The following is a 57,671-nucleotide window of genomic DNA, read 5'->3' on the forward strand; positions in this document are numbered from 1 at the left end:
CTGATGGGTTAGATGCTGTCAGAGATGCGCTGCGAAGAAAGCGAGGCAAACAAATAGAGTAGTGGGTTGCCCGACTATCAACGGCTGAGGCGCTCTGTAAGGCTCTCAGCCGCGTTTTTAATTGAGAGCAGTAGATTTTATGGAGTGGGATTTGCTGCGTGCTCAAGGCCCGTTTGCTTACGAATAACTGCCAGCAATTCTTTGTATAAGGATTCGTTTCTCAAACACCAAAGTTTTTAAACGCTCTCCCTGAAATAGCATTGATAAAACCTAAGACTCTTCACTTTTCAGCGGCTGTTTCTGGCAGTATTGCCGATAATGTCCCTCACTCCGCTTCTTACTTTCCTTTGTGTAGTTATCTGCCTGTAAGATGCAGACGTAGTTGGTGAAAGGTTGTATGTATTTAAGTTATTAGGTCACAGCCAGTCAGCCCAGCAAACATACGGATCACTACTTCAAAATTCGCACACTTTTTTGGAATCGCGATTTAGAGATGCAGGTTGCGTAGCGCCGCTCTAACCCGGTTACTCAGCTCTTTATCTGCGATCAGGTGGCTGCTCTCAGCCCGCGTTCTGCCTTTTTTGTCACGCTGCCCTACAGTGCTGAACGAATGAATGCCGCGCTCCGTTACTGCGTCTTTGTGCAAGCGAATCCAGTTGATTGCGACAAGCCGGAACAGATCTCCCTTTGACATCTTTGCAGCGGCTATCGGACAGCGGAACGTGAACAAGCTGGCGAGCGTTTCAAACGGGAAATGTTGAAGCCCGGAGAGAAGGCCGAAACCGTATTGTTGCAGCGCATCACCCCGCAATGTTACCTCCACACGGGCGCGTTGCTGACGAAGTGGCAGCGGTTGCTTTCTGTCTGTGCGCTTGTGATAGCTCTGCCACGAAATGGCATCCAGCTCGTTGCCTATACGCAGGTTATACGCCGGGTTTATGCGATGGCCGGGCTTATCAAGAAACTGGTTGCTGTTGCTGTCACTGTTGTATTGACGGTGATTAGTGCCGGGAGCAAACAAGCTTGTTTGCAGGCGGTATGTAAGGGCGCGTGTTGCTTCAACTGACTGCTGCTTGTGCCAGAAGTCGCAGCTGATTTCTATTCCGGCAATTATTGGCTCGGCTGCTAAGGGGATGCGCTTTGCTAACGCATTGAATACAGCACACAGATGATGATAGTTGTTCGCCAGTTCATCATGGAAACGAATGCGGAATGTGTCAGTAACATCGCCAGGCTGAATATTGATTGCTTCAGCCCACCAGTGGTCTATGCCGGTTATCGCTGATAATGCTTTGCGAACATACTGATGCTGCGTCCGGCGCTCTGTGCTGATCTGCACGTCGAGCCAGTCAATTACAGCGGTTGCCCTAAATTCCTTCAGGGCAGAATCCGCGGTTTGATAGTCGTTAGTCACTGTATTCGCCTACGAGAACAACTGGAGTTTGCGCTCGTTCCATTTCCGTTTATCTGATGGGTCGTATTCAACGGGAAACGGATTAATAGATCGTGGAGATACTTTTGAACCTGAACGCACACGTGCTTCATCAATAAATTTTTGCACATCTGATAAGAGGTAAACGGGGCGTTTAGACTTCTCATGCTTTGCAATGCCGATCGGTGTAAGAACCAATTCGCAGTAGTCGCCACGATTAAGCCGCATGTCATCTAAAATCGTATGCCAGTTACGCAGCGGCCCGATGGCATCATGAATCATATATGCAGCATCGCTAGTGGTGATAACCAAACCTTTTGTCATCTTTTTCTCCTTAGTCTAAGGTTGGCGCGATCATTAAATGCAGACCGTCACGAAGTGCGTTCTGCATAATGACGAACGGTGCACCTCCTAGATCCTTTCGGCGATAGCCCGTGATGAAAGTGAACGCGGTAAAAGAGTTATCTCTTATGGTAATTACCGCGCCATCCAGTTCGCTTTCAAGCTCCTCATCGTTTAGACGCCAGTAGCCGTTGCCGATAATCTCATGGTTGATGTTAGTCTCAACCGGGCCAGCGTCGCCCAGCACTATGAGTTGCTCGGCCATCAATTCGTCTGCCAGTGCAACCCGCAGCAGAGCTGCTTTATTTGGGGCCTCCGGTTGTGCCGCTAGCACGTCGCGCGCCCAATCCTGCCACCTGATGCCTCGCTTTGCTGCCATTCTGTCTATTGCATCCCAAGTGGTCGTCTCAAAACGAAACGACGAACGGCCATTGCCAGTTAACTCTGCATTACGAGTTTTAAATGTCTTCTTCATGTTTTTTCCTTGAAATAGTAACGAGTGAAACTATATCACGGGGTGGCAATGAGTATAAATTTTGTTACCTATCATTGTGCATATTCATGCTTAAGAGTATCTTGACCGCGTATTAAACGTTCGATTAACAATGAGGTCAGGAAATGGCAAACGGCAAGTTCATCGCTTACTACCGTGTTTCAACAGCTAAGCAGGGAAAGAGTGGGTTGGGATTGGAAGCACAGCGGGAAGCCGTTGCCGCTTATATAAAAAACACTGGGGGAGAAGTTATTGCAGAGTTTGAAGAAATCGAAACCGGTAAGGGGTCAAACGCTCTTGAAAGACGTCCGCAACTGAGGGGAGCGCTGGCAGCATGTAAGAAGCAAGGTGCTATGTTGCTAATCGCCAAACTCGACCGCCTAGCCCGTAACGTGCATTTCGTTGCCGGGCTAATCGAAACTGGTATTAATTTCGTGGCCGCCGATATGCCACAGGCTGACAAAGTAATGATCCAGATGCACGCGGTTATGTCTGAGCATGAGCGCGACCAAATCAGCGCCCGGACTAAAGCTGCTCTCGCAGCTGCTAAAGCGCGTGGCAAGGTTCTGGGCGTGGCGGGCAGTGCTAACCTCAAAAGCAACATTGAAGCCCGCCAGCAAGCGGCTGAGAGCTTCGCTGAAGGGATGCGCCCGCTTATCGAAGGTATGAAGGGGCGCGGGCTATCACAGCGCAAAATGGTTGAAACGCTGAATGCTTCACGAACGCCGGCGCCGAAAGGTGGCGAGTGGGGATTGTCGCAGCTCCAGCGGGTGATTTCCCGGTTAGGTTTGTAATCCATCCACTAGCAGCGCCCGCTATCATCAGAACCACCTCACTGAAGCCCGTAGACGCGCACAGAGCGATTTTCTGAGATGCGGACGCATGAATGGGTATCTTTATTTGTGGCGCTCATAGAATACCTATCAGAGCGTTTTAATGTAAGGTTTGAAACTTTCAAGCGCGATCAACAAACGGCATACTTCCCATACATTTTTCCTACACTGAATTCCTGTATGAGAGTTCTGTTTGAACGCATGTCGGGCGTGGCGTTGAGTTATTTAAGTTTTTATTACATGAGGGCGACATTACTAAAACGTAACTACCCTAAAATCCAAAACATAGTTGCATAACGTATGCCTTTTAGTTGCTTATTTGCTATTAAAAGCTTGTTTATTAAAGATTATCGTTTTTTCTTCTTGCGTTCACTTTTAGGACGCAGTTGCGTTTATATTAGAGGCCATTTCTTCGTCATTTATGAATGATTTTTTAAAATTTGCGGATCATAATAATCATCTTTCGGACGTCACAGGATGACTTTAGCTGACCTTGGGTAGGTGAAAAATATAACGATTAGGAAAGATAATGTGAATAAGGCATGAGTTATGAGTGGCGGTGTCTTTATCGCGATAAGGGTTTAACATCTAAATTATATGCTTTTTCCATAATGCGTTAAAGCTTAACTCTGCGACAAGATCAAATCCCCTTAGCCTTTTGATAATTTTCAATGATAGTGCGGATTTTTTCTGACAAATGAGGTGAGAAAAATAAAGGCGCATATTAAATGCGCTTTTATTTAACAGTGTATGCTAGTTTTGTTTGCCATCGAGCTTTTCTGATAGCCGTTTCTTTGTGTTAAGGTTTTTTAAGTCTATAATGAAGTTGACACTTGATGCGATTACTGCATAAATGCAAAATAATTGTGCATAAACTAGAGAGAGTAAAAACCATAATCCAATGCCTGAAAATACTTGTCGGTGTAGTATGAAGAAAATGGTTTTTGTCAGGAATGTTTTTAATGTGATTCCAATTAACAATAACAGTAGAATTAGCGCGGATGAGATTACTACCCCGACTAGTAGTTTTACTCTTTTAAGATCATCCTCTGAGAAAATAGCTGTTACTTTTGAAGGTTGAACAATTTTCAATACAGCATTTGGGTAAACATAAGCAATCCAAATTCCCATTATTGTAAAAATCATTGCTGACGTATTTTGCAATATGGAAATTATGGGGTCAATGTCTTTATAGTTAATATCTAGCCTAAAGCAGTAACTAATATAAGTTATTGCCATAGCTATTAGCAGATGCCAAACTATAATTTTATAATTCTTCATGGTAATTCCCGAGCGGCTTCTGGAGCAGTAGCTTCCGCTGCGCCAACGCCGAATGGAGCTAGCAAACCATCACGTTTGAATTGTAGGGCAGTAAACAGTCGCTGCGCGGTATAATGACCTGTTTCGTCCACGCCTCCACCAGTTGTATCATCTATCGGTAGAACATTTTTAACTACAAAGCTATTCAACCAACAAATACCACCCACACCTTCTTTTTTAAACCCTAAGTTACGCCAGCCGTCTAAGCCGCCATTGTAATCTTCAGCATATTGTTCGAAAATTTGCTGCAATTCTTCTGCCGTTGGTTTCGCTTCAATATTTATCTCGACTTTACGAGTGTCTTTTGTAACCTCAGCAGAGACAAAAGGAAGTCTTCCGAAAAACCTTGTCCAATCAGCTTGATCGACTTCTCTTGCAGCAATTACCTCACGCTTTACAAAATGCGTTATGTCGCGCGCTATAGCTCCAAGATCCGCTCTTGTTGTGAGCTTTGTATATTGTTTTGAGCTGATACGAAACCACAGATTTCCAGTTTCGCCATCTTGCTGCGCAGGGAACGATACAGTTGTGTAAGAGCCTGTTTTTCCTTCTCTAACCTCTCGTCGCTTTTCTCTTATATCTGCATGTAAGCAGACAAAATCTCTGAAAAATAAATTCATCAAATTTGTATCTGCGATTGAGTTAGGGAAGCGAATTGACGCAAACAAATTTTTTGATGGAATAAACCAGTAGTAAGATGCTTCACCCCAAATAACTCGCTCTCCAGCTGCTGCATTATTGGCGTCATATAGAGTATTGTCATCAAGTCGCGCATCAGCTTTAATACCATAAACACCATCGCCACTTCCAACAGCTCTCCAGAGAACTAGAATATATTCACCAGTATCCGCATCCTTCTCGATTGCTTTTAGATAAACTTTTTTGCGATGGGAGTAACCGGGAGTCTCGTCATCCCAAAGAAGCGTGTCTTCAAGTGAGATCCTATCTTGGAACCACACATGAAGGGATGCGAGAAGAGCATTCATTTCGAGTGGCTCACAATAATCATCATTGCCATAACGATAAAAACCAAGCTGGGTGTGCTTATGAAATGTGACGATACCAACGCTCATACACTCATCTCTCAAATGTGTTTTTCCAAGTATTTCATGAAAATATTGACAATTGAAGAAAAAATTATGAACTCAAACATAGATAAAGTAGATACGAAGTAGGGCAGAACGGGCGATGTTTCAACGCCTGTTCTACCCGTATCAAGTCCTATGTATGGCCGGGCAAGAGCACGAACTAACGAAAGGCTAGCTGAAAAGCATTTACTCGAAATTTGTCATCAAGTCTGGCGGCTGACAGTAATAATTACATACTATTCATGCAGTTATTGTATATGAATGCAGCCAAGAGCTTGGAACCCTGACTAGGGTTTTCATAGACGTAGTCAACGAAAGTTTTATAGAGCGCGATCATCTGAGGGGTGATGCCAGCTTTACCATCCATGTCATCAAGACGACGATAATACTCACCTTTTGACATTCCACCGTTTCGGCCTTCGGTTACATTTGCGGTAAATTGGGCCATATCCATGCACATTTGATCTTTGTTGTTACTAGCTTCGTCCGGATGAAGGGCACCTTCAAGCACCTTATCACCGTCAATGGCATGCTGCGCCCACGCTGAATTGTTGGCAACATATTTTTTGGAATCAGCGGCAATACCATATTCAATGCGAATGCCCTTATCGTGGTAACTACCATCGACTTCTTTAGTTGCTAGCTTTAATGAGATTCGGCAACCGGGTAGTGTCTTCTTTCTTTTAACCGAAACAATTACTGTGTCAGTATCGCAATCAGCGAAGCTGTATTCAGGATTGACGTAAGTATTGGTTTTGATTAATAACCCGGTTAAGCCATTTGTATATCCTTTTGCTGGTAGAGTTTCATAGGCGTTACGATCCCCCTTTCTGATCGCTTCACGGAAGTGATCCATTCCTATACGTGTAGCCAGTTGGTCAATGCTTTCGCCTGCGTAAGCCGTTATTGATACTGTGATACACAAAGCGCCAAAAGCTGCCTTGCACACGAAGCCATTTTTTCTAATCTGCTCTTTGATCATGTTGTCCTTCCTCGAAAGCCACCCCAGCGGTGTTTCTAGCTGCATAATAAACCCATGATTCAAAATGTCACGATAAGTGCGTGGCTCTTTAGTGGACATCTAAGCAAATTCAAGGGATGAAAAAGACCCTTAGAACCCTTTTTGGACAACGAGTGAAAGCATTGCGCATTGCCACCGGAATGAGCCAAGAAACCTTTGCTGATCGCTGTGGGTTTGCGCGTAGCTATATGAGCCGCATTGAGCGTGGCGGCTCTAACGCGTCTTTAGATGCAATTGAGGTGTTGGCTCGGGCGTTAGAAGTTGAGCCGTGGCAATTGTTAGCGTCCGAATCAACTCATGATGACGATCCGGAACTGGTGGTTCCCTTTGCGGCTGATGGTTCATGTTTTCATCCCGGTCTTGCAAGCACGCGCGATGGTTCATTCGGGGTAGGTGATAAAGCTTCTCAGAAGCGTTTTGACACATTTTCCGAAGCTCTTGAGTATTTGCGTAGTATGGAAACGGCAAAATGGCGTAGGCCCAACCAGAGCGGAAATTGGGGCATCGTATCTGCCGTTAAGTGGGATAAGCTAAAAAAGAAGGTGGCAGATGAATAAGGAATGGTTTGAATTAAAAGATGCAAGACGAAAAGATTGGAACAAGTCGGTCTGGATAACCCTTCGTGCTATAAATACAATTAGCGAAAAAGGAAAAATTGGGCATTTAGGATATGAATCAGAATTTTTCGGTTTAGGATCTGCGGCTTTTCCGCTTGAGCAAATAGATAAAATTAAAAAACTAGGCTGGTCTGATATAGGTATTTCTCACGAGCATGCTGGTTATGTTGACGGAGATGATTACATACCATGTGATATTTTTTGTAGTTCATTTAGGGAAGTTGAAGGACTTAATCTAGTTATTGAGCAAAAAGGCGAAGGGGATTTTAAACGCGTCTGGTATCTACATCCTGATTTGATAACTACGCTAGGATTATATAGAGAAGGTGATGTATGGATATGCCCGAGAGAGGGATATGAAGAAGTTGTTCGAGTTTCATTTCGTGAGGAAAAGCCTGTCTCAATTGAGATAAAAAGCAAATATCTGAAAGATTATTTATGTGCTCGTGGCCTTTTTTTATACTTAACAGCTTTTTATTCTCGTGAAAGCATAACTGAAGATGATGTGACTTCCTTATGGAGTGATGAAGAAAATAATATTAATGATGAGAATCTTCGTTGGGAAGGTCGTGTTATTCCTATTCATGAAGGTGGACATCCTTTTGGCAGTAAAATGTCCGTTTTTCATGTTTTTAGAACAGATGTTGAAGAAGACGATGAACTTCCAGATTTATCGTCTATTCCAAGTGATAATAATACTCATAGCGAGCAATGGGAAAAAACCTTTGAAGGCCGAAAATTATACCGAATATTAGGCGAGTTATGGAAAGATTCGATTGTAAATCCATCTCAACAGAGTCGCATGGTCAGGGGCGATAAAATACCGTCGAGTATTTATTTCGTTGTTGATCTTGAAGGAACTCGCTTGTGTGGAGATGAGCTTATTGAGTCAGGTAAATGGCTTTGGTTCAAACCTGATGTAATGAGCGTGCTAAGTAAGAGGAGAGGAGGGGAGCTTAACTTTTATAGCCGATATACAGGTGGTGTGGCTTGCTATGATGGTTATAACACTCATTTTGGTGTGAATGAACTTGGTTTAATCAATGTCTACGCAAAAGACATAGGCTTATTGCCAGAGTGGCAGCAGCAAATTTGGGCTGGTTACAATTGCTCTCCTGAAGGAGGTATTTCAAAAGAGTTATATATGTCCCAAGTTCGTGCCGAACCGGCTGAAAGCCAATCTCCAGAAGAATTCTTTCCCGTGGTCTTAAATGAATTAAATAAAAAAACACAAGATCTGTTTGGGTTTAATTTGTTCAGAGATCATGAATCTATACCCGAAATTATAAAAAGCATTAATAGATTCAGGTCATTAGATGAGGCTTCTTTCTACGATCTTGCTAAGGATCTTGCAAGAGTCATTGCTGATAACATTGACGCCTCAGCAATACAGAAAGTTGTTGCTCCGCCAAAAGGCGAAAAATGGGGGTCTTTGAAATCTCTCGAAAAATTATTGACCTCAAGATTTGATAACTCGGTAGTGAGAAAAGTTACAGCTCCGTTAGTTGGCATCTATGAGCTTAGGCATGCCGACGCACACTTACCAAGTTCTAAAATTGAAGAGGCATTCAAACTAATTGAAATTGATAGAAGTTTACCCTTTGTTGTTCAAGGAGAACAAATGCTACACATTGTAGTTTCTGCACTATACATGGTTCTTGAAGGCTTTAAGCAATGGCATGGGCACGATGCACGTAGTTAGAATCTGCGAGCCAAAACAATCAATCTTTAAAAAATGATAAATATGGGGAGGTAGACTCCCCTACAGATGCCCCCTACAATCATGTTCCCTGAAACGAATAGGCGCGTGGTTAGAGCAGGTTACGTAGAGTTAGGTTCGAGTCCGGCCTTCGGCACCAAAAGATGCAAATCAAAGTCGCTTAAGGGCGGCTTTTTTTGTGTCCATTTACGTCCAAATTCGTCCATATCCATCTGTAATCAAAAGATAATTTATTTTTCGATAGTAACCATATTTGTATTGTGGCCTTTTTCGTATTGGTCATTTTTCATCCATTGACATCCACGCGATTTGGGGGCCAAATTGGGGGCTTAGACGTAGTTCGATAATAGTGAGGCCCCAACAGATCGCGTTATAGTCCACGCTAAGCCTTGTGGTAAGCCGTATAAGCTCAGTGACTCGCATGGATTTTACCTGCTGGTTAACCCTAACGGTTCAAAACGCTGGTACATCAAGTACTGCTTTGTAAACAAAGAGAAAAAGCTCGCTTTAGGCCCTTATCCGCATTTGACGCTTGCACAGGCAAGACGCATGCGTGAAGAGGCCCAATTACTGCTGATTTCCGGCATCGATCCGAGTGCACACCGAAAGGCTGAACGTCTTGCTATAACGCCGGAACATACGTTTGAGTCTGTGGCTCGCGAATGGGTCATCAGTAACGTTAACTGGTCGGTGGAACATAAGAAGCGGGTGCTGCGTTACTTCGAGCTTTATGTGTTCCCCACGAACGGTAGCTGCGACATTACCAAAATGAAGTTCAAAGACCTGCTGGTACCCATCAAAGAGGTGGAGAAAGCGGGCAAACTGGATGTCGCTTCTCGTCTCCAGCAGCGTATCGCGTGCGTTATGCGCTACGCCGTCCAGAACGGCATCATCGATCATACCCTGAATCAGATTTAACCGGCGCGGTTTCCACACCCAAAGTACGTCACCACCCGGCGCTGGATCTGAATCTTATCCCTGATTTCCTGGAGAGAATCGACGATTACAAAGGCCGTCAACTGACTCAACTGGCGGTAAAGCTGGCGCTGCTGCTGTTTATCCGCTCCAGTGAACTGCGCTTTGCCCGCTGAGCGTGAGTCGATCCCCGGCGTTAAATATTCAGTGCGTGGGGCGAAGATGCACTCCCCACACCTGGTCCCATTGTCGCATCAGGCCATCGAACTGCTGCACGAGGTGCGGCAGCATTGCAGACCGGGAACTGAACTGGTGTTCCCCGGCGATCACAACTACCGCAAACCGATGAGCGAACACACCATCAACAAAGCGCTGCGGGTGATGGGCTACGACACCCAGAAAGACGTCTGCGGCCAAGGTTTTCGCACTATGGCCTGTAGCGAGCTGGTGGAGTCAGGCCTTTGGTCAAGCGACGCGGTAGAGCGCCAGATGAGCCATCAGGAGCGTAAGCGCGTGCGGGCGGCGTATATCCATGAGGCGCAGCACCTAGAAGAACGCCGGAAAATGATGCAGTGGTGGGCGGATTATCTGGATGCAAACCGGTTCAGGCATGTGGTGCCGTATGGCTTCAAAAAATCGCCGGGAGGCGCGCTCGACCATATGCGCTGCCAAGAGCGCAATGACCGGCAACTAGTGGAATTGAAAGCCAGAATGATCGCTGACTCGGATTAGCTGACGGCGTCTGAATTATAGGCAAAAGCGTGTTTCCGTTCTGCCGATCCTGAGGCATGCCCGAAAGGCTGGAGAGCCGCCGGTAAGATCTTCTCGCTGAAGCTCGACGGGGAGGATTTGTATCCGGATTATGCTCTGGATGAGAAAGCGTGTGCGTTCAAGGTCGCCAAGTTGATTCCCTCGTTGTTCAAGGAATATAGGACTCCGTGTGGGCTGGCTATTTGGTTCGGTTCGGCAAACCTTGCAACCGCAAAAAATGCCCCTATTTCATGGCTAATTTACTGCGAAATTCTAGCCATGGAGGAAACTACCGATGTTACCCCGGACACACCGCAAGCTCGTAAGCGTTGAAGTGATGTGGCCTGCTCAGAAGCTACCGCTTCCCCTGTAACAGGTAGTCGAAGCATTGAATCAGGACGAAACGCCCGATCAGATTATTATCCGCATGAACCAACAGGGCTTGCTGGCGTGGCGTGAGGATGCATCCTTGCAGGATACACACGATATCTTTCAGGTACGGCTGGACAATCAGCATGAGGCGTGGTTCCTCTGTCGCTACGTTACGCTACCGCTGCACTGATGTTTTATTTTATAGTTCCATTTCGCCAATCTATTGCTCCCTTTTTATACATGGAAGCATTAATATGCTATGAACTATAGAGTGGGTAGATGTCGTTTCAGGGATGATGGATTGTAAATGAAGAAGAAACTGCCAGACCTAATACCAAGGGAAAGTATTATTGCAGCTATGCGTGCCTTTGATGAGGGAATCACTCACCCGTTTAGTGAGTCTCGGTTATATGACGTGGTATTTGAAGGCCAGGGCTACCCACCGAAAGCAATAATAGGCATTGCAGCGTTTAATATTACCGGTGTTATGCTTAAACCCGAAAATTTTAATGGCGGTCTAAATTCTAAATGCTTTAGGCTACTAATTGAACAAGGGTTTGAGATTGTTCAGAAAGAAGAAAATAATGAACAGTCTGACATCAGTATTTTTCCGGATGAACTACCGCCACAGGTCGTATTTACTGAAGGTGCAGCTACGCAGGTAACTGTTAACCGCTATGAACGCGACCGTAAGGCCCGACTGGCAGCATTAGCTTGGCATGGTTGTCTATGCAAAGTATGTGGTATTGATATGATGAAGGTGTATGGTGAGATAGCAAAAGGTTTTATCCATATACATCACCTGATTCCGCTATCAGACATCAAAGAGAATTACTCTCTTGACCCCAAAAAAGATCTCATTCCCGTTTGTCCTAATTGCCATGCCATGTTACATCGGCGTAATCCGCCTTTTACGCCTGAAGAATTGAAATTGATTATTAAATATCATGCGGCTCTTTAGGTATTAAAGCCCATTCGCCGTAGCTCGGTAGAAGAAAGTCTCTTAGATAAGTTGCTATTCACGCAGCAGCTTCAGCCACGGATTATTCACCGGCATTTTCTCTCCAAGCACCAGCCCACGAGCCTCCATCAGAAATCCTTTGAATAGATTATTTTTCTTTTGTGACGCGCGAACTTCGCTGGTCCAGATTAAGCTGTCTTCATACAGCTCAGGGCTAGTCCTGACTCCTGAAACATTTGTTGTGCCAGCTTGCAGCCGTCGCCGTGTCTTCTGTAGTTTCTGTTGCGTATATACTGAAGATCCCTGGTGTTATCAAGAAAAGATGGTTTTTCAACACATATACCTTGCCATTCCGGGGATTCACCGTACCTGAGGGGCTAGTATGGTTCTTCAGCCACTGCAGGAAATTGTTATTGTCACCAAGCCTTAGGTCGTCTGCTATCTCCGGTAGCAGTTGAGCGGGTGAGCTAAGTTCAGGGACGGGTTTAGCTTCGCTTACCAACGTCACATCACCGGCAAAACAGGCGGGACGTTGTTCGTCTGGTTCCCAGATTGCAGACGGTGTCAGGCGCAGCAGCGTCAGCGGTTCAACGGGCGACCAACCCTTATCCGATCGGATAATGCAGCGCCAGATCACTTTATCCTCATTGGCAACGATAAGCTGATCTGCCACCTGTTCGTCGCACAGGCGGTTATTATTTTCCGGCACGCTGGAAACGCGATGCTAGGGCAGCCAGGCGCGGACCCGATCGGCTGTGGTTTTGCTGATAAGCCACAGCGCATCCTCAGTCAGCAAGCCATCGGATCCGCATTAGGGATTATTTAACCGATACTCGTTCGGTACCAGCGACCGCAAGAGGGAAAGAAGCTGCTGAGGGAAGGAAGAGGGCTTTTGTGCCACTACGGTTTTGATATTGCCGCTGAGGTATGGGGCGACACAAGCTATATCGGCCTGCTGCATCAGTTCCTCCAGCCTGCCAGCCCGTTCGTAGTTTCCGGTAAGCTGATAAATTAGGGACGCAAAAGCCATGGAGTATCCGGTCAGCCAGTCCAGTAATGGCGTGGGTATCAACTGGTTAATTAGCATTGCTCCAGCCGCAGGGGGCAGATGATAGTCGCGGCTGCGCCGGAATTGCCAGCGATAAGGCTGCGCCAGATTACCTTGCCACGGATGCCAGCGTGCGTCGTAGAGTAGGTAAGTCTCCATATCCATAGCGATTATTCCCGTATCGTGCGTTAATTCCGCGCTGACTACCGCAACAGTCCATGCACTGCCCTGCCAGGGCTGTTCTTCCGAGTCCGCTTCCGGCGACAGTAGATAGCCCTTGCGCAGTCGGATGGCGTTACAGGCAACTTCCAGATAATGGTCCAGTAGCCTGCCGGGAATTGAGCGGTGATGACTTTGTGAGGCGGGTAGTAACTGCACCAGTACGGCGAAGCGGTGAATCGCAGTGAGGAGGCAGCTATCGAACAGAGTATCCGGCAGCGGGGTCAGTTGTCGTGATTGCTGCAAAAAGGACTGGCATAACGGTGTCGCAAGTCAAACTATAGGGCAGGAACGTCTACCGGGGCAGCGTCAGTCCAACGAGGTCTGTCGAAATGGCCCGGGGATGAGGTCATCCTATAGCGCAACAGGCTGGTTGGAAATTTACCGACGAGAGGAGGATAGCTACACAGAACTTTTGACAGGTTTTGTTTAACTATTGAGTAATACTGCTAAAATAAATATTTACCTAGCCATGCAAACTGAAACTATTACTAGAAGATGAACTCTCAATCATTTAAGCAACTAATCAAACAGATTCAAATAGGAAAACAACTCCCTGATGCGGTTTATTTGCATAGAGACGCCATGCATGAGCTTCCATCTGAATTGCAAAAATTCATACCTGCTGTGGCCCGGGCAGTGAACTTACCGGATGAACAATGGAACCTAATCAAGTTGTTTAAGAACGAATTTCGCTTATCATTACTCAACTACCCCAACTTTTATAGCGACTCGTACCCAGTCTTGGAACAAAGCCTCAACGTAGATTTGAGCAAACTCAGTCATAAAGTAACTTGCTACCGTTCTTCTGATAACCCACCTATTTTACACCGAAAGGAAACCATGATTTTGCCGGGGAGTGACTACTATGAACACTTCACTACATTGACAGAAGAAGGAGAGAAGGCCGGGTTGTACGAAAACATCCGTACTATAGGATTCAAACGTTCTTGGCTAAATTTGATTCACAAAAAAGGTTACCAGCTAGTTGAAGGGCGGTTACTCAGAGCAGATAGTGCACCTCCGAGTATTGGCGCTTCGGAACCTGGCATTGATCGCTACAAGACTGCTATTGTCCGCTATGAGTTATCCGGGCCGATGAAAACGTTAGCTAAGCAAGGCTATCTAGATGGCCGATTTTCTATTTTTGACTATGGGTGCGGTCGAGGAGATGACCTAAGGGAGCTTGAGGCAAATGGTCTTGATGCTTTAGGTTGGGACCCCGTATTTTCTCCTGATAACGACAAAGTAAAGTCTGATATTGTGAACTTAGGTTTTGTTCTAAATGTTATCGAAGATCAAGATGAACGCCTCGAAGCTCTCTTGAGTGCTTGGGATCTAGCGGACAAAATACTTGTCGTATCAGTAATGTTAGCTAACGAGGCGTATATCGAGCAGTTTCGGCCTTATAAAGATGGCGTAATTACTTCTCGTAATACCTTCCAAAAGTATTATGCGCAATCGGAGTTCAAAGAGTACTTAGAATGTTCTTTGCAAGATGATGCTATTGCAGTCGCGCCTGGTATTTTTTACTTGTTCAAAGATAAGTTAGAAGAACAACGTTATCTTCAGAGTAAGTATCAAAGACGTTATAATTGGCAACAACTCACTTCTCCTCAACCCATTGAGAGTAAAGATCGAGCAAAACTTGTTATTACCCAAAATAGGGAGATCTTTGATAACTTTTGGAATGTTTGTCTAGAGCTTGGTCGTATACCGGCAAACGATGAGTTCAAGAGTTCTGAAGAGGTGAGAAACTTGATTGGATCTCACAAAAAAGTCTTTGGCCTGCTTCAGGAAATGTTTGGTGCTCATGAATTTGCTAATGCACAAAAATCCCATAAGGAAGATCTACTAGTATATTTTGCTATGGGGTTATTTGAGAAAAGGAAACCATATACACATCACCCTGAAAATCTAAAACGTGACATCAAAGCTTTATTTGGTGATTACCGAACGGCGAATAATCTTGCGAAAGAATTACTTTTTGCGATTGCAGATACGCATTTAATTGAAGAGGAATGCATAAAAGCACATGAACAATTGCCTGCAAGTGTTTTTAATAACGGGCACTCTTTGATTCTCCATAAAGACTATATTGAGGCACTGCCACTCTTATTGCGTGTTTATGTCGGTGCTGCATTGCAACTTTACGGGGAACTAGACGACACCGTTGAACTAGTTAAAATACATATTAACTCTGGTAAACTCACGTTGACACGCTACGATGATTTCAGCAAATCTGTTCCTTATTTGATAGAGAGAACCAAAATAAAAATGGTTAATCAAAATATAGATTTCTTTGAGTATCTCGATGAAAGTCGCCGCCCACCACTGCTCAATAAGCATTTGCTACTAAGTAATAAACACGAACAATATGAAAAACAAAAGAACTTTGATGAACGATTATCAAAGCTCTTGGGAACAACATCCACGGGCGAGGTTATCTTGAACAGGCAGATATTTGAGGAACGGTTAGCGCTTACCGGAAAGCACGTGGCTGGCTTTAGGCTAATTTGCCACTAATCTTATACGGCGGAAGACTAATGCGGTAAGTGCGACGCGCTACTTGTTCCGACATCCCCATTGCGGTTAATACATGGGAAGCTACATTTGAAAGAGCATTGCACGCTGAACCTTGAGATATGAACCATGGGCAATCATTCCTAAAACGTTTTACCTCCTCGTCGGAGGGAAAGGTTACACTCCAGATTGTCGGTACCACTGCCTCGCTACCGTTTCTTATGAAATCATATTGCACCATAAGATCTAGAAACTGCTTTTCGATTGGGCTTGCTTGAGTAGGGTAGCACTCTACTGCGGCTGCAAGCCCTACTATCAAGGGAGTAGGCGATGTGCCGCCACGTAACCCAGCCTCTTGTCCCCCGCCATGAATAAGGGGAACTAATTCTGCGTTTCTAGCATTACGCACATAAAGTGCACCAATCCCTTTAGGTCCATAAATTTTATGGCCAGACAGTGAAAGCATATCGATATCCATATCATCGACATTAATATCGCATTTGCAGAAGCTCTGTGCTGCATCAGTGTGAAAGGGAATGTTGTGCTCAAAAGCTATCGCACCAAAGTCTTTAATGGGCTGAATTGTTCCTAGCTCATTATTTACATGATGGATTGAAACAAGAATAGTATTTTCTCTTATCTCCGCAGCGAGTGAGGATGGTGATATGTAGCCTCTCTTGTCAGGGGGGAGATAAGTCACTTCGAAGCCAATCGACTCCAGAAATGCACAAGTATTGAGAATACATTTGTGCTCTATAGCTGAGGTAATAATGTGGCCTTTGGTATTAAGATGTTTGAAAGCTACTCCTTTTAAAGCCAAGTTATTAGCTTCACTAGCGCCACTGGTAAAAATAATCTCACTAGGAAGTGAACCTATTTTATCTGCAATTAGCTCTCTTGCTTGTTGGATTGCTTGAGAACTCAGCCTTCCTGCTTGATGCGCAGAAGAAGCATTCGCAAAATTTTCGGTCCCCCAAGGGCTCATCGCCTCTAGAACTCGTGGAGAAACTGGTGTAGATGCAGCATAGTCGTAGTAATTATTCATTTTCAACTAAGTACTCTAATGTTTGATTAAATATAATATTAGTCACTAGTGGCTCACCAATATTATTCATTATCCAACTATCAATGATTTTGAGACCACTATTGCAATATCCCTCAAAAATATTAATTGCTTGTCTTAAATTTTCATCTTTAAGAATGTCTAAAGATGACGCTTTTGTTAACGCAAGAAGATAGATATAAGCATCATGTCCTGTTGTTGCATAAGTATCCAGCAGGATCGGCGTGGTTTTAATCTTAGGCTCAAGTGGTTGATATTCATCCAGTTGATATCCCACTAATGCAGCAAAAACCATTAGTTCTTTGACTGTACTAAACATCCGGAAGTCATTGTTAGCTCCTTTTGTCGAGCAAAATCGCTCTTCTAAAGATTCGAAACGAGAATCCCGGTGAACCTGTAACTTACGCCAGTCTAAAATTTCAGCCATGGGTAGGAATCTCCTCGATAGTTACTTTGTCAAAATCACTACCAAAACGAACAACTTCGTAATCAACGCCATTCACCGTAAGTTGCGTCGGATACTGGCCTTTAAATTCTTCCTTGGTAAGCACTGTATGTTGAACAAGATTATACTCCTTACCTATTTTATGCCGTATTCCTTTGTCGGTATGTGTTTCAGTCCACTGAGCTTGAGAAAACAAAAAGATTGACTGCTCAACTTTTTCCGCGATGTAACGAACAAGCTCTCGACCGTTATCTGGACCGATAAAGGCAAGAATAGAGTCTGCAATAAATGGGGCAATAGTACCAGGGGTAAGAAGATGCTGCTTGTTATATGCGCGAACCTTCGAGAACTCAATTAGTGCGACGATAAAAGATATCGCAAGCATAGCTTGATATCCGTTACCAGCGGCTGCACGTTTGCCTTTATTATCAACAATTGCCCATGTAAAGTTCCCTGATTTTCCGTTGGTGTCCTTTTGAACCGTGTAGCCATTAAAAGCAACTTGACTAAACAATGATTGCATCTTTTTCAATAATAATTGCTCAACTCCCTTTTGCGAGGAATTCATAGCTTCCTCATATAACTCAATTATCTTGTCTGTCGCTAGAATAAGGTTGCGGACTTTCTGGGCCTTGGGCTGAGTCGATGACAAACTGCTCACTCGACGATCAATTTCTTTAATATCGATATCTTTTTTACGGATATTCTGCTCTAACTGAGGAATCTGTCCTTTAAGTTGGTCACACTGAGATTTAGCCAAATCTTTGGCACGTTCGATAATCTTAATATCATCAATGTCAGACTCGACAATCGTAAAACTTAACTCTTTTATACTGTGTTCAAGTTCCTGCATACCAACTTCGTAGTCATCAATATCAGCTAATAATTTTTCCATACAAGCTTTTGGTAGTTGCTGACTGCTAAGTCTTTGTTGTAGCTTGGTCGCTCTCACCCAACGGTGCCTAAGATCAGGGTCAACGGCATGTTTACCGAGTTCCTCTAAAAGCCGTGCCGCTGAGCTGTCTTTTTCAATATGAGTGCCGCAAATACATTCGTTATTGTGTACAATCTCACGTAACAATTGCCTGTCTACGGTATAACGCAATGACTTATTGAGTTCTTCAGTATTAATTGCTGAAACATCGAACGAAGCAAGCTTTTGGCTAAATGTCCTCAATGCCCAGTCAGGTGTTTTTGAGGTTTTTTCAGACAGGAACTGCTTATGCTGCCGTGCGTAGTCACTAAGTAACTCTGTTTTCTGTTTGCGAAGCTTAAGTTGTTCATCAATTGTTGTCTTATCAAAACGAGCAAGTTTACCTACTTGAGTTTCATATTCTTTTTCCGCAATCTCAAGCTCACGTTGCTTTTTTTCCAGTAGCATCTTGTCACGTTCTAAACTTGAAACTAAAGTATCTTTGTTTGTCAATAAAGTATCAATTTCATTGTTTGTATCATATTGCTTGAGATCTTTTTGATAACTTATCTTAACGGCAGACAAGTGTCTTAGTGTTGTTTTAGCAACCGTTAGGCCTAAAACTTTTTCGATAGCATCTTTGATGTGAGAGAAATCATTTTGACTACTTAAAGTACCGGTCCCTTCACCTTGATAGAAAAAGTACTGAGACATTTCTTTTGGTAAAAAAGTATTGATTAACGTATTCGGGTTTTCTTCAGCTTTTTCTGCATAGCAACCATCAATAATTTCATAAACATGTAAGTTACTGCTACCACTATTCTTATCTTGAATTCTTCGAACGTCAAGTAAGCGATTCTCATGTTCTAGTTGAACAGAAACGCTGAAAGTATTCTTACCTTGAGATTCTGCATGCTTATTGAGAAGATTTTTAGGGTCGAGTAAGTTTTCAGTGGTTTCCTCATAAAGGCACCAACGAAGCGCATTAAGCAATGCTGTTTTGCCACCATTATTCTCACCATGAATTAGTGTAACTCCGTGATCAGGATCTACAGCGAAATCTATAGACTGCTTTCCATAAAATTGACGGAAATTATGTATCTCAAGTCTTATTAGTTTCATTTATGATATCTTCCACATTAGCCTCAATAATATCTTTGATCTTCTGAAGATGACGACTTTGCACTAAATCTCCATAGTAAAGCTCTTTCTCAAATTGCATAACCTGCAGTGCCGCTTTATGCACAGCAGATTTCTTTGAGTAATCCAGATGAGCGATCTGGGTATCTTTATCGACTTGCTTTAACAAAGCTTTAAAGGCATCAAGGTCCATTAATAGAGTCCTAATTCGATGATTTTTTTATCAATCTCTTCGGGGTTTATAGCGGTTAACTTGAAGTCATCTATTCTTTTTAACTCCGCACGTCGTAAATTTTGACTAATATTATTCACTACTCCCGGTAATGGAAGAACAACAAAATCCACAATTAAGGCTTCATTTTTATCCAAAGATTTTCGAAGAACACGACCTCTTCTCTGGATATATTGTCTGGGATTACGGGTGCTTGCCAAAATAAAAGCGCTTCGACATACCGGCACATCAATCCCTTCATCCAATACCTTCATGGCCACTAAAGAATCAATGTGTTGTTTTTTGAAACTTTCCATAATCATACGTCGCTCCGACGATGTCTCTTGGGAAGTAAATTTTGAAACTTTATAGCCATGTTCATGTAGGCAATTAGTGATCTTAGTTATATATGGTATACTTTCCCCCGGTGCAAAACCTTCTCCGACATAGATTAACGAGTGTGTTAACGACAATGTCGGATGATCTTTCAAATAATTGAGTAATGCCGGTAATTTTCCTGAACTAGTGGCCAGTAGCCTTGATCTTGCACCACACAAATTGGTCAACATTGACTGCTCATCAGTTGATAATTTCGTTGATTGAGCTCTTAAAATTAGCTTCTGAATCTTTGCAGAATAGTCTTCATAGGCCTCTTGCTCTTGCATATCAAGATAAACTGGAACAAGATCATACCGATAAGGAGAAAGTATTCCATCTTTAATAGCATCACTCAGTGAGTATTCACTTATAATGCCTTTAAAGTATGAAAGCAAATTCTGTCTGATTTTATCAGGGAATGGTGCGCCTTCAATCTCATCATCATCGGTGCGAAAAGGCGTAGCGGATAATCCTATTCGATAACGAGCTGGGGGCAGCGCATCGAAATAACCTTGGCTACCAAGGTGGTGACATTCATCGCCGATTAACAACATATCCTCAAATGGTATTTTGGCTATCTTAGATTGAAATAACTCCGATGACAGAGTCTTGTTAACAGCAATGACACAGATAAAATCTAAAGTTCCGCTTCGAAAACGTAATATTTTCTTATCCAATGCAGCAGCCCAATTATTAGAGCTATCGTAACATTGAATAGGGATGACATTAAAAGGGGCTAGCTCTTTTACCCATTGATTAGCCAATTCGATATAAGGGACACTAATAATAACAAAGGTTGCGTTACCATTCTTATGACGTTCTTCATACAATTCAACCATCGCAGAGATGGATGTGAATGTCTTACCTGAACCTGTAGCTAATTTAAATAGACCGTTATAATCTGCCTTTCGCCAGCTTTCTATAGCTTCGACTTGATGTGGAAACAACTCAAACGCTCTATCTTTCACTATCAATGGCTTACGAGGCATTTTCACTTCAATATTTAGTTTTGTTAACTCTTGTTCTGATTTAGGGAAGCTATATGAGAAGAAAGGTTTGGTCTTCTTGGGATGAGTGGATGCCGGAAATAATTCTTTACTTAACTCGTCCAGATGAAAACCAGCTCGGATTTTTTGGTAAACATCTGAATCAATTGCAACAACTTTCACTCGCTTCTTATTATTATTCCAAAGAGCATTGAAATTGTCTACTTCGACTTGGCCATAATCAGCAAAAGATTCACGCCAACTGAAAAAAAGAGAAATTTCCTCAGAATTATACTTAGATAACCCAGCTATAGTTTCATTCGCGGAGCCGCTGAAAACAACGGTTTCATTTTGTTGATAAAAGATCCCAATTTTTTTGTGGAACATACCTTGGTGCGTGAAAGCGAACTTAATCTCAAGTAGCCCTTTAGCCACTAAATACGTTAGCAGCTTTAGGTTTCGTTCTGTGCTTTCAAGCAACAAATCTGCTAGTTGAAGTGATAGAGCTCTAACAGGATTTGATACCCCTTCCATCACCGCCTCAAACTCATCGTCAGATAGTGGATCTCCAATGATAAGGCGCATTTTGCCTTCTGAATGGATAAACTTATCCAGACCTTGCGCTGCAGAAACCAATACATCGGACGAAAAGTATCCCACGGCCCTATCATAGCGATCTGCGTGAGCAAGCAAGGGGATATGTACACATTCAAGTATACTTTCTTCATCTGAGTCATACTTAGCTTTGAGTTCAAGGTCTGAGAACCGCATTGTTACTCCCAATCAAGCCATTTAGTAAGATTGCGCCATGCGTTACTCAGGAGTAATGAACTGCGCTCATCAATCTGCTGCTTTCCCCATTTATCGGCGAACGTTATATCACCAAATTTTTTCTCTAGCATCAAGACTGAAGCATGACTTTTAGCATGCTCAGAAATATGGCACTCTGATGATAAGATATCTTCAATATCCTTAATTGTATCGTTAGCTAAGGCCTGAAGTAAATGTTGCTTTAGATTATACCAAGACGGTGAATTGGAGCTGGAAACTCCGTCTCTGACATCTATTAATACGTTACCAATCTTGTTATAAATTTCTGGGTTTGCTATCTCCTCATCCCCCCAGCCTTCTGTAGAACCACCATTGAAGACCTTCTTAATAGCGTTTTTCCGAGAAATTAATTCCCACATCGTGGTTGTTAGGAAATCAGTACTCAATTTATTTGAGATCTGGTGATCAACGCCTTCAAGTTCAACGCCATGCAAACCAGCTAAGAGCAACATCTTGATACTCTTCGGTTTGGTTAGAATTTGCTGTTTCGAACAGATATCAAGCCATTTTTCATCTACTGTATCTTTTGGAGAACCTTTTGTAATAATTTTATTTACAAGTTCTTCTCTGAAAAACTGATTAATAATATCTGGATTAAACCGATCCGAGGTCAGAGAGCCGTGACCTAATGTGAACCCTTTTTGATCTGCATTCACACCGCGTTCATGTAATTTTTTGTAAACCGCATCAATACCATCAGCTCCGCCACTCATCGCTCGCCAAAGTACACTAAACGCTGTTACTGACTTAAGCACTTTTGCGAAGTCAGAATGTTCTGTACCTGTTGCTCCAAATTTCTCATCAATTAATACAAATTGTATCAATAGACTTTGAACAATATCATGCTTCATATCCACAAGGTATCGAAGACATAAATTAGAAATATCTAAAACGCTAGAGTCAACTAATTTCCCAACATTTGGTACTACTACTTGCCAATGATCGAACAAAAAGTTGGCAGATGTTGCCAGCTGGCTTAAGTAAACGCCTTTGAGATCATAGTCGCAATTTTCATAACTCTTAAGCATTGCATCTCGCTGATCTCTTAAACTCGTAACTTTTACTTTTCCTTCAAAAGCTCGTACAAATGCCAGTATTAACGCTTTAGTTTTAAGGTTTTTTTCTTTACTATCAATGATATTTTCAAAACGCTCAGTTATGGAATTGAGAACATCCATTGCTGCTTCCAGTTCTTCTTCTGGAGCCCCCTCTTTACGCTTTTTCCCTATGAATTCAATAGCTTTTGGTACAAATGTTTCAATCGCTGTGAGTGGTTCGCCCGTAGTATTCAAAGCTTCAAACATATCGAATGCATACGATTCATTGTTAACTTCAACGTATGTAAGGCAAACGCGATGAAGCAAAAATTTCGCAAATACGGCGATGTAAATAACTTCTGCAACTTTAGGATACGATTCAGCAACCAATGCCAAATTTTTATCAACAGGGAAATCTAAACACACATCCAATGTTTCAACATCGACTAAGTCACTAATATTAATTTTTTCTTCGGTTTCGCTATCAGGAAATTGAAATTGAAAACCTTTTTGTACACAGTCAAGCTGTTTTCTAATTTCTTTAACGTTATTAACGACACGTTTGGCAGAAGTACTCATCAATGATAAGTCTAAAGGCTTAAACACTGAATTATCACGTTGATCCGTAATGTGACGCTGATACACATACAACAATTCAGCTATTGGGCTGTCATATAGAGCGTTTTTCTCACTTCTACCCCAACAATCGACCTGTGAACGAATAATTTTAGGGAGAAATTTGTATACTTCATGTTCTGCAGTTGTCTCTACAACCGTATTCGAAGTGTCGATCTCTAGCTGGGAAACTACTTGGCGTAATTCATCAAGGACGTCTTTTATTTCTTCATCTTGTTCGGAGGTAATTGTTTTTTTCAAACTCGGTAAAAGTATTCTTAACCTTTCGTTAATACAGAGTATTATCAACATCAAAGTCGAAAGGCGCTGTTGCCCATCGATGATAAGTTTGATTTCTTCCGGTTTATCCCTTTTTACTAAAGGGTAGATGGTTAGGGCAATACTATCGTCCACACTGAGTATGGAGCCGAGAAAAATAATCGCATCATGAGAATCAAGAAGATTTCTAAATACGTTTTCACAATCAGAAAACAAATCTCTAATATGGCTTTCTTCCCATGAATATGGTCTCTGATAAGCAGGCATATAAAAGCCTGTTGTTTTACGTTTGCAGATGACATCAAATACTGATTGAGGTTCTGCTTTAAAAATATCCAGAGACTTTTGCATCGATGTTTTCCTAGGTAACTGATATGCTTCAAAAATACCCTATTTATATCATTAAATCTAAGGATATTCTATGATCTTGACCGGGCATTTAAGTATAGTGAGCCAAGCGTTTCACTGGCCGCTGAGATTCAAGTCACAAAAGGCAGCTAGTTCAGTGGTTCGATGAGCCGAACATTATCCTGAAAGTCACAATATGCTAGGCAAAGCACATGAAATCAAGGACATTTTAGAGACAAACATCACGCTGGGTTGAACATCAAGCTTTGCACCGGGCATAGTTTTCATTTCCCATGAAACAAGCACGGCACAACAACTTTACGATTAATGTTGCCAGTAGCTGGGAAGGCAATGATGCTCTATCATTGATGCATTTAGTTTATGATCCTTATATGATGTGTTCTGATTTTATGTTTTTTTAGTGATATGTTCTAATATTATTGATTTTTATGGTGCAATTAACTTCTGAATACAATGAACTTCTAGATGCAACGGCCTTCTGATACAATATTGTTTCCGTTTGGATAAAATCTCCAATTCAGCAGTAAGGTAACTACATTGAGCATCGAATCTACGATACTAAAATTCTCCGGACATCAAACTTTTCCTATCCGTTACGGCTGGATTTATAAAATAATTCAAGAAATTGTAAAAGGTGAGTCCATCTCGAGTAAGTTGAATATAGAGAAGCAGATGCAGTCAATGGGGATGGGAAAGAACATGGTACTTTCTGTCCGGCACTGGATTCGTGCACTGAATTTAGTGATATGCGTTGATAACAAAGAACAAATTTATCAACTGACACCGCTTGCTGAACAGTTATTTACTCATAAAAACGGTAGAGCAGCGTATGATGAATACCTTGATAAGATCGGGACGATCTGGTTACTACATTGGCTATTGCAATCCATCGATACAAGAAATGCTGAATTAAATGCGTCTCGTTTTTTATTTAATTATTTCAATGGGATAAAAGTAAAGAAAGAGTTTTTAGCAAATGAAATCAAAGATGCACTAACTAATCACGAGAAAGAGCTTACTGAAGAAACTCTAAACAAAGATATCGACTGTCTGTTGCAGATGTATGCACATAAGTCATTGCAATCCAAAAAAATTAATGAGGACAGCTTTGCTTCACCTTTCACAGAGCTAGGTTTGTTGAAGCAAGAAGATGCCAGGAGCTACCTGGCAGAACTTTCTCGGCGTCCTTCACTGCCCGTAGAGGTCTTTACCTATGCCCTCATTGACTATATGCAGAGAAAACACCAAGAGAGTAAGGTAAACACGTTGTCTTTTGAAGCATTACTGAATGACGTAGGCTCTCCTGGTCGAGTATTTCGTTTATCTGCTGCCGGGCTTAGTGACAAACTTGATCAAGTTGAAACATTAACCGAAGGCAAAATAGCCTGGACAGATACCCAAGGTTTAAGGCAAGTACAACACTGTTTCGAAGATATCAATAAAATTAAAGCTGATCAGTACCTTAAGCATTACTATCAACCAGAAGGAAAATAAGAGTGACTCTTAGTAAACTTTACTCTATCGCTACACGCCATCAACGTTCTACCCGTATCGATAGTGATTTGAGCACCGATTTCTTTCCTGGTTTGGTTTACCATGGAACTGCACAATCTTCCTTAGAAACGCTCTTCCGGCAGTACAAACAAACCGGACAGAGCGCCTATACACTTACTGGTGCTTATGGTTCGGGTAAGTCAACGGTTGCGTTGCTTGTAGCTGGTTTACTGCATGCTGATATTAATATTCGTAGTGAAGCACTCATTACTATAAATGATGAGTCTAAAATTCTATTAGAAGAAAGTGTCCCTTACCAGGAAGGGTGGTTACAAATACGCTCCGTAGGTGGAGTGAGAGGTCCTGTAGAATCATTTTGGAATGCAACTCTTAGAGCACTCGAAGAACATCCAAAGACATGCAAATCCAGCATACTCAGTAAGTATAGCAAAGTGAGCGTAGAGAGTGACAGTGAGCTCCTTAACTCATGGAAAGCCCTGTTTGAAGACATTGCTCCATACGTTGATGGTGTACTTATCATCGCAGATGAAATGGGCAAAAGCTTAGAGTACATTAACCGAAATGGTGGTGATTTACATTTATTTCAGGATATCGCAGAAGAGCTATCTAGGATTAACACGCCAGTTATTTTTTTAGGATTGTTACATCAGGCATTTAGTGAATATGCTAAAGAACGTGGCACCAAGTTACAGGATGAATGGGGTAAGATTCAAGGACGCTATAGCGATATTCTTTATAACGTATCAACTGATGAAACGGTTGCATTAATTAGTAGCTCGATAAAAACAATATTACCGAAAAAAGATGGTGATCAGCTCGTTAAACGTGTACTTGCAGCCCTTGAAGATAAGCGACAGCGTAAAGAGCTGCTACTTACACGATTGGAGCAATGTATTCCACTTCATCCATTAACCGCATTGCTATTAGGGCCTATTGCCAAGCGAAGATTTAGTCAAAACGAACGCAGTACGTTTAGTTTTTTGAATTCTCATGAACAGTTCAGTTTTCAACTTTTCTTACAGCAAACAAGTGACCAAAACGCTCGATATGATCTTAGTCATCTTTGGGATTATTTAGAAGCCAATATGGAACATGCTATTTTGGGATCCCCTGATGGTCATGGTTGGGCGACAGCAGCTGATGCAATAAGAAAAGCCTTGAAACAAGACTTTTCACCGCAATGCATCAAGCTGCTTAAAAGCATAGCTTTGATTACCCTGTTTGGTAAATCTGCCAACCTCACCGGCACTGAAAAGATACTGCTTACCGCAACCGAGATTACACAGCAAGAACAGCTTAATGCGTGTCTACAACAGCTAAAAGACGCTTCCTGTATTGTATTTAGAAAATATCTATCCTCTTGGGTGGTATTTGAGGGGTCTGATCTCGATATTGCTGGTTTAGTTGAAGAAAAACTTGACCAACTTCATAATAGCCATGAAGCGGTTGGTCGTATTAATTTTAGCTCCCAAGTTATTGCTAAAGGCCATTATCATGAATTTGGTACATTACGATGGGCTGCTCAATCGGTAGCAATGCAACTTAGTAGTATCGAAATTAGTTCGTTACTTACATCTCGAAATGGTGAATTCGCGAATTTCTTACTATTACTAAAAGAAGAATCGGAAGCGCGATTGAAGGAGTTAACACGAAATAACAAGTCACTGATGCTTGCTTGTGCACCAAATGCTAATGAAATTATTAATCTTGCGAATGAAAAATATGCGTTAGATCTTATCCAGAGTGATAAAATAACTGGAGCTGCGCTTACTCATGACAAAGTAGCTCGCGAAGAACACAATGCTCGTACTTTTAATGCACAATCAGCCCTTGAAACCGCTTTAACCTATGCATTCAACAACGCGGTTTGGTTTCACAACGGAGTTGCTTATGCCAAAGAGACCATTAGTGAAATAGCAACCTTCGCTGCCGACAACATATTTTTCCAAACACCTAAAATCCTCAACGAGCTTGTTAATCGTAATAAGTTGTCTGGGACCGCAGTTTCTGCTTTAAAAAAGCTTCTCGAAGCCATGCTTGATAAAGAAGACTGTGTAGATTTAGGTATTGAGGGGTTTCCTCCAGAGAAATCCATGTATATAAGCTGCTTAAAAAATACATCTATTCACTCGGCCGAAGGTGAAAAAGGGCAGCATTGGTTCAGAGATTATTTGGATACAAATCTCAGTGCCGTATTTGCCGCAGCTGAACAACTATTGAAAGATCGCAAAGGTAGTGAAGTTGGTTTGTCTGAAATCGCCGAGTTATGGGGTAGCGCACCCTTTGGTTTAACGAAAGGTGTTATTCCGATTTTCATACTCGCTTTTTTGAAATCAATGGGTGAACAAATCGCATATTATGAAAAAGATATGTCTGGCGAATTTGCCTTTATCGCAGAGCCAGACAATGACTATGTTCATAAACTGATCAAGAACCCAGGCGATCTTGCCGCGAAATATATCGTATTAGCAACTGACGAAAAAGAGTGGTTGCAAAACCTTGCGGTTTTCGCTGCAGCCGAAACCAACCGTAATATTTCGAATAATATATTATCAGTTGCGACACCATTAGTTACCACAATACATAATCTACCGCAGTGGGTAAAAAATGCACACCATCTTGTGCCAGATAATGATGAACGTAATAAAACCTATTTGAGAGTGCGAGATCTTTTTTTGCAAGCAAATGATCCACATACTCTACTTATTAAGAAGTTACGTAAAGAGTTGGTAGATTTTGGTGCTAATGATTTTACGAGTCAAATTGATCTCTTGGAAGACTGTTTTAAAACTCTCAGGCAAAAGCACGAGCAAATGTTAGTTTCGATCAAGACCAGAGTAAAAAACATTTTTCCAGAAAATGGTGAAGAATTAGCTCAAATGTGCCGGTACGTTGAGACAAATTCAGGTGACTTGCGCTTAAAAGCTTTTGCTAGAGAGCTCGCCAAAAGTGATACTGGATTATTACAGTGGCTAGAGAGCATAATTCAAATTGTTACTGGGCGCGGAAAACAAAACTGGAACGAAGGAATTCTTCAAACAGCATCAAACAAAATCAGTGACTACGCACAAGATTTTTTGAGTGTGGTAAAGTCGCAGCATAATGACGAAGCTAACTCTGGCTCTGGTAAAACAAAATTGGTGTCCTTAGTATTAGAAGGCGATGATGGTAAGCTAACCTCATTTAAGCGAGAAATTAGAGTTGTTGAAATGGATGAATTGCAAAACACAATGAATACTATTGAAGGTCATCTTTCTGGGCTTGATGAATTCCATAAAATCAATGTGTTGCAGCAATTGCTGAGAAAGTCCCTTGAAGCAAAAAGTTAAATAAACAGGTATTACTCATGAGTGATGAACGCAAGGTGAAACATGTTCTTGGCCTATCAGGAGGTAAGGACAGTGCTGCTCTCTCGGTGTATATGGCTAGGAACTATCCTGAGCTCGACATCGAGTATTTCTTTACTGATACGGGCAAAGAATTACCTGAAGTTTATGAGTACTTGGAGCAACTAGAAATTGTTCTAGGTAAACCTATTCTGCACATAAACGACAAAAAAGGATTTGATTATTGGTTAGAGCAACACAATAATTTTCTCCCTGCAGGACAACAACGGTGGTGTACCATCCGTATGAAACTCGAGCCATTTGAGAAATGGATTCGCCCTTTCCTCAACGATGGCTACGAAGTTATTTCTTATGTGGGTATTCGCGCTGATGAACCTTGGCGTGATGGTTATCGACCCAATGAGAACCAAAAATATCTCACAATCAAAATGCCATTTGCTGAGGACGGAATTAAAAAGCAGGGTGTACTCGATATATTAGATAGTGCAGGGCTTGGTTTACCGAAATACTACGAATGGCGTTCTCGTTCTGGTTGTACCTTCTGCTTCTTCCAGAGAAAAATTGAATGGGTACGGCTACGTGAAGAGCATCCTGAGGCTTTTGAAGAAGCTAAGTCTTATGAAAAAAGAGCTGAGACTAGTGAGAATGGCGAAACTTTTTTCTGGATGGGGCCAAATGAACCATTAGAAACACTGGAGGACCCAGAGCGTGTCAAGCAGATTAAGGAAAACCACGAGAAGGTAAAAGCTCGTTTCGAGAAGAAAAAACAGCGCGAGAGAAAACGTCGATTAGGTATGCATGCAATGGTGGATGAAAGCATGATTATTGACACGTTAGATATGGACGCGATGTATGATCTTGAAGAGGGGGGCGGCGCTTGTATTACATGTTATAAGTAGCACTGTTGTGTATGATGCATAAACATCATTTTACTATAAATGGTAGAAGCACTCCGAAGAGAGTGCTAACTGGAGCTGATTTTTTTGCGGGCTTGTCTGTCATTATTTCTGTGTATATGCCCACTTTTTAAGGCAATCGCTTAGATGGCTACCGGACCTGACAATAAAATTACTAATTGTCAATTGTAAGTCCCAAAAGGTAATTTTTCAGGCTTGGTCCGGACAATGCTATGTGATCGTCGGTTGCTGCTCTAGAGGCCTGTGCAATTGTAAGTGTCTGCGTAAAATCGCCTAGAGGTCTTCCAAGCATAATGTTTATGTCATCTGAGGAGATCTCTAAGCATAACATCCAATTCATCGAGTACCAGATCGACGCCGTAATGAACCCTGTCCTGGATATAGTGATAGATCATGAGTTCGTCAGCTATCTGACGAAGCAGTTTACGATAAGAATACGGCAATCATATAAGATATTATCGCTGAGTAGGGCGGTATTTTGTTATCAACCGGATAGGCAACGTGATGAACGAGTTAATCAATGGACGCAAGATGGAGCTGCATGTGGGAGATTTAGCATCTCGACTGACGCAATGCCGTGAGAAGCCTTACTCTGGAATGCGTTTCGGACCTGGAAAATAATCACGCAACTTTCTGATCTTCCACGCAGTATTCAATTTTATGTCCCATTCTGGAGGCAAATCCCCAAAATTAAATCGCACAACCCATTAATTTTCAATGAATTAAAAGAAAAGGTGAGTCTGGCCTTCGCACTCATCCTCTAAACACCTCCCTACGATGCCACTCCACATATCCCTTCTTTGGATAGTTACCTTTCACCACCGGCAGCGCAATTTCCATTCCTGCAAAATCCCAGAACAACCGCCCAACAATCCCATTCCCATTCACCGCCTCAGACACGAGCACCCGCATACTCTCATCCAGCCCAATAGATCCTTTATCAAACGCCTTATGATCAATTGCACACAACGCCAGTCCGTTCGGGATCTCATATGGTCCGCCAAACTGCTTCCACTTGATATGCGCGGCTTCGAGTCCAACCTAGGCGTTATCATGCCGCATGTTTAATCCGCAGATGGCACATTCATAGTTATAAGCGCGAAGCACCTGTTGGCGGAACAGCGGATCGCAAACCTTACGGATTTGCTGGATATCAAACCCCATCTCATCTGCGATCTCCTCCTGAATGCTTTCAGGAAAGTGCGCTTCAAGGATCTGCTGCGACAGCGAGCCGATCAGATTTTTGTTCTTATTCAGCAGCGCAAAGTGTTCTTCATCAAACCCGCCTGCAACGTTATTTTCTATAAGTTCTTTAACAGGCGGTTGCTTACTGCCAGCGGTCGAACAAAACTCAGTGTTCTGAAGATCTCAAAAACCGTCCCCTTTGAGCCGCCAGAAAGGCATATTCGGGTAATGCGTCTTCCTCTGTGGGCCAAAGCGTTTTAGCAGGCTAAGCAACTGTTCGTGGACCTCGGTTCCATAATCAAACAGTCGCGCATGCCCCTGCTGATAGTTCGCCAGCACGTACAGAAGCAATAAAGGCTTATGCGGCGCACGCTGTTCGCCTTTGCGCCAGATGGTGATATCGGCAATTGCCTGTTCGAGAGTTTTGCTGGAAGCCATCGCGTTACGGAAGAAGGTAAATAATTGCGATGATGCTCGCAAAATCCAGACCAATCAACCCGTAATCAACAAAAACATGACCTTACCGCATATAATCCTATTTCCTGAATCTCCCTCGCAAATTCTAAATTTACCCCACACCAAACCGCTGTATTTATATTCAGCCCTGTATAATGAGCACCAGGAATTACGCCGAACGGCAAAGGAAGTATCAAAGAAAATTTAACGAGCAATTCGCGATATGAAGGTGCTGCAACACCCCCATACCGCTAACCACAACAACTACTGAGGAGTTGAAAATGGCTGCGACGAATTTTAAGCCAGAGTTTACTGTTTGCAAAACAGAATCAGACGCTTTCACCGGCATGATCGAAAACCGCGAGCTGGTGCGCAAAAACAGCGCCCGCCGACTTCACGGCAACCGGCTCAACGCGGCGCCCGTCCATCCCCGCGCGGAGACGCCGCAGGACAGTGCCGCCTGCTGCGAACTCTATGCACGTATCGACATGAAATATCTTCTTCTGGGCGGCGACTGGTTAAAACGCGCGGGTTTCATCAACGGCATGCCCGTAAAAATCCGCGCCATGAAAGACTGCATTGTGATTACGCCACAACATACAAGAGAATTATGGGGATGCCTGGAAGGTATGAGCGTGGTGAATATAAATAAAAAGAAAGTGGCGCAGTGGTTGAAGACGTTTCCGGGCGCGTTGAATGATACCGGCGATATACCGGTTGTTAAGCGTGGAACAGGGCAGGCGATGTCTGAGTAACCTGCTTCCCATCTAATGTAACCCTTGAAGCAATAAAACGGGCATGTCATCCCATGCCCGTTGTAAGTAAAAATCAATCGTGCTTAACCTGCTCTTTCACCGCGTTAACCAGCGCAGCGTGAAGTTTGCCGACGGTTAAATCACATATAACAGGTTCGGGTATGCCACGTATCCAGCGGATAAACCGACAGATGCCAAAAAAGTCTATGCCTTCACCCGTAAACAGATACTCATTCTCTGCGAGAGAGAACGTTTTCCTGTAGCCATCTTCTTCCGTGGCAAGTTTAACGCCAAACGCTTCTTCGCAGTCTTCCAGTAGGTCTTCGCCATCGATACCGCAAATATGCAAATCGGCCTCAATCAACGTATTGCTATCGATAGGTTTACGATGCTCACCTGAGGAGTTTCGAACAACCTCAATGACTTGAGAGAGTGTGGGTTCCATAATGATGCTCTCCTTTAAAGCGGTAGAAATAATCGCCAGCGCTTCCCGGCGACGTTCCGCTTGGTCGGACCGACAAGCACAACGTTACCCCGGCCCGAGAAATTTTAAAGTCGGTTCAGGCTATCGCCATATGATTCCATGCATCTCTGTAAACTATATTCCCGTCACAGTGTTTCCAGGTGATTGCCTCATATCTTAGCTCGATTGTTTCTGTATGCGTTCCTGTTCCAGAACCCGGGAACAGATTGGGCGTAATGCCCGTGATTTTTACATTCTCCAGGATAATGTTGAAATATTCTCTCTCGATTCCTGCATCATCAATTTGATACATTTTGATCGTAGCCGATTTTAGCGTTTGGTTTTCACACAGTGCCCTGATGAGAACCGGTGTTGTTTTATCAAACTCTTTCTGAACGGCAATCGGTGTATGTACGCGGGTACCTGTTAGTCGGCCTGTATGTCCACTCACAGGAATGGTGAGGTGATGAGCGACCGCCTTTAATTCAATAGCGCCTAACCGACCGGACACCATGGAACCTCCTACGACGGGTGAGCCATTAGTATCGGTTAACCAAAGATATGCTGGATTTGACATGGTTATTCCTCATCTATATTTACAAAAGAAGGTAGGTGCAACATCGCCACGACCCATATGAATAAACCAATAATTTTCAGCGGCCATGGTTCAAGTACAGCTATACAAGCAAATGCACCGATGATCAGTAAGGGACCTGATAACACATCCAGGATCCCGCCAAAAATATGTATCTTTCCTGGCAGGAATTTATTCATTACTAATGAAATAATGTAAGCGCTTATGGTAATTATGCAAAAGGCGATTATTTTATCATGCCAGGTTTCGAATTCAACCCAGCTAAGGATATATAATAAGACTAAATATGAACAAAGAAGTAGATTTATAATGGGAATAATAAACTTACTCATACGAGCCTACCGTACGTTTGGCTTTAAGTTTTTCATTAAGTTTGTTTATGATCTGATTAAATACAGGTTTTCCTTCTGAGTAACCTGCATGGATAGCATCTACGAAAGGTTGGACGGCATCAGCAAAGAGAAAGTAGAGTAGGTCGTAGTCTCGGGGTCTGAGAAGTTCGTATATCTCCGGTGCTTCTGCTTTAAGCCGGGCAGATGTTCTGATTGAGCGTTCTGCCATGCCTCCAAACAAAAGGAGTGTACTCAGTCCTGTTATTGGATTTAATTTGCCTTTGAAAACCACAAATGTAAAAGACGTTCTTTCAATAACACGTTTCGCAATGGTTGCCGCTATAATATTTGTTGATACTCTACCCAGTATTGAAGAAGCTGCTGGCCTATAAACCTTATCTTGCTCAGCCTCGGTTAAATATCTGTTGAATAGTTTAAAAATTTGCTTGGCTGCATTGACGATATTATCGTAATTCAAAATGTCTTTTATGATTGCGTTAGCTATCCGAATTCTTTCGGTTTCGCGTTCATGCCTTGTTTCAGTGTCAAAGATACCATAGATCAGATATCCATAATCTAGCGGAACGGATAAGCCTCCATTTATAAATGCTGTGACTGTATCTGGAGAATCGATTATGTTGAATAATCTCAAGGATATATTATCTACATCTGCCATGTTAATCCTTTAAGCGTGTCATAAAGGATTTATCAATGTAATATTAAAGTAACTAAAGCAATTTAAATGTTCTAAAAGGAAAATTAAGTATTCTTATAACAAACAATATATTAAATCGAGAGGCAAAGCGGCTATGTGTCAATCACACTCCGCCGCCCAGCCTCAATCAACTCACCCCATTAAAACACCGGCACCCCCAACCCAACCTTCACCTCCCTCAACGTCCCTTGCGTCACCCCCTGCGCCCGTTCAGTCCCGCGCTTCAGCATCGCCATCAACTCTCCCCTGTCACGCATATACATCGCCCTCCGCTCCCGCATCGGCGCAATCAGCTCCTGCAAACACGCCTCCAGCTCGTTCTTACAAACCCGGTCGCCCAGCCCGCCTGCCTGATAGTGCGCCTTCATCGCCGCCACCTTGCCCTTGTCCGGATGAAACGCGTCGAGATACGTAAATACCACGTTCCCCTCAATCTGCCCCGGGTCGCTCACCTTCAGGTGGTTCGGATCGGTGTACATGGCGCTGACGGCACGATGAATGGTCTCTTCGCTGGCCGAAAGGTGCAGCGTGTTGCCCAGCGATTTCGACATCTTGGCGCTGCCGTCGATGCCGGGCAGGCGGCTGGTGTCGCTCAGCATCGCCTTGCAGTGGCGCAGCACCGGGGCGGGCAGCAGGCTGTTCATCTTGTGCACAATCTCGTTGGTCTGCTCAATCATCGGCAGCTGGTCGTCGCCGACGGGCACGCACTCGGCCTTGAACGCGGTGATGTCCGCCGCCTGGCTGATGGGGTAGGCCATAAACCCGACCGGCAGCGAGCGGGCAAAGCCCTTCTGCGCAATCTCGTTTTTCACCGTCGGGTTACGCTCCACGCGGGCGACGGTGACGATGTTCATATACAGCATCGTCAGCTCGGCGAGGGCGGGCAGGGCGGACTGCAGGCAGATCGTGGTCAGGTTCGGGTCGATACCGGCGGCGAGGTAGTCGGCCAGCACTTCGGGGATGTTGTCGCGGATCTTCTGCGGGTTGCTGCCGTTGTCGGTCAGCCCCTGCAGGTCGGCAATCAGCACAAACTGGTTGTGCGTGTGCTGGAGCGCCACGCGCTGGCGCAGCGATCCGACGAAGTGGCCAAGGTGCAGCGGGCCGGTTGGGCGGTCGCCGGTGAGGATGGTGGGTGCGTTCATAAAGACTCCTTAACGTTGTAATGCCGAAAGGGGTCTTAGATGTGAGAAAGCCGCCTTTCGGCGGCTATCTGAAAATGGGGAAAACAACTCCGTGCCGCCTTTAAGAAGGCAGCCACCAGCGGTTTACGGTGAGCACGGCGTGGTTTATGTTCATCTCTTTACCGTACCACGTCCGGCGCGAAAAACAAAAGGGCACGTCATGCTGCAATCACTCAACCACCTGACCCTCGCGGTCAGCGACCTGCAAAAAAGCGTCACCTTCTGGCACGAGCTGCTGGGCCTGACCCTGCACGCCCGCTGGAATACCGGGGCCTATCTCACCTGCGGCGATCTGTGGGTCTGCCTGTCGTACGACGAGGCGCGCCAGTATGTGCCGCCGCAGGAGAGCGACTACACCCACTACGCGTTTACCGTCGCGGAAGCGGATTTTGAACCGTTCTCGCAAAGGCTTGAGCAGGCGGGCGTCACCGTCTGGAAGCAGAACAAAAGCGAGGGGGCGTCGTTCTATTTTCTCGACCCGGACGGGCACAAGCTGGAGCTGCACGTGGGCAGCCTCGCCGCGCGACTGGCGGCGTGTCGCGAGAAGCCCTACGCAGGCATGGTGTTTACCTCAGACGAGGCTTGAGGCGCGTACCTTCAGCCTGCCCGCCAGCGTCACGTGCGTGGCGGCATCTTCCTGATTGCACAGGTACTCCACCGCCAGCCGTCCCAGCTCGCTGTAGGGCAGCTGGATACTGGTCAGCGGCGGGGTGAGCTGCTCGGAGATCTTCTGGTCGTCGTAGCCCGCCAGCAGCATATCCTGCGGGATGCGCACGCCATTCACCGCCAGCGCCTGGTAGCAGCCGATCGCCAGCCAGTCGCTGGCGCAGAAGATGGCGTCCGGGCGCTCGGTCTGCTCCAGCAGAGAAGTCGTGGCGGTAAAGGACTCGCTGAACTGCCAGTTGGTCTGGCGCACCAGACCGTCGTCGCACGCGAGTCCAGCCTGCTGCAGCGCGGTCTGGTAGCCCGCCAGACGCTGGCGCGAGGCCTCCATCCAGCTCTCGCCGGTGATGTGGGCGATGCGCGTGGCCCCGCAGGCGATGAGGTGTTTCGTCACCTGGAAGGCGTTGGCGTAGTCGTCCGGGATAAACGACGGCAGCAGCGGCGAGCCGGGGTCGCGCTGGTTGAGCAGCACCAGCGGGATGCGGGTGCAGTCCTGGAACGCCGTCATGTCCACCAGCGTGGTGACCGGAGAGGCGAGAATAATCCCGATGCAGTTGCGCTTCTCCAGCTGGCGGATGATGTTCAGCGCCAGCTCGATGTCGTCGCCGTAGTCGTAGACGGTGAGCAGGGTCTCGTTGCGCCACGCCGCTTCCCGTGCCTGGCTGATGGCGTCGATAAACGGGTCAAAGCTTTGCATGGAGCTGACCAGCAGGGCGATCTCTTCCTGGTTGCGCGGGGCGTGAACGGCGGGGAGGCGGTCGTAGCCGAGCTCGGTGGCGACGCTAATCACCCTATGACGGGTGTCGTCGCTGAGCTTGATGTTGCGGGACTGGTTAAGTACCAGCGATACCGTCGCCTGCGACACCCCGGCCGCCCGCGCAATATCGTTCATCGTCACTTTCGTTTTTCGCTTCATCCGTCCTCTCCCTTTCGCGATTTCGCATCATACCCTAACCGCACGCTTTAGCGCCGTCGATCACGTTTCTCATTCATCGAAGCGTGAACTTTGTGAGGGGCATCGCTTTTCTTCGTGCGGGAAATTGCGTATTTATCCCGCAGCTAATATTTATTAGCTAAATATTATCAGTAAGAGGACGCGTAATGAAAGAGCAGTGGAGCAGGGAGCAGGCACAGGCGTGGTATCAGCAGAAGGGCTGGCTGTGCGGGTTTAACTATCTGCCGTCGACGGCGGTGAACTGGACCGATATCTGGCAGGCAGAAACCTTCGATGCCGGGACGATTGACCGCGAGCTGGGCTGGGCGGCGGACGCGGGCTACAACACCCTGCGCATCAATCTGCCGTTTATCGTCTGGGAGCGCGACCGCGACGGGCTGATGGCGCGCATCGACCAGTTTTTGACGATTGCCGACGGCCACGGGTTCAGCACCATGCTGACCCTGATGGACGACTGCGGCTTCTCCGGCGACGAGCCGTACCTCGGCCCGCAAAAGCCGCCGGTGCCGGGCAAGCACAACAGCCAGGCGGCGGCGAGCCCGGGGCGTGACAAGGTGTGCGATCCGGACTGCTGGGCAGACATTGAGCGCTATATCCGCGACGTTGTCCGCCAGTTCCGCGACGATAAGCGCGTGCTGTTGTGGGATCTCTACAACGAGCCGGGCAACCGCGGCATTTTCGCGACGGGTACGCAGGAGGTGCAGTACGACGCGAAGCTGGAGACCTGCGCCCACGCGCTGATGAAGCTGGCGTTCCAGTGGGTGCGAGAAGAAGATCCAACCCAGCCGCTCACTGTCTGCGCGTGGCGCCTGCCGCCGGAAGAGGAGGGCGAGACGTTCTTCCAGCACCCGCTGGACCAGACCGCGCTGGCGCTCTCGGACGTGGTGAGCTTCCACGCCTACACCCACACCGGGCGGATGACGGCGATTATCCAGCAGCTGCAACAGCTCGGACGACCGATGTTCTGTACCGAATGGCTGGCGCGCCACGTGGGCAGCACCATCGAAGAGCAGCTCCCGCTGATGTACGCGGCGAAGGTCGCGCCGTACCAGTGGGGGCTGGTGCGCGGCAAAACCCAGACGTGGCTGCCGTGGCCGGTGGTGATGAAGGAGTCCACGGACTACTGCCGTCTCTGGTTCCACGACGTGTTTGAGGAGAACGGTATTCCGTTCTCGCGCCGTGAAATCGCCCTGATGCAGCAGTTGCGCAAGATCGCCCCACAGGCGCAGGACTAATAATATCGACCCGGCGGTCCACCGCCGGGCAACCAGGCAGGCATATAACAATGGCAACGACAATGAAAATACCGTCTCGCGAGCTGTGGTCTTATTTTGGTTATGGTTTAGGTCAGTGTTTTAGCTTTGGTTTAGTGGGTTCGTTTATTAACTATTTTTACACCGACGTGCTGGGGATCTCGGCGCTGGCGGCGAGCACCATCTTCCTGATTGCCCGCGCGTGGGACGCGGTTCACGATCCGCTGTTTGCCAGCATTATGGACACCATTAACAGCCGGTTCGGCAAGTTTCGCCACTTTTTGCTGATCGCCCCGCTGCTGATCACCGGCGTCACGCTGCTGTCGTTCTATAAAATCGAAGCGGACATGACCACCAAAATCCTCTACGCCGGGGTGACGTACATCCTGTGGGGGACGCTGTACGCCATCTCCGATATCCCGTTCTGGTCGATGTCGTCGGTGATGACCAACGACTCCGGGCAGCGCACCCGCGCGGTGACGGCGGCGATGCTCGGGGTGAACGCCGGGATTGCCTGCGCCAACATCTTCTTCCCGAAGCTGGCGGCCTATTTCGCCCAGTACAGCAACGATAAAGGCTACTTTATGGCGGCGCTGGTGATGATGCTGGTGGGCCTGCCGCTGATGCTCAACGGCTTCATGCAGATCAAAGAGCGCGTGCCGCCCAGCCCGGAAAAGGTGACCATCCGCGACACCTTCCACAACCTGCGCCAGAACAAGCCGCTGTTTATCGTCCTGCTGTCGTTCTTCTTCTGCGTGTTCCACAACGTGGCGGGCGGGCTGTATATCTACTTCTTTATCAACAACCTGGGCGACGGCAGCCTGCAGATGGCGATTGGCGTGATGGGGATTGTGGCGGCGGTGCTGTGCCTGGTCGCCCCGATGCTGACGCGCCGGATGCAGAAGCGAAAGCTGTTTATGATCCTCTGCGGGCTGGACGTGGCGGTGCGCGTGGTGATGTGGTTTGTCGGCTATCAGCAGGTGACGATGCTGTTTATTCTGCTCGGCCTGAGCACGCTGTTCGTGATGATGACCAACATCCTCACCTCGTCGATGATTGCCGACACCATCGAGTACGCGGAGTACCACACCCACAAGCGATGCGCGGCGATCACCTTCTCCGGGCAGACCTTTACCGGCAAGATGTCGGTGGCGGTGGGCGGCGGGCTTATCGGCGTGTTTCTGACGATGATCGGCTACGTGCCGCAGGCGCAAATTCAGAGCGAGAGCGTGCTGTCGGGGCTGTTCTTCGGGATTTGCCTGCTGCCGGCGATAGGCTCGCTGATCCGCATGGGCTTTATGTCGCGCTTTACCTTTACCGAGGAGAAGCACGCGGAGATTTGTCGGCTGCTGGCGGAGCGGAACGCGTCTGCGAAAGCGCCGGGTGGCGGCTGCGCTTTACCCGGCCTACAGGACCAGCCCTTGTAGGCCTGATAAGCGAAGCGCCATCAGGCTTCGCTTTTAAGACTTACAGCGACTTCACAAACGCCAGCAGGTCTTCGTTGAGCTGGTCCTGGTGGGTCAGCGCGAAGCCGTGCGGCGCGTTGTCGTACACCTTCAGCGTGGCGTTTTTGATCATCTCTGCCGCCAGCTTGCCGGTGCTTTCAAACGGCACGATCTGGTCGTTGTTGCCGTGGATCACCAGCGTCGGCACGTCGATTTTCGCCATGTCCGGGCGGAAGTCGGTTTCGCCGAAGGCGGTCACGCAGTCGATGGTACCCTTCAGGGAGGCCAGCAGGGCGATATTCAGCGTCTGCGTCAGGGCACCGGCGGAAACGGTCTGTCCGGCGTTGGTGCCGTAGAACGGGGTGGCGAAGTCGCTGATGAATTGGGCGCGATCTTTGCGCAACCCGTCGCGAATGCCGTCGAACACGCTCTGATCCACACCCTGCGGGAAGGTCTCAGATTTACCAAAGATTGGCGTGACCGCGCCCAGCAGCGCAAGACCGGCCACGCGCGCGCTGCCGTAGTTGTTGATGTAGCGGGTCACGTCGCCGCCGCCCATGGAGAAGCCCACCAGCGTCACGTCCTGAAGGTCCAGGGTGGTAATCAGGTCGTTGATGTCGGACGCAAAGGTGTCATAGTCGTAACCGTTCCACGGCTGATCCGAGCGGCCAAACCCGCGGCGGTCAAAGGCGATGGCGCGGAAGCCGCGCTCGGCCAGGTAGTTCAGCTGGCTATCCCACATGTCGCCGTCCAGCGGCCAGCCGTGGCTGAAGAGAACCGGTTTGCCCGCGCCGCCTTCTTTGTAGTAAATCTGCGTGCCGTCTTTTGCCTTAAACGTTGCCATAGTGTGTTCCTGTGCAGGTGATGGTTATGGTTATACCGGCGCGACCAGATAACGAATGGCCGGTGATGTTGTGCCCTGATGAAAAGCCAGAACGCGGCTCTGCAGCAGGAGGTCATTCATGGTGTGGCGCTCCTGCTGGCGCAGATGCTCAATCCACGAGCCCATCAGGAAGGTCTCGATAAACAGGCCGGGGCGCTCAATATCTTCGTATACCGCCCAGCTCATCGCCCCGGCGCGGCGTCGCACCCGGCGCAGCTCGTGTACCGCCTCCAGGAAGGCTTTTGCGTTGTGCGGGTCGATGATGTACTCGTGCGAGACCAGCACCGGGCCACGCTCGTTCGGCAGGTCGATCTCCACGCCGTCCAGCGGCTGGCCGCTCAGGTCGAGGTTTAATTCCGGGTCTTTCTCCAGCTTCCAGCGGAACACGGTGGCGCTTGCCAGCACCATCCCCAGCGTGGCGACAACCAGCGCGGTCGGGGTGCCGAACCGGGAGGCTATCTGCCCCCAGATGGCGCTGCCCGTGGTCATCGAGCCGAAGAAGACCGTCAGGTAGACCGCCAGCGCGCGGGCCTTCACCCAGCGGGCAGCGCTGCGCTGGGCGCCGAGGTTCAGCGTCGAGAGCACCGCAATCCACGCGAAGCCGGTGAAGAACTCAAACAGGTTGAGCAGCCAGACGTGGCGCACAAACGCCAGCGCCAGCATGGTGAGGGCAAAGACCAGGCTCGCGGCCACCATCAGCCGGTCGGCGTTCAGCCGCTGGCGCAGGCGCGGCAGCAGGATGGCCCCGGCAATCGCCCCCAGGCCAATGCACGCCAGCATCACGCCGTAGCCTGCCGGGCCCAGGCCCAGCTCGCGGCGCGCCACCAGCGGCAGCAGTGCCCAGCCCGCGCTGCCGAAAACGAAGAACGCCACGGTACGCACCAGCACGTTGCGCAGCACCGGCGCGGCGTGCACGTAGCGGATGCCGGTGCGCACCGCAGAGAAGAAGTGCTCCGGCGGCAGACGCTGAATGGACGGGGCCGGACGCCAGCGCCACAGTACCCACGCCACGCCCACCACGGACAGCGCGTTCAGGGCAAACACCATCCACGGCCCGGCGAGCGACAGCAGGAAACCGCCCAGCGCGGGGCCAATCGCCCGGCTGATGTTCACCCCGAGCGAGTTCAGCGCCACGGCGGCGCCCAGCTCCGGCTTGCTCACCAGATCGGGCACCACGGCCTGGAACGGCGGCGAGCTCATCGCCGCCCCCACGCTCAGCAGAAACGTCGCCACCAGCAGCACGGTGGGGGTGACGTGTCCGGTGAAGGAGAGCGCCGTCAGCCCGGCGGCGGCGATGAACACCCACAGCTGGGAGAAGAGCAGGTATTTACGCCGGTCAACGATGTCCGCCATCACCCCGGACGGCAGGGCGAAGAGGAACATTGGCAGGCTGCTGGCCGCCTGCACCAGCGCGATATCCAGCGGGTCGGCGCTCAGGGTCAGCATGCTCCAGTTGATGCCGACGTCGCTCATCCATGAGCCGACGTTAGAGACCACCGTGGCGATCCACAGCATGCGGAACACCGGCTGGCTCAGCGGCTGCCAGGGTGAAACCGTCGGTGCGGGCGTCGTCTCGACGTGTGCGTCGCGAACGTCGTTAACCTGGGTCATGCGAACCTCTCCGTTGCCTTACGCTGCAGCCGCCACTGGCCCGGCCCGGTGAGGGCAAGGGTGGTGAAGATAATCAGCAGCAGCCAGCCAAACTGCCCTTCAGCAATCGACCAGTTCGGGTGGACCGCCAGCATCGCCACCAGCAGCACGGCGATAATCGGCAGGCACGCCAGGCGGGTGTAGACGCCCACAATGATCAACAGCGGGCAGATCACCTCGGCGACAATCGCCGGGATCAGGCTCGAGTACGGCCCGAAGCCGAACGGATCTTCAATGCGCGTCAGCTCTTCGCTGAAGTGCAGCACCTTCGGCAGGCCGTGCACGTAGAGCAGCAGCAGGCTGCCGGTCAGGCGCAGGAAGAACAGCCCCAGGTCGATCCGGGGCGGCATAGTGGTGTTTTTCATCAGAATGCAAAGCAGCTGCAGCCCAGCGCCCCCCAGAAAGCGTTATCGTCGGACACCGGCATCGCTGACGTGCGGGCGAAATCGTGCTGGTGGCTGTGAACTCCGCACGGGCCGCTGCAGTGGTGGATAGGGCTCAAGCCGACGCGTGCGGCCTGCGGCGGCGCGCTGCGGTAGTGGCCCGGCACCTTGACCACCGGGGACCACTCGGGCAGAACCGGAATGGCCGGCGGCGCGAGCGGGCCAAAGCTGCCCGCGGCGTAGACGATATCGCCGTTGACTACCGTGAGAACGGACTCGATGCCCTTGATCTCCTCTTCCGGCACGCGGAAGTAGTCTTTGCTGAGCACCGCCAGGTCGGCGAGCTGGCCGACTTTAATCTGCCCCTTCTGGTTCTGCTCGCTGGAGAACCACGCGCTGCCCTGGGTCCAGAGCATCAGGGCCGTATCGCGGTCCAGACGGGCGCTGTGATCGTACATCTGCATCCCGCCGACGGTGCGGCCGGAGACCAGCCAGTAGAGCGCGGTCCACGGGTTGTAGCTCGCCACGCGGGTGGCGTCCGTTCCCAGGCCCACCGGTACGCCGGTCTCGAGCATTTTCGCCACCGGCGGCGTGTGTCGGGTGGCTTCGATGCCGTAACGCTCGGCAAAGTACTCGCCCTGGAAGGCCATGCGGTGCTGGACGGCAATGCCGCCGCCAAGTGCTTTGATGCGGTCGATGTTGGCCTGTGACACGGTTTCCGCATGGTCGAAGAACCAGTGCAGGCCGTTGAACGGAATGTCGCGGTTCACCTTCTCGAACACGTCCAGCATGCGGCTGATGGATTCGTTATAGGTGGCGTGCAGGCGGAACGGCCAGCGGTGCTCCACCAGATGGCGTACCACGCGCTCCAGCTCGTCCTCCATGCCCGGCGCGAGATCTGGGCGCGGTTCGAGGAAATCTTCAAAATCGGCGGCGGAGAAGACCAGCATCTCGCCCGCGCCGTTGTGGCGGAAGAAGTCGCTGCCCTGGCCCGGCGTGAGCATGTCGGTCCATTTTTCAAAGTCTTCCAGCTCGTGGCCCGGACGCTGGGTAAAGAGGTTGTAGGCGATGCGGATGGTCATCTGCTTTTTCTCGTGCAGCTCGGCAATCACCTCGTAATCTTCCGGGTAGTTCTGGAAGCCGCCGCCCGCGTCGATGGCGCTGGTCAGCCCCAGGCGGTTGAGCTCGCGCATGAACTGGCGCGTGGAGTTGACCTGCTGCTCCAGCGGCAGCTTCGGCCCTTTGGCCAGCGTGGCGTAGAGGATCATGGCGTTCGGACGGGCGATCAGCATCCCGGTCGGGTTGCCGTTGGCGTCGCGCTGGATCTCCCCGCCCGGCGGGTTTGGCGTGTCTTTGGTGTAGCCGACCACCTTCAGCGCGGCGCGGTTGAGCAGGGCGCGGTCGTACAGGTGCAGGATGAAGACCGGGGTATCCGGCGCGGCGTCGTTAATTTCGTCCAGGGTTGGCATGCGGCGCTCGGCAAACTGGAACTCGGTCCAGCCGCCGACCACGCGCACCCACTGCGGCGACGGGGTCCGCAGGGCCTGCTCTTTCAGCATCCGCAGGGCGTCGGCCAGGGAGGGCACGCCTTCCCAGCGCAGCTCGAGGTTGTAGTTCAGCCCGCCGCGGATCAGGTGCAGGTGCGAGTCGTTGAGGCCGGGGATGGCGGTGTGGCCTTTCAAATCCACTACTTTGGTGCCGTCGCCGTGGTGCTGCATCACCTCGGCGACGGTACCCACTTCCAGAAATTTTCCGTCGCGCACGGCAACGGCTTCCGCGACGGGGTTTTCGCGATCGACGGTGTGAAACTGGCCGTTAACCAGAATGAGATCGGCTTTACCTGGGGTAACCATAAACTGCTCCTGACTGAGAGGGGAATGGTCAGGATTATGGGAACCGGTTTCGGCAAAGATCCAGTTATACAATAGGATAGGTATACCAAAGTATAACTATACCTAAGGTTAACTATACGAAGAGATAATTACGCGCGGAGAAGGAAAACCGCAGGATGAGGGTGACTTTATCGTCGCGGCGCTCGCGGCGATTTCTACCCTTAACCACTGGAAAATGCTATGACCTCTTCAAAGCTCGAAGTGTTAACCCCTGCGAACTGTCAGATCATCTTTATCGATCACCAGCCACAGATGGCGTTTGGCGTGCAGTCGATTGACCGCCAGGTGCTGAAAAACAACACCGTGGCGCTGGCGAAAGCGGCTAAGGTGTTCAACATCCCGACCATCATCACCACCGTAGAGACCGAAAGCTTCTCCGGTAATACCTATCCGGAACTGCTGGACGTGTTCCCGGGTCAGGACATCCTGGAGCGTACCTCCATGAACTCCTGGGACGACCAGAAGGTGCGCGATGCGCTGAAGGCCAACGGCAAGAAGAAGGTCGTGGTGGCCGGTCTGTGGACCGAAGTGTGCAACAACAGCTTTGCCCTGTGCGCGATGCTGGAAGGCGACTACGAGATTTATATGGTGGCGGACGCGTCCGGCGGCACCTCCAAAGAAGCCCACGACTATGCGATGCAGCGCATGATCCAGGCGGGCGTGATCCCGGTGACCTGGCAGCAGGTGATGCTGGAGTGGCAGCGCGACTGGGCGCGTAAAGAGACCTACACCGCGGTGATGGACATCGTGCGCGAGCACTCCGGCGCGTACGGTATGGGCGTGGATTACGCCTACACCATGGTGCACAAAGCGCCGTCTCGCCAGAAGAGCGAGCACCGCACCTTAGCGCCGGTCCCGGCTCGCTAAGTCCCGTCGGCGGGCTGGTCCCTCATCCGGCTCGCCGCTGCCTCTTTCTCTGGAGTTCACGATGAGTACTGGGCTGATATCCCTTGCGGCAGGCGTGTTGATTGGCCTGATGTATGCCGTGCTGAAGGTGCGCTCCCCCGCGCCGCCCGCGCTGGCGCTGATTGGCCTGCTGGGGATGCTGGCGGGTGAACAGGCGACGCGCCATCTCTTATCCCGCGACGGCGCGCCTCCTCCTCAGGTGACCGTTCCGCAGGCGGCATCGCAGACGGGAGCGTCATCATGAAAGCATGGATAATTTCGCTGGTGTGCGGCGTGGTTGCTGGGGTAATTTACGCTCTGCTCGACGTCCATTCCCCGGCACCGCCGGTTGTCGCCCTGCTTGGCCTGTTCGGCATGCTGGTGGGCGAACAGCTTATCCCGGTGGGACGACGTTTACTGAGTCGCGAACCGCTCACCCTCGCCTGGTTTCGTCACGAATGCGTACCGAAAATCAGCGGCACGGCGCCCCCTGCGCCCGCGAAGGACCCTCGCGACGTTAAATGACTGGTTAGAGGAATAACAGCATGACGCTGCCGTGGCGCATTGCCATCATTGATGACGAACGTTCCGTCCGCAGCGGGTTGAGTAATCTCCTGGAGTCGGAAGGCTATTCAACCGACACGTTTGATTCGGCAGAGGTATTTCTGAGCCATCCGCTTGCCCTGTCCGGCGCGGCGCTGGTGATCACCGATATCAAGCTCCGGGGCATGAGCGGCCTTGAGCTGTTTGACAAGCTGCGGCTGCTGGCCGTACCGCCTCCGCCCGTGCTCTTTATCTCCGGTCATGCTGATGAAAATATGCAGCGGTACGCTCTCGGTCTGGGCGCCGCTGCTTTTTTGCGTAAGCCGATTAACATCGATATTCTGCTGGATCATATTCAGCGGGAGCTGGCCCGCCGACAATAAGGATCGCGGATGAACGAACACGAGCAGCCTGCATTCTGGCCCGCCCAGGGAAATCTTCACCAGGGGCGGGTTTTTGTCCTTAAAGAGGATGTGATTTTTACCGTGCTGGCGCAGGAGGGCGGAATCGCCTGGATGCACGCGCGACATCCTCATTCCGGCGGCTCGTTCATTATCGCCACCGCGGTCAGCGACGAAGAGGAAGAGCGGGCCACCCGGCTGCTGAAAAACGAGTTTGCGCTGCGTGACGCGCTGCAGGACAGCTGGGCCATTCGCGCCGTCGCGTCCACCCAGTACCGGGGACGCTTCGCGCTGGTGTACGCCCCGTTTTCCTTTGAGCTGCTGGCGCGGCGCGCGGGCAGGGCGATCTCGGGGATCGCGCGCTTTATCGAGCTGGCGATCCAGATCTGCGTTCCTCTGCGCCAGATGCATCTGCAAAACCTGATCCACGGCGATATCAAGCCCGGCAATATTTTTGTTCAGCACGATGCCACCTGCCGTCTGGGCAGCTTTGGCCTTTCATGCAGCCTCTCCGGCGCCTTCGCGCAGACCCGGCTTGCCGTTTCAGGCGGCACGCCAGCGTATATGTCCCCGGAGCACACCTCCCGTACCCAGCGCCCCGTCGATGGCCGCAGCGATCTCTACAGCCTCGGTGTGGTGCTGTATGAACTCCTGACCGGACGCCTGCCGTTTGAACGGGGGGAGGACGATCGGACCAACTGGGCGCACTACCATATTGCCTCGGCGCCGCTGGCCCCGGAAGCGATCCGCCCGGACGTGCCGGGAATGCTGTCGACCATCATCCTGAAGCTGCTGGAGAAGCACCCGGATAACCGCTACCAGACGGTTGACGGGCTGATTGCCGACCTCCGCCGCTGCCAGGCGACGTTGACCGGCGAGGGCGAGATCGTTGCCTTTACCCCCGGCCAGCAGGACCGCACCCCGGCGATTCTTCTGGCGGACTCGCTGTTCGCGACGCATCCGCAGGCGAATGACGTCATTGCCGCGTTTGAGCGGGTGGGGCAGAACCGCGTGCCGGAGCTGGTGACCATCGGCGGGCCGTCGGGGATCGGCAAATCCTCCATCATTGCGACGGCGTTAAAAACGCTCCAGCAGCGTACGGTGCTGCTGGCGGTGGGCAAAGTGGATCAGTTTTCACCGTCATTGCCCTACGGCGTATTAAGCTCTGCATTCCGCCCCCTGACCCTGCACCTGCTGGGCCTGCCAGCAGACGAGGTGGCGAAATGGAAAATCCGTCTTTCTCGCGCCCTGGAAGGACACGAGGCGCTGGCCGTCAGCCTCGTGCCCGAGCTGGGCCTGCTGCTTGAGCGCAAGCCGCGCTTCCCGGCGGATACGTTTTCCATTGATGCCCGGGCGCGCTTCAGCCATATGGTGCTGGCGCTGGTGAAAACCTTTGCCTCGCAGGGCTGCCCGCTGGTGCTGGTGCTCGACGATCTCCAGTGGAGCGACGCCGCCAGCCTACATACGCTCAACTATCTGCTGGTGAACTGCGGCGCGATCCCACTGCTGGTGGTTGTGGCTCACCGCGACATCGGTTCGTTGTCCGAACCCACGCTGCAACAGCAGCTGGCGAGCCTGCCGGAGGCGGCACAGCACGCGAGCGAAATTGTCCCGCAGGCGCTGTCGGTCAAAGCCGTCTCCCGCTGGCTGGGGACGGTATTTCGCACCCGCAGCACGGCGACGACCGACCTCGCCATGCTGATCCATGAAAAGACCGGGGGCAACCCGCTCTTTGTACACGAGTTTTTCCGCCGCATCGTCGATGACGGGCTGGTGGTGCACAACAAATATCAGGACAAGTGGCACTACGATCTGCAGGCGATCCGCGCCCGGCATTACACCGAAAACGTCGTCACCCTGGTGCTGGAGAAGCTGGAAGAGTTGCCCGACGAGACGCGTCGCCTGCTGGGCAGCCTTGCCTGCCTCGGCGGCACGGGCGAAATGGAGATGATCTGCCGCGTGGTCGGTATATCGATGGCGGAAATGCGCTACGCGCTGCATCCGGCGGTCATGGCGCAGCTGATCGTGCTGACGGAAAAAGCGTACTCCTTCACCCACGACCGGGTGCAGGAGGCCGCCTTTGCGCTGCTGGATCGGCATGAGAAAAGCCATCTTCATCTGACCACCGCTAGCCTGCTGGCCGACGCCGCGCGGCAGGCGGCGGGGAACGAGCTGCTCTTTCGCGCCGTACATCACGTCACGGCCGCGCTGGACAGCATCCAGCCAGCCCCGCAGCGCCAGATGTTCCGCGAGCTGAGCCTGCTGGCCGCGCGACGCGCCAAGCGTTCGGGGGATTACCTTTCGGCGCTGAGCTATATCCAGACTGCCCGAGCGCTGGGCAACGCCGGGACGGTGTCAGACTTTATGCTCGATATCGAAGAGGCGGGCTGCGAGTTTGCGCTGGGGCACCTGGAGCGCACCCGCGAGCTGTGTGACGCCATTCTCGGGTGCCCCGGCGGGCTAACCGAAAAGGCGCTGGCGGCCAATCTGCTGGTGGAAGTGTACATTCGCCAGTCGGATAGCCGTCTGGCGCTGGAGGCGGCGCTCTGCTGGCTGGGGGTATTTGGTATTCAGATCGGCCGCTATCCGGAAGATGCAGACTGCGACGAGGCCTGGGAACACTTCTGTAATCGCGCGGGCGACGCGCCGCAAACCCTGTTTGCCCCGCTCTCGCGGATGGATAACCCGGAAACCGAAGCGGTGATGAACCTGCTCTACAGCGCCAGCATTTGCGCCAGCTTCATCTGTCCGCGCCTGCACTTTTTGCTGCTTTGCCGCATGATGCACCTGACGCTCGACCACGGTATTACCGGCGCCTCCACCACGGCGATGGCCTGGTTTGGCGTGCTGATGGGCCACCGCTACGCCGAGTATCGCCTCGGCTTCCAGTACGGCACCCTGGCCCGCGAGCTGGTGAATCGCCACGGCTACGACGCGTTCGAAGCCAAAACCCTGCTGCCGCTCGACCAGCTCAGCGTCTGGACCCAGCCTTTATCGTTTACCATCGAGTGCGCGAAGGCCTGCTTTACCTCGGCGGTGACCCACGGGGATATGACAATGGCCTGCTTTGCGGCCTGCCACCAGGTGATTAACTTCCTCTCCCGGGGCGATCACCTGGACGGGGTGCTGACTAGCATCGATCGCGGCCTGGCGTTCGTGCGTAAAACCCACTTCCAGGACGTGGAGACCATCTTGATGGTCCAGCGCGGCTACGTAGAGTTCCTGCGCACGCCGGTTATCGGCACCTGGACCGCATCGCAGGTGCTGCCGGAGGCGCTGCTTCCCGCGTCGCCGGAGCAGGCGCCGGAGCAGACCTCCACCATGCTGTTCTGGTACTGGCTCTACCGCGGTATGGCGCACTTTACCTGCGGGGAGTATGCCGACGCGCAGGCGGATCTCGAGATGGCGGGGTGGTACGCGTGGTCTGCGCCGGGGCACATCCATCTGCTGGATTACCATCTTTACAGCGCTCTGGCGCTTTCCCGTCAGCTAACGCCGGAGACCTTCTCGGCGAACCACCGCCGCAGCATTCACGCCCATTACGACAAAATCGCCCTCTGGGCGCGCATTAATCCCGGCACGTTCGCGGATAAAGAGGCGCTGATCTACGCCGAAATCGTGCGTCTGGACGGGATGAACAGCATCGCGCTTGAGCAGTATGAGAAGGCGGTCCGGCTCTCCCGCGAGGGCGGATTTAATCCGATTAATGCCCTGGCCCACGAGCTGGCGGGCCGCTTTGCGCTGGCCTGCGGCTACCCAACCGCCTCGGACGCACACTTCCGCGGCGCAATTGCCGCCTGGGGCCGGGCGGGCGCGCAGGCCAAGGTGCGCCAGCTGGAGCAGGATTTCCCGCATCTGCTGGCCTCCGGGCAGGCGAGCGCCTATGACACGGTGGCGTTCGCCCAGAACGAGACCATCCGCGATCTGCAGAGCGTCATCAAAGCCTCCCGCGCGCTGTCGGAAGAGATCAATCTTGAGCGCTTAATCGAAAACCTGATGACGATCCTCCTCGAACGCGCCGGGGCGCAACGCGGCCTGCTGCTTCGCGTGAGCGATAACCTGATCCCGGAGATCGAGGCCAGCGCCTGGACCAGCACCGAAGGCGTGCGGGTGCGGATCCTGAAAGACGTGCCGACGGCGACCGACATGCCCCTGTCGGTGCTGGCGGCGGTGATCCGCACCGGGCAGGAGATCCGCACCGGTAAGCCTGAGGAGTTTCACCCCTTCAGTCAGGATCCCTATCTGGTGACCTCGGGGGCGGCGGTTATGTGCGTCCCGATGTTCAAACAGGCGCGGCTGGTGGGCGTGCTCTACCTGGAAAACCGCCTGATGCCGGAAGTCTTCACCGCCGAGCATTCTCGCGTGGTGAGCCTGCTGGGCGCGCAGGCCGCGGTGTCCCTGGAGACGGCGCGGCTGTACGCCGAGCTGCTGGGGGAGAACATCCAGCGCCGTCGGGTGGAAAAAGAGCTGCGCGCCAGCCAGACCTCGCTGATGCTGGGCGAGCAGATCAGCCACACCGGCAGCTGGCGCTGGGAGCTGGAGCAGGATCTGATGTTTGTCTCGGAGGAGTACGCCCGCATCCTCGGCCTGCCCGAGCAGCAAAAGATGATCTCCATGGCGGAGTTTTTGACCTTCGTCCATGAAGACGACTATGCCCGCATCAGCACCATCGTCACGCAGAGCGTGCGCGAAGGGCTCTCCATGCGCGCGGAGTTTCGGGTCAAGCGTACCGACGGTTCTACGCGCTATATCCTCGGGATTGGCGATCCGGTGGGCGTGGGCAGCGAGGTGAATGAGTATTACGGCATCATCACCGATATCACCAGCCAGCGCGCCGCGGAGGATGCCATGCGGGTGGCGCAGGCTGATCTGGCGAGGGTGTCCCGCGCCACCACCGTCGGGCAGCTGACCTCCTCTATCGCCCATGAGATCAACCAGCCGCTGATGTCGATCGTCTCTAACGCCGGAGCGAGCCTGCGCTGGCTCAGCCGGGAGCCGGCCCGGCTGGATAAAGTGCGGGAAGGGCTGGAAGAGATCGCCGCGGAAGGCGCACGGGCGGGGGAGATCATTCGCAGCATCCAGTCCCTGACGCGCAAGCAGGATCCCACCTTCTCGCGCATCGATCTGCACTATCTGATCCACCATATCATCGCGCTCTCCCGCAGCGAGCTGGAGCAGCGACACATTAGCGTTGATTACCTGTTGAAGGCGCAGGACAGCTTTATCACCGGCGATAGCGTGCAGATCCAGCAGGTGCTGCTTAACCTGGTGATGAACGCCGTTGAGGCGATGGCCGAGGTGAAGGATCGCGCCTGCACCATCACCCTCAGCACCAGCAACGCGGACGGGAAAGCGATCGTTGAGATCGCCGATACCGGGAGCGGCATTGAGCCCGAGCGGCTGGAGCAGATTTTTGACTCGTTCTACTCCACCAAGCCACAGGGGATGGGGATGGGGCTGACCATCAGCGCCAGCATCATTGAGCGCCACTGCGGGAAGCTGAGCGCGCGCCGCCGGGAGCCTTACGGCACGGTGTTTGCCTTTGCGCTGCCGCTGGCGGTACAGGAAGGGTAAACATTACTCCGCAGGCTGGCTTTTGGTCAGGCGCTCAACGGCCCTGACCAGCTCTGCCACGGAGCGCACCTGCATTTTCTCCATTACGCGGCGGCGATGCACTTTCACCGTGATCTCGCTGACGCCCAGCTCGGCGGCAATCTGCTTGTTCAGCATGCCGCTTATCGCCAGCGTGAGCACCTCGTGTTCGCGCGGCGTGAGGGAGAGATGGCGCTGCTTCAGGGCGTAGTGCTCTTTATTGCGCTCGGCGTTGTTTTCCGCCAGCTGCAGCGCGGACTCAATGGCGTCGATAAGCGCGGTGGATTCGACGGGTTTGGTAAGAAATTCGTAAGCGCCGCCTTTAATGGCGCGCACCGACATCGGGATGGTGCCGTGGCCGGTGAGAAAAATAATCGGGATCTCGCGCCCGCTGTCCTTGAGGGCATCTGCTACATCAAAACCGGAGATGGTGGGCATCTGCATATCGAGGACCACGCACGAAGGGAGCTCTTCAAAGCGGTGCTGAAGAAACGCTTCTGCCGATGAAAAGCCGATGGCGTTTAAGTCTGCGGATTCCAGCAGCCCGATCACGGACTGTCTGACTGCGTCATCGTCATCAACCACATACACAATGTGTTCCATTCACCGCCCCGGTGCTGTTTTACATGTCGAGGATGCAAACAGCCCCAGGACTGACGTAAGGGTCTGTTTATGCTGACTTTCATCTTAACACATTAAATATAATTATCATTTAACAATATGATAATCATATGAAGTATAGCGATCCGGGCGGGGGCGATGAAAGAACGAAACGCGTGCAACATGGGCAATGTGCATGAGCTCCCTCGTGATTTGCCGGTGAGGACTTTGATCGGTAAAACAGGCTACACTCTGGTTTTGAGCGCTAAATGCTGAGGACATAACAATGCACTACACACTGAAAGAAAGCGACAAGGAAAAGGCGGAAGGGTCAAACGGCGCGGGCGCTCTGCAGCAAAAACTGCTGGAGTCTCGTTCGATTGTGATTTCCGGTGAGATCAACCAGGAGCTGGCGCAGAAAGTGATCACCCAGATGATCCTGCTGCAAAGCGTCAGCAACGATCCGATCAAGCTGTACATCAACAGCCAGGGCGGTCACGTGGAAGCGGGCGACACCATCCACGACTTCATCAAATTCATCCGCCCGGAAGTGCACGTCATCGGCACCGGCTGGGTGGCGAGCGCCGGGATCACCATCTTCCTGGCCGCGAAAAAAGAGCACCGCTACTCGCTGCCAAATACCCGCTTTATGATCCACCAGCCGCTGGGCGGCGTGCGCGGTCAAGCGACGGATATTGAGATCGAAGCGCGCGAGATCATCCGCATGCTGGATCGCGTGAACAAGCTGATCGCCGACGCCACCGGCCAGCCGCTGGAAAAAGTGAAAAAAGACACCGACCGCAACTTCTGGATGTCCCCGGCGGAAGCGCTGGACTACGGCATCGTGGGTAAACTGATTACCCACTATGACGAGCTGAAGCTGGATTAAGTTTTCGCGGCGTGTTTGTGTCGGGTGGCGGCTTCGCCTTACCCGACCTACACGTGCGGGTTTGACCCATGACAAGTTCCCCCTCTGCCTTCTTGCCTATAATCGCGCCTGTTTCCCTTCTCACTGGTGCTACCCATGGCGTATCAACTGAACCTGAACTGGCCGGAATTTCTTGAGAAATACTGGCAAAAACAACCCGTCGTGCTGAAAAATGCCTTCCCGAACTTTGTCGACCCGATTACCCCGGACGAGCTGGCGGGGCTGGCGATGGAGCCGGAGGTCGATAGCCGTCTGGTGAGCCATTTCAACGGCAAATGGCAGGCCAGCAACGGCCCGTTCGAGCACTTTGACGATCTGGGCGAAACCGGCTGGTCGCTGCTGGCGCAGGCGGTGAACCACTGGCATATGCCCGCGGCGGAACTGGTGCGTCCGTTCCGCGTCCTGCCGGACTGGCGTCTGGATGACCTGATGATCTCCTTCTCCGTGCCGGGTGGTGGCGTGGGTCCGCATATCGATCAGTACGACGTGTTTATCATTCAGGGGATGGGCAGCCGCCGCTGGCGCGTGGGTGACAAGCTGCCGATGCGTCAGTTCTGCCCACATCCGGCGCTGCTGCATGTGGATCCGTTCGAGCCGATCATCGACGAAGACCTGGCCCCGGGCGATATCCTCTACATTCCGCCTGGATTCCCGCACGACGGTTTTACCCATGAAACGGCGCTCAACTACTCCGTCGGCTTCCGCGGGCCGAACGGTCGCGATCTGATCAGCAGCTTCGCCGATTACGCGCTGGAAAACGATCTGGGCGGTGAGCACTACAGCGATCCGGATCTGACCTGCCGCGAACACCCGGGCCGCGTGGAGCAGTACGAGCTCGATCGCATTCGTCAGATGATGATCGACATGATTAGCAAGCCGGATGATTTCACAAAATGGTTCGGCAGCTTTGTCTCCACGCCGCGCCACGAGCTGGATATCGCCGCCGCCGAGCCGCCGTACGCGCCGGAAGAGGTGCTGGACGCGCTGCAGGGCGGCGAAACGCTGTCTCGCCTGAGCGGCCTGCGCGTGCTGAACATCAACGGCAGCTTCTTCATCAACAGCGAACAGCTGGAGACGGTAGACGCGAAGGCGGCGGATGCGCTGTGCCGCTACACCGAGTTGGGCCAGGCCGAGCTGGGTGATGCGCTGAAAAACCCGGCGTTTGTCGAGGAGCTCACCGGGCTGATTAACCAGGGATACTGGTACTTCGACGAGTAGTGCGGCACGGTTTTCTCCCTCTCCCTGTGGGAGAGGGTCGGGGTGAGGGCATCAGGCCGCACTAGCCCTCCTCCATCGCAATCACAATCGCTTCGCCCAGCTTCTTCAGCGCCTCGCGATTTTTGTCCGTCGGCGGCAGCGCCACGTTGATCCGCAGGCAGTTGCGGTACTTCCCGGAGGCGGAAAACAGCGACCCGGCCGCGGCCTGGATCTTCAGCCGACATAGCTGCTTGCTGACGCATACCATGTCGACCTTCTCCGGCAGCTCAATCCACAGCAGGAAGCTCCCCTGCGGGCGCGTGACGCAAATCTCTGCCGGGAAATACTGCCGCACCCAGCAGGTGTAGGTTTCCATATTCTGCTGATAAATCTGGCGCATACGGCGCACGTGGCGATGGTAATGACCGTCGCGAATAAACGCCGCCACCGCCATCTGCGTGCCCGGCACGTTAAACCCGCCGGCGGCGTATTTCATGTGCATCACCCGGTCGTAGTAGCGTCCCGGCACAATCCAGCCGACGCGCAGGCCCGGCGCCACGGTTTTGGTAAACGAGCTGCAAAGGATCACGCGGCCGTCGATATCCATCGAATGAATGGTGCGCGGGCGCGGGTACTCCGCCGCCAGCTCGCCGTAAATGTCATCCTCGACAATCACGATATCGTGCCGCTGGGCGAGGGCCAGCACCTGCTTTTTCCGCGCCTCCGGCATGATAAATCCGAGCGGATTATTGCAGTTGGGCACCAGGATCACCGCCTTGATCGGCCACTGCTCCATTGCCAGCTCTAACGCTTCGATGCTGATCCCGGTCTCGGGATCGGTAGGAATTTCAATTGCCTTGATGTCAAACCCGCGAAGCATCTGCATGGTGCCGTGAAACGACGGAGATTCCACCGCCACGATATCCCCCGGTTTACACACCGAGAGCAGGGCGATAGACAGCGCGCCGTGGCAGCCGTTGGTAATGACAATGTCGCTTGCCGAGACGGTGGAGCCGCCGTCGAGCATCAGGCGGGCGATCTGCTCACGCAGCTCCAGGCGCCCGTCGAGCACGTCATAGCTCAGCATCTCGCCGGGATTATGCTGCGCAATGCGGCTCATCTCGCGCCACAGGGGCTTCAGGCTCGGCTGGTTAATGTCCGGCGAACCGCCGCCAAAGGAGATCATCTCTTTGTCGGCGCGGGCGTCCAGCAGCATCATCACCTCATCCCACTGGGTAACGTCCACAGGGCGCTGCACCGGGCGCGTCATTGCCGGGACGGGCGGCTGGGCTTTGCGCGGCGAGACAAAATAGCCGGAGCGCGGCTGGGGCGTGATCAGCTGGAGGTTTTCGAGGATCTGGTAGGCCTGCTGTATGGTGCTGATGCTCACGCCGTGCTCCTGGCTCAGCGTGCGCACCGACGGCAGACGTTCGCCGCTGCGATACAGCCCTTGCTCAATGCGTTCAGCCAGAAGATTGGCCAGATGTTGGTAGCGTGTCATGCTGTATCCTTTGTTTTCACCATACAGATTATAAAACCAGTACAGATTGCTGCGAAAATTGCCATGCAGATACTGTTTTAGCGGATCTGTATGTTAAAAAAAAGGTGTTTTTGCATCTGTATTGCACGGATGGATTTCCGGGATGATAACCCCACTGACACAGTGAGGAGAGCATCATGGAATTCTACGAGAATCGTTCAAAACGTCCGTTTATTGTGTTCGTCTGGATCGGGAAAACGATCTGCAACTGGTATCGCATCAACCGTACCCGCCGCATATTGAGCCAGATGAGCGACGAGCAGCTCAAGGACGTTGGGTTGTCCCGCAATGATATTTAAACCGTAGGCCGGGTAAGGCGAAGCCGCCACCCGGCGATGTTCAGCGCAACAGCTCAAACGTCTGCCGCTTCGGCCTTTCCAGCAGCGCCACCGCCTCTTCATACGACCGCACGTTGTTATAGCCCATCACCAGCCCGTAGCGCTTCCCGGAACCGCGATACCACTCCGAAAGCGCATTGACCTGCAGCTGCTGTTCCTGCCAGCAGCGCGCCACTTCCCGGTCACGGCTTCCTTTGGTCAGGAACGCCACGATATGCATCCCGCCGTCGTTTTGCTCGGTGAAAAACAGATCGCCATACACCTCGCGCAGGGCGGCAATCATCCAGTCGCGGCGGGTCTGATACAGCGCGCGCATCTTTTTCAGGTGACGGAAAAAGTGCCCTTCGTTGAGAAACGCGGTGAGGATCTTTTGCGTCAGCACCGGCTGGCCGCTGGTGGTGATGTCCGCGCAGTCGGTAAAGGCCCCGACGGTGTTGGCGGGCATGACCACGTAGCCCATGCGCAGCGACGGCATGATGGTTTTGCTGAAGGTGCCCATAAAAATCACCCGGTCGTGATGGTCGAGGCTTTTCAGCGACGGCAGCACCTTGCGGGTGTAGTGAAACTCCCCGTCGTAATCGTCTTCGATAATCCACGCCTCGTTCTGGCTGGCCCAGTCGAGCAGCTGCTGTTTACGCGGCAGGGAGAGCGTGACCGCCAGCGGGCTCTGGTGCGACGGGGTGACGATGGCAAAACGGGCGTCGCGATGGTGACGCAGCAGGTATTCCGTATCGATACCTGAACGGTCGACCGGCACCGTGTGCAGGCGCGGCACGATCCGCTTGAGCAGCTGCTGGCCCATAAAATAGCCAGGATCTTCAAACACCACCTTGTCGCTGCGGCTGGCAAGGGTGTCGAGGATCAGCCGCAGGCTACCGCTGTAGCCGCTGGTGATCAGCACCTGTTCGGCGCTGCAGGACAGCCCGCGCGAGATGTTGAGGTAGCTGGCAATGGCCTGGCGCAGCGGATACCAGCCCAGAACGGGCGGGTTGAGCATCTCCTCCTGACGCATGGCCCGCGTCGCCTGGCCCGCCAGCAGCAGCCACTTTTTATACGGGAAACTGTCGAGAGCGGGGATGCCGGGACGCAGAAACCCCGCCCGCTCGCGCTGGCTGATGAGCGAGGCCGGAAGCGTGCCGGT

At 50.4% G+C, this 57,671-nt stretch carries 48 protein-coding genes and 3 pseudogenes (2 of these 51 cut by a window edge); 23 read left to right on the forward strand and 28 right to left on the reverse strand.

The annotated features are described in order from the left end of the window. Window positions 1-62, forward strand: the final stretch of a protein-coding gene (locus AC0TOY_RS19660; RefSeq protein ID WP_284017244.1) for a tyrosine-type recombinase/integrase. The gene continues 1,849 nt to the left of window position 1, outside the view; 62 of the gene's 1,911 nt are visible here — the last part of the coding sequence; the start codon falls outside the window, past its left edge; it ends in the stop codon at window positions 60-62. Window positions 63-487: 425 nt separating this feature from the next. Here the strand turns inward: AC0TOY_RS19660 and AC0TOY_RS19665 are convergent, their stop codons facing one another. From AC0TOY_RS19665 to AC0TOY_RS19675, 3 genes are read right to left on the reverse strand one after another with little or no spacing between them, the layout of a single operon-like run. Further along, complete coding sequence (locus AC0TOY_RS19665; protein WP_280172415.1) at window positions 488-1,414, reverse strand: hypothetical protein; 927 nt, start codon at window positions 1,412-1,414, stop codon at window positions 488-490. A gap of 9 nt (window positions 1,415-1,423) precedes the next feature. Further along, entirely contained in the window at window positions 1,424-1,756 is a 333-nt protein-coding gene (locus AC0TOY_RS19670; RefSeq protein ID WP_284017243.1) for a hypothetical protein, read from the reverse strand. 10 nt (window positions 1,757-1,766) lie between these two features. After that, window positions 1,767-2,249 (reverse strand): ribbon-helix-helix domain-containing protein, encoded by a 483-nt coding sequence (locus AC0TOY_RS19675; protein ID WP_280172417.1) that lies wholly within the window; start codon window positions 2,247-2,249, stop codon window positions 1,767-1,769. A gap of 143 nt (window positions 2,250-2,392) precedes the next feature. On the opposite strand from AC0TOY_RS19675, the gene AC0TOY_RS19680 reads away from it, so the two are divergent. Then, entirely contained in the window at window positions 2,393-3,061 is a 669-nt protein-coding gene (locus AC0TOY_RS19680) for a recombinase family protein (protein ID WP_280172418.1), read from the forward strand. A gap of 792 nt (window positions 3,062-3,853) precedes the next feature. Here AC0TOY_RS19680 and AC0TOY_RS19685 read toward each other — a convergent pair. From AC0TOY_RS19685 to AC0TOY_RS19695, 3 genes are all read right to left on the reverse strand, one after another. Then, window positions 3,854-4,381, reverse strand: a complete 528-nt coding sequence (locus tag AC0TOY_RS19685) for a hypothetical protein (RefSeq protein ID WP_280172419.1) — start codon at window positions 4,379-4,381, stop codon at window positions 3,854-3,856. After that, on the reverse strand, window positions 4,378-5,493 hold the full coding sequence (locus AC0TOY_RS19690) for a hypothetical protein (protein WP_280172420.1): 1,116 nt from the start codon (window positions 5,491-5,493) through the stop codon (window positions 4,378-4,380). The genes AC0TOY_RS19685 and AC0TOY_RS19690 overlap by 4 nt, the downstream gene beginning before the upstream one ends. Window positions 5,494-5,737: 244 nt before the next feature. Next, window positions 5,738-6,490 (reverse strand): hypothetical protein, encoded by a 753-nt coding sequence (locus AC0TOY_RS19695; protein ID WP_280172421.1) that lies wholly within the window; start codon window positions 6,488-6,490, stop codon window positions 5,738-5,740. A gap of 116 nt (window positions 6,491-6,606) precedes the next feature. Between AC0TOY_RS19695 and AC0TOY_RS19700 the strand changes: the two genes are divergently transcribed. From AC0TOY_RS19700 to AC0TOY_RS19720, 5 genes and pseudogenes are all read left to right on the forward strand, one after another. Beyond that, complete coding sequence (locus tag AC0TOY_RS19700; RefSeq protein WP_284017242.1) at window positions 6,607-7,086, forward strand: helix-turn-helix domain-containing protein; 480 nt, start codon at window positions 6,607-6,609, stop codon at window positions 7,084-7,086. Further along, a complete protein-coding gene (locus tag AC0TOY_RS19705; RefSeq protein WP_473722402.1) occupies window positions 7,079-8,848 on the forward strand; it encodes a hypothetical protein in 1,770 nt (589 codons plus the stop codon). Before AC0TOY_RS19700 ends, AC0TOY_RS19705 begins: the two co-directional genes overlap by 8 nt. A gap of 390 nt (window positions 8,849-9,238) precedes the next feature. Next, window positions 9,239-10,417: pseudogene (locus AC0TOY_RS19710) on the forward strand (tyrosine-type recombinase/integrase); the annotation flags it as partial. A gap of 409 nt (window positions 10,418-10,826) precedes the next feature. Next, window positions 10,827-11,093 (forward strand): annotated as a pseudogene (locus AC0TOY_RS19715) (hypothetical protein). A gap of 117 nt (window positions 11,094-11,210) precedes the next feature. After that, the gene (locus AC0TOY_RS19720; RefSeq protein WP_232947656.1) at window positions 11,211-11,864 is read left to right on the forward strand and encodes an HNH endonuclease; all 654 of its coding nucleotides are present in this window, start codon (window positions 11,211-11,213) and stop codon (window positions 11,862-11,864) included. Between the two features lie 214 nt (window positions 11,865-12,078). Here AC0TOY_RS19720 and AC0TOY_RS19725 read toward each other — a convergent pair whose 3' ends face one another. Beyond that, window positions 12,079-12,573 (reverse strand): conjugal transfer nickase/helicase domain-containing protein, encoded by a 495-nt coding sequence (locus tag AC0TOY_RS19725; protein WP_473722404.1) that lies wholly within the window; start codon window positions 12,571-12,573, stop codon window positions 12,079-12,081. A gap of 102 nt (window positions 12,574-12,675) precedes the next feature. Continuing rightward, window positions 12,676-13,377, reverse strand: a complete 702-nt coding sequence (locus AC0TOY_RS19730; protein WP_473722406.1) for a TraI domain-containing protein — start codon at window positions 13,375-13,377, stop codon at window positions 12,676-12,678. A gap of 252 nt (window positions 13,378-13,629) precedes the next feature. Here AC0TOY_RS19730 and AC0TOY_RS19735 point away from each other — a divergent pair, with 252 nt between their 5' ends. Further along, a complete protein-coding gene (locus AC0TOY_RS19735; protein ID WP_473722408.1) occupies window positions 13,630-15,657 on the forward strand; it encodes a DNA phosphorothioation-associated putative methyltransferase in 2,028 nt (675 codons plus the stop codon). Here AC0TOY_RS19735 and AC0TOY_RS19740 read toward each other — a convergent pair. Genes AC0TOY_RS19740 through AC0TOY_RS19765 form a run of 6 tightly spaced genes read right to left on the reverse strand, consistent with a single transcriptional unit; the run spans window position 15,638 to window position 23,903 of the window. Continuing rightward, the gene (locus tag AC0TOY_RS19740) at window positions 15,638-16,699 is read right to left on the reverse strand and encodes a cysteine desulfurase family protein (RefSeq protein WP_473722409.1); all 1,062 of its coding nucleotides are present in this window, start codon (window positions 16,697-16,699) and stop codon (window positions 15,638-15,640) included. The two genes, AC0TOY_RS19735 and AC0TOY_RS19740, sit on opposite strands and share 20 nt — an antisense overlap. Then, entirely contained in the window at window positions 16,692-17,144 is a 453-nt protein-coding gene (locus tag AC0TOY_RS19745; RefSeq protein ID WP_473722410.1) for a hypothetical protein, read from the reverse strand. The genes AC0TOY_RS19740 and AC0TOY_RS19745 overlap by 8 nt, the downstream gene beginning before the upstream one ends. Then, entirely contained in the window at window positions 17,137-19,197 is a 2,061-nt protein-coding gene (locus AC0TOY_RS19750; protein ID WP_473722411.1) for an AAA family ATPase, read from the reverse strand. The genes AC0TOY_RS19745 and AC0TOY_RS19750 overlap by 8 nt, the downstream gene beginning before the upstream one ends. After that, a complete protein-coding gene (locus tag AC0TOY_RS19755; protein WP_040230269.1) occupies window positions 19,178-19,408 on the reverse strand; it encodes a CxC ATPase DNA modification system associated small protein in 231 nt (76 codons plus the stop codon). The genes AC0TOY_RS19750 and AC0TOY_RS19755 overlap by 20 nt, the downstream gene beginning before the upstream one ends. Then, window positions 19,408-21,561 (reverse strand): DEAD/DEAH box helicase family protein, encoded by a 2,154-nt coding sequence (locus tag AC0TOY_RS19760; RefSeq protein ID WP_473722412.1) that lies wholly within the window; start codon window positions 21,559-21,561, stop codon window positions 19,408-19,410. Before AC0TOY_RS19760 ends, AC0TOY_RS19755 begins: the two co-directional genes overlap by 1 nt. A gap of 2 nt (window positions 21,562-21,563) precedes the next feature. After that, complete coding sequence (locus AC0TOY_RS19765; protein ID WP_473722413.1) at window positions 21,564-23,903, reverse strand: DUF262 domain-containing protein; 2,340 nt, start codon at window positions 23,901-23,903, stop codon at window positions 21,564-21,566. 555 nt (window positions 23,904-24,458) lie between these two features. Between AC0TOY_RS19765 and AC0TOY_RS19770 the strand changes: the two genes are divergently transcribed. Genes AC0TOY_RS19770 through AC0TOY_RS19780 form a run of 3 tightly spaced genes read left to right on the forward strand, consistent with a single transcriptional unit; the run spans window position 24,459 to window position 29,682 of the window. Next, window positions 24,459-25,415 (forward strand): DUF4007 family protein, encoded by a 957-nt coding sequence (locus tag AC0TOY_RS19770; RefSeq protein ID WP_473722415.1) that lies wholly within the window; start codon window positions 24,459-24,461, stop codon window positions 25,413-25,415. A gap of 2 nt (window positions 25,416-25,417) precedes the next feature. Beyond that, window positions 25,418-28,765 carry a hypothetical protein gene (locus AC0TOY_RS19775; protein ID WP_473722417.1) on the forward strand — a complete coding sequence of 1,116 codons (3,348 nt, stop codon included), beginning with the start codon at window positions 25,418-25,420 and terminating at the stop codon, window positions 28,763-28,765. A gap of 17 nt (window positions 28,766-28,782) precedes the next feature. Beyond that, window positions 28,783-29,682 (forward strand): phosphoadenosine phosphosulfate reductase domain-containing protein, encoded by a 900-nt coding sequence (locus tag AC0TOY_RS19780; RefSeq protein ID WP_040230264.1) that lies wholly within the window; start codon window positions 28,783-28,785, stop codon window positions 29,680-29,682. A gap of 771 nt (window positions 29,683-30,453) precedes the next feature. Here AC0TOY_RS19780 and AC0TOY_RS19785 read toward each other — a convergent pair. After that, a pseudogene (locus AC0TOY_RS19785) lies at window positions 30,454-31,323 on the reverse strand (phosphorothioated DNA-binding restriction endonuclease). 299 nt (window positions 31,324-31,622) lie between these two features. Here AC0TOY_RS19785 and AC0TOY_RS19790 point away from each other — a divergent pair. Then, window positions 31,623-32,096, forward strand: a complete 474-nt coding sequence (locus AC0TOY_RS19790) for a SymE family type I addiction module toxin (protein ID WP_090419259.1) — start codon at window positions 31,623-31,625, stop codon at window positions 32,094-32,096. A gap of 73 nt (window positions 32,097-32,169) precedes the next feature. Here AC0TOY_RS19790 and AC0TOY_RS19795 read toward each other — a convergent pair whose 3' ends face one another. The 5 genes from AC0TOY_RS19795 to trpS form a co-directional block, all read right to left on the reverse strand. After that, window positions 32,170-32,541, reverse strand: coding sequence for a hypothetical protein (locus tag AC0TOY_RS19795; protein WP_261666461.1), 372 nt, complete (start codon window positions 32,539-32,541; stop codon window positions 32,170-32,172). Between the two features lie 115 nt (window positions 32,542-32,656). Next, on the reverse strand, window positions 32,657-33,136 hold the full coding sequence (locus AC0TOY_RS19800) for an Hcp family type VI secretion system effector (RefSeq protein ID WP_028015347.1): 480 nt from the start codon (window positions 33,134-33,136) through the stop codon (window positions 32,657-32,659). A 2-nt stretch (window positions 33,137-33,138) separates the two neighbouring features. Next, window positions 33,139-33,486, reverse strand: coding sequence for a hypothetical protein (locus AC0TOY_RS19805; RefSeq protein ID WP_090419253.1), 348 nt, complete (start codon window positions 33,484-33,486; stop codon window positions 33,139-33,141). After that, window positions 33,479-34,162 carry a hypothetical protein gene (locus AC0TOY_RS19810; RefSeq protein WP_473722418.1) on the reverse strand — a complete coding sequence of 228 codons (684 nt, stop codon included), beginning with the start codon at window positions 34,160-34,162 and terminating at the stop codon, window positions 33,479-33,481. The genes AC0TOY_RS19805 and AC0TOY_RS19810 overlap by 8 nt, the downstream gene beginning before the upstream one ends. Before the next feature lie 179 nt (window positions 34,163-34,341). Next, window positions 34,342-35,343 carry a tryptophan--tRNA ligase gene (gene trpS, locus AC0TOY_RS19815; protein ID WP_473722419.1) on the reverse strand — a complete coding sequence of 334 codons (1,002 nt, stop codon included), beginning with the start codon at window positions 35,341-35,343 and terminating at the stop codon, window positions 34,342-34,344. A 199-nt stretch (window positions 35,344-35,542) separates the two neighbouring features. On the opposite strand from trpS, the gene fosA reads away from it, so the two are divergent. Then, window positions 35,543-35,968: a FosA/FosA2 family fosfomycin resistance glutathione transferase gene (fosA, locus tag AC0TOY_RS19820; RefSeq protein ID WP_021240641.1), complete on the forward strand. Its 426-nt coding sequence runs from the start codon at window positions 35,543-35,545 to the stop codon at window positions 35,966-35,968. Here the strand turns inward: fosA and AC0TOY_RS19825 are convergent. Next, complete coding sequence (locus AC0TOY_RS19825; RefSeq protein WP_473722421.1) at window positions 35,954-36,961, reverse strand: LacI family DNA-binding transcriptional regulator; 1,008 nt, start codon at window positions 36,959-36,961, stop codon at window positions 35,954-35,956. The two genes, fosA and AC0TOY_RS19825, sit on opposite strands and share 15 nt — an antisense overlap. A gap of 185 nt (window positions 36,962-37,146) precedes the next feature. Between AC0TOY_RS19825 and AC0TOY_RS19830 the strand changes: the two genes are divergently transcribed. Beyond that, window positions 37,147-38,235, forward strand: a complete 1,089-nt coding sequence (locus AC0TOY_RS19830; RefSeq protein ID WP_473722422.1) for a cellulase family glycosylhydrolase — start codon at window positions 37,147-37,149, stop codon at window positions 38,233-38,235. A gap of 50 nt (window positions 38,236-38,285) precedes the next feature. Further along, window positions 38,286-39,680, forward strand: coding sequence for an MFS transporter (locus tag AC0TOY_RS19835; RefSeq protein ID WP_032649974.1), 1,395 nt, complete (start codon window positions 38,286-38,288; stop codon window positions 39,678-39,680). A 40-nt stretch (window positions 39,681-39,720) separates the two neighbouring features. On the opposite strand, the gene AC0TOY_RS19840 is transcribed toward AC0TOY_RS19835, so the two are convergent. The 4 genes from AC0TOY_RS19840 to AC0TOY_RS19855 are packed head-to-tail and all read right to left on the reverse strand — an operon-like array spanning window position 39,721 to window position 44,467. Further along, window positions 39,721-40,542: an alpha/beta fold hydrolase gene (locus tag AC0TOY_RS19840; protein ID WP_473722423.1), complete on the reverse strand. Its 822-nt coding sequence runs from the start codon at window positions 40,540-40,542 to the stop codon at window positions 39,721-39,723. A gap of 30 nt (window positions 40,543-40,572) precedes the next feature. Next, window positions 40,573-42,192: an MFS transporter gene (locus AC0TOY_RS19845; RefSeq protein WP_024909511.1), complete on the reverse strand. Its 1,620-nt coding sequence runs from the start codon at window positions 42,190-42,192 to the stop codon at window positions 40,573-40,575. After that, a complete protein-coding gene (locus AC0TOY_RS19850; protein WP_473722425.1) occupies window positions 42,189-42,596 on the reverse strand; it encodes a DoxX family protein in 408 nt (135 codons plus the stop codon). Before AC0TOY_RS19850 ends, AC0TOY_RS19845 begins: the two co-directional genes overlap by 4 nt. Then, window positions 42,596-44,467, reverse strand: a complete 1,872-nt coding sequence (locus AC0TOY_RS19855) for an amidohydrolase (RefSeq protein ID WP_048990672.1) — start codon at window positions 44,465-44,467, stop codon at window positions 42,596-42,598. Before AC0TOY_RS19855 ends, AC0TOY_RS19850 begins: the two co-directional genes overlap by 1 nt. Before the next feature lie 219 nt (window positions 44,468-44,686). Between AC0TOY_RS19855 and AC0TOY_RS19860 the strand changes: the two genes are divergently transcribed. The 5 genes from AC0TOY_RS19860 (at window position 44,687) to AC0TOY_RS19880 (ending at window position 51,909) form a co-directional block, all read left to right on the forward strand. Beyond that, on the forward strand, window positions 44,687-45,373 hold the full coding sequence (locus AC0TOY_RS19860; protein WP_008501349.1) for a hydrolase: 687 nt from the start codon (window positions 44,687-44,689) through the stop codon (window positions 45,371-45,373). 61 nt (window positions 45,374-45,434) lie between these two features. Further along, window positions 45,435-45,656 carry a DUF1427 family protein gene (locus AC0TOY_RS19865; RefSeq protein ID WP_024909508.1) on the forward strand — a complete coding sequence of 74 codons (222 nt, stop codon included), beginning with the start codon at window positions 45,435-45,437 and terminating at the stop codon, window positions 45,654-45,656. After that, window positions 45,653-45,916: a XapX domain-containing protein gene (locus AC0TOY_RS19870; RefSeq protein ID WP_024909507.1), complete on the forward strand. Its 264-nt coding sequence runs from the start codon at window positions 45,653-45,655 to the stop codon at window positions 45,914-45,916. Before AC0TOY_RS19865 ends, AC0TOY_RS19870 begins: the two co-directional genes overlap by 4 nt. A 20-nt stretch (window positions 45,917-45,936) precedes the next feature. Beyond that, window positions 45,937-46,317 carry a response regulator transcription factor gene (locus tag AC0TOY_RS19875; RefSeq protein ID WP_008501346.1) on the forward strand — a complete coding sequence of 127 codons (381 nt, stop codon included), beginning with the start codon at window positions 45,937-45,939 and terminating at the stop codon, window positions 46,315-46,317. Between the two features lie 9 nt (window positions 46,318-46,326). Then, window positions 46,327-51,909 (forward strand): trifunctional serine/threonine-protein kinase/ATP-binding protein/sensor histidine kinase, encoded by a 5,583-nt coding sequence (locus tag AC0TOY_RS19880; RefSeq protein ID WP_473722426.1) that lies wholly within the window; start codon window positions 46,327-46,329, stop codon window positions 51,907-51,909. Window positions 51,910-51,912: 3 nt separating this feature from the next. On the opposite strand, the gene AC0TOY_RS19885 is transcribed toward AC0TOY_RS19880, so the two are convergent. After that, window positions 51,913-52,530: a response regulator transcription factor gene (locus AC0TOY_RS19885; RefSeq protein ID WP_032649964.1), complete on the reverse strand. Its 618-nt coding sequence runs from the start codon at window positions 52,528-52,530 to the stop codon at window positions 51,913-51,915. A gap of 283 nt (window positions 52,531-52,813) precedes the next feature. On the opposite strand from AC0TOY_RS19885, the gene AC0TOY_RS19890 reads away from it, so the two are divergent. Beyond that, window positions 52,814-53,416: an ATP-dependent Clp protease proteolytic subunit gene (locus tag AC0TOY_RS19890; RefSeq protein WP_024909504.1), complete on the forward strand. Its 603-nt coding sequence runs from the start codon at window positions 52,814-52,816 to the stop codon at window positions 53,414-53,416. Between the two features lie 135 nt (window positions 53,417-53,551). Then, window positions 53,552-54,673 carry a ribosomal protein uL16 3-hydroxylase gene (locus tag AC0TOY_RS19895; RefSeq protein WP_023293370.1) on the forward strand — a complete coding sequence of 374 codons (1,122 nt, stop codon included), beginning with the start codon at window positions 53,552-53,554 and terminating at the stop codon, window positions 54,671-54,673. Between the two features lie 61 nt (window positions 54,674-54,734). On the opposite strand, the gene AC0TOY_RS19900 is transcribed toward AC0TOY_RS19895, so the two are convergent. Beyond that, a complete protein-coding gene (locus AC0TOY_RS19900) occupies window positions 54,735-56,153 on the reverse strand; it encodes an aminotransferase-like domain-containing protein (RefSeq protein ID WP_024909502.1) in 1,419 nt (472 codons plus the stop codon). Between the two features lie 176 nt (window positions 56,154-56,329). On the opposite strand from AC0TOY_RS19900, the gene AC0TOY_RS19905 reads away from it, so the two are divergent. Further along, window positions 56,330-56,491, forward strand: coding sequence for a DUF1127 domain-containing protein (locus AC0TOY_RS19905; protein ID WP_032645487.1), 162 nt, complete (start codon window positions 56,330-56,332; stop codon window positions 56,489-56,491). Between the two features lie 40 nt (window positions 56,492-56,531). Here AC0TOY_RS19905 and pdxR read toward each other — a convergent pair whose 3' ends face one another. Further along, a protein-coding gene (gene pdxR / locus AC0TOY_RS19910; protein WP_473722428.1) for a MocR-like pyridoxine biosynthesis transcription factor PdxR crosses the window boundary here: on the reverse strand, window positions 56,532-57,671 show its 3' portion. 249 nt of this gene lie beyond the right edge of the window; the window shows 1,140 of its 1,389 coding nt (coding positions 250-1,389); the start codon falls outside the window, past its right edge; it ends in the stop codon at window positions 56,532-56,534.

The organism is Enterobacter sp. PL_is379, assembly GCF_055817355.1.

What these genes read in the sequence shown, in the direction of transcription:
- AC0TOY_RS19670 (WP_284017243.1), bottom strand. Translation starts at nt 1,756, where the DNA reads ATGACAAAAGGTTTGGTTATCACCACTAGCGATGCTGCATATATGATT.
- AC0TOY_RS19675 (WP_280172417.1), bottom strand. Translation starts at nt 2,249, where the DNA reads ATGAAGAAGACATTTAAAACTCGTAATGCAGAGTTAACTGGCAATGGC.
- AC0TOY_RS19680 (WP_280172418.1), top strand. Translation starts at nt 2,393, where the DNA reads ATGGCAAACGGCAAGTTCATCGCTTACTACCGTGTTTCAACAGCTAAG.
- AC0TOY_RS19685 (WP_280172419.1), bottom strand. Translation starts at nt 4,381, where the DNA reads ATGAAGAATTATAAAATTATAGTTTGGCATCTGCTAATAGCTATGGCA.
- AC0TOY_RS19690 (WP_280172420.1), bottom strand. Translation starts at nt 5,493, where the DNA reads ATGAGCGTTGGTATCGTCACATTTCATAAGCACACCCAGCTTGGTTTT.
- AC0TOY_RS19695 (WP_280172421.1), bottom strand. Translation starts at nt 6,490, where the DNA reads ATGATCAAAGAGCAGATTAGAAAAAATGGCTTCGTGTGCAAGGCAGCT.
- AC0TOY_RS19700 (WP_284017242.1), top strand. Translation starts at nt 6,607, where the DNA reads ATGAAAAAGACCCTTAGAACCCTTTTTGGACAACGAGTGAAAGCATTG.
- AC0TOY_RS19705 (WP_473722402.1), top strand. Translation starts at nt 7,079, where the DNA reads ATGAATAAGGAATGGTTTGAATTAAAAGATGCAAGACGAAAAGATTGG.
- AC0TOY_RS19720 (WP_232947656.1), top strand. Translation starts at nt 11,211, where the DNA reads ATGAAGAAGAAACTGCCAGACCTAATACCAAGGGAAAGTATTATTGCA.
- AC0TOY_RS19735 (WP_473722408.1), top strand. Translation starts at nt 13,630, where the DNA reads ATGAACTCTCAATCATTTAAGCAACTAATCAAACAGATTCAAATAGGA.
- AC0TOY_RS19740 (WP_473722409.1), bottom strand. Translation starts at nt 16,699, where the DNA reads ATGAATAATTACTACGACTATGCTGCATCTACACCAGTTTCTCCACGA.
- AC0TOY_RS19745 (WP_473722410.1), bottom strand. Translation starts at nt 17,144, where the DNA reads ATGGCTGAAATTTTAGACTGGCGTAAGTTACAGGTTCACCGGGATTCT.
- AC0TOY_RS19750 (WP_473722411.1), bottom strand. Translation starts at nt 19,197, where the DNA reads ATGAAACTAATAAGACTTGAGATACATAATTTCCGTCAATTTTATGGA.
- AC0TOY_RS19755 (WP_040230269.1), bottom strand. Translation starts at nt 19,408, where the DNA reads ATGGACCTTGATGCCTTTAAAGCTTTGTTAAAGCAAGTCGATAAAGAT.
- AC0TOY_RS19760 (WP_473722412.1), bottom strand. Translation starts at nt 21,561, where the DNA reads ATGCGGTTCTCAGACCTTGAACTCAAAGCTAAGTATGACTCAGATGAA.
- AC0TOY_RS19765 (WP_473722413.1), bottom strand. Translation starts at nt 23,903, where the DNA reads ATGCAAAAGTCTCTGGATATTTTTAAAGCAGAACCTCAATCAGTATTT.
- AC0TOY_RS19780 (WP_040230264.1), top strand. Translation starts at nt 28,783, where the DNA reads ATGAGTGATGAACGCAAGGTGAAACATGTTCTTGGCCTATCAGGAGGT.
- AC0TOY_RS19790 (WP_090419259.1), top strand. Translation starts at nt 31,623, where the DNA reads ATGGCTGCGACGAATTTTAAGCCAGAGTTTACTGTTTGCAAAACAGAA.
- AC0TOY_RS19795 (WP_261666461.1), bottom strand. Translation starts at nt 32,541, where the DNA reads ATGGAACCCACACTCTCTCAAGTCATTGAGGTTGTTCGAAACTCCTCA.
- AC0TOY_RS19800 (WP_028015347.1), bottom strand. Translation starts at nt 33,136, where the DNA reads ATGTCAAATCCAGCATATCTTTGGTTAACCGATACTAATGGCTCACCC.
- AC0TOY_RS19805 (WP_090419253.1), bottom strand. Translation starts at nt 33,486, where the DNA reads ATGAGTAAGTTTATTATTCCCATTATAAATCTACTTCTTTGTTCATAT.
- AC0TOY_RS19810 (WP_473722418.1), bottom strand. Translation starts at nt 34,162, where the DNA reads ATGGCAGATGTAGATAATATATCCTTGAGATTATTCAACATAATCGAT.
- trpS (WP_473722419.1), bottom strand. Translation starts at nt 35,343, where the DNA reads ATGAACGCACCCACCATCCTCACCGGCGACCGCCCAACCGGCCCGCTG.
- fosA (WP_021240641.1), top strand. Translation starts at nt 35,543, where the DNA reads ATGCTGCAATCACTCAACCACCTGACCCTCGCGGTCAGCGACCTGCAA.
- AC0TOY_RS19825 (WP_473722421.1), bottom strand. Translation starts at nt 36,961, where the DNA reads ATGAAGCGAAAAACGAAAGTGACGATGAACGATATTGCGCGGGCGGCC.
- AC0TOY_RS19830 (WP_473722422.1), top strand. Translation starts at nt 37,147, where the DNA reads ATGAAAGAGCAGTGGAGCAGGGAGCAGGCACAGGCGTGGTATCAGCAG.
- AC0TOY_RS19835 (WP_032649974.1), top strand. Translation starts at nt 38,286, where the DNA reads ATGGCAACGACAATGAAAATACCGTCTCGCGAGCTGTGGTCTTATTTT.
- AC0TOY_RS19840 (WP_473722423.1), bottom strand. Translation starts at nt 40,542, where the DNA reads ATGGCAACGTTTAAGGCAAAAGACGGCACGCAGATTTACTACAAAGAA.
- AC0TOY_RS19845 (WP_024909511.1), bottom strand. Translation starts at nt 42,192, where the DNA reads ATGACCCAGGTTAACGACGTTCGCGACGCACACGTCGAGACGACGCCC.
- AC0TOY_RS19850 (WP_473722425.1), bottom strand. Translation starts at nt 42,596, where the DNA reads ATGAAAAACACCACTATGCCGCCCCGGATCGACCTGGGGCTGTTCTTC.
- AC0TOY_RS19855 (WP_048990672.1), bottom strand. Translation starts at nt 44,467, where the DNA reads ATGGTTACCCCAGGTAAAGCCGATCTCATTCTGGTTAACGGCCAGTTT.
- AC0TOY_RS19860 (WP_008501349.1), top strand. Translation starts at nt 44,687, where the DNA reads ATGACCTCTTCAAAGCTCGAAGTGTTAACCCCTGCGAACTGTCAGATC.
- AC0TOY_RS19865 (WP_024909508.1), top strand. Translation starts at nt 45,435, where the DNA reads ATGAGTACTGGGCTGATATCCCTTGCGGCAGGCGTGTTGATTGGCCTG.
- AC0TOY_RS19870 (WP_024909507.1), top strand. Translation starts at nt 45,653, where the DNA reads ATGAAAGCATGGATAATTTCGCTGGTGTGCGGCGTGGTTGCTGGGGTA.
- AC0TOY_RS19875 (WP_008501346.1), top strand. Translation starts at nt 45,937, where the DNA reads ATGACGCTGCCGTGGCGCATTGCCATCATTGATGACGAACGTTCCGTC.
- AC0TOY_RS19880 (WP_473722426.1), top strand. Translation starts at nt 46,327, where the DNA reads ATGAACGAACACGAGCAGCCTGCATTCTGGCCCGCCCAGGGAAATCTT.
- AC0TOY_RS19885 (WP_032649964.1), bottom strand. Translation starts at nt 52,530, where the DNA reads ATGGAACACATTGTGTATGTGGTTGATGACGATGACGCAGTCAGACAG.
- AC0TOY_RS19890 (WP_024909504.1), top strand. Translation starts at nt 52,814, where the DNA reads ATGCACTACACACTGAAAGAAAGCGACAAGGAAAAGGCGGAAGGGTCA.
- AC0TOY_RS19895 (WP_023293370.1), top strand. Translation starts at nt 53,552, where the DNA reads ATGGCGTATCAACTGAACCTGAACTGGCCGGAATTTCTTGAGAAATAC.
- AC0TOY_RS19900 (WP_024909502.1), bottom strand. Translation starts at nt 56,153, where the DNA reads ATGACACGCTACCAACATCTGGCCAATCTTCTGGCTGAACGCATTGAG.
- AC0TOY_RS19905 (WP_032645487.1), top strand. Translation starts at nt 56,330, where the DNA reads ATGGAATTCTACGAGAATCGTTCAAAACGTCCGTTTATTGTGTTCGTC.